At 67.1% G+C, this 57,671-nt stretch carries 45 protein-coding genes and 2 tRNA genes (1 of these 47 running past the window's edge); 26 read left to right on the plus strand and 21 right to left on the minus strand.

The genetic code is table 11. The annotated features are described in order from the left end of the window. The 6 genes from QZ749_RS00005 to QZ749_RS00030 form a co-directional block, all read left to right on the plus strand. Window positions 1-2,359, plus strand: a 2,359-nt coding sequence (locus QZ749_RS00005; RefSeq protein ID WP_296941970.1) for a type VI secretion system Vgr family protein, incomplete at its 5' end; no start/stop codon positions are given. A gap of 19 nt (window positions 2,360-2,378) precedes the next feature. Next, entirely contained in the window at window positions 2,379-3,305 is a 927-nt protein-coding gene (locus QZ749_RS00010) for a 3D domain-containing protein (RefSeq protein ID WP_296941972.1), read from the plus strand. Continuing rightward, window positions 3,302-3,787, plus strand: a complete 486-nt coding sequence (locus tag QZ749_RS00015) for a hypothetical protein (RefSeq protein WP_296941974.1) — start codon at window positions 3,302-3,304, stop codon at window positions 3,785-3,787. The genes QZ749_RS00010 and QZ749_RS00015 overlap by 4 nt, the downstream gene beginning before the upstream one ends. 69 nt (window positions 3,788-3,856) lie before the next feature. Continuing rightward, window positions 3,857-4,111 (plus strand): PAAR domain-containing protein, encoded by a 255-nt coding sequence (locus tag QZ749_RS00020; protein ID WP_296941976.1) that lies wholly within the window; start codon window positions 3,857-3,859, stop codon window positions 4,109-4,111. A gap of 540 nt (window positions 4,112-4,651) precedes the next feature. Then, a complete protein-coding gene (locus tag QZ749_RS00025; RefSeq protein WP_296941978.1) occupies window positions 4,652-6,286 on the plus strand; it encodes a DUF2875 family protein in 1,635 nt (544 codons plus the stop codon). Further along, on the plus strand, window positions 6,283-6,552 hold the full coding sequence (locus QZ749_RS00030; RefSeq protein ID WP_296941979.1) for a PAAR domain-containing protein: 270 nt from the start codon (window positions 6,283-6,285) through the stop codon (window positions 6,550-6,552). The genes QZ749_RS00025 and QZ749_RS00030 overlap by 4 nt, the downstream gene beginning before the upstream one ends. 15 nt (window positions 6,553-6,567) lie before the next feature. Here the strand turns inward: QZ749_RS00030 and QZ749_RS00035 are convergent, their stop codons facing one another. Then, entirely contained in the window at window positions 6,568-9,669 is a 3,102-nt protein-coding gene (locus tag QZ749_RS00035) for a PAS domain-containing protein (RefSeq protein WP_296941981.1), read from the minus strand. 319 nt (window positions 9,670-9,988) lie between these two features. Between QZ749_RS00035 and QZ749_RS00040 the strand changes: the two genes are divergently transcribed. Both QZ749_RS00040 and QZ749_RS00045 read left to right on the plus strand, forming a co-directional pair. Further along, window positions 9,989-10,363, plus strand: a complete 375-nt coding sequence (locus tag QZ749_RS00040) for a hypothetical protein (RefSeq protein ID WP_296941983.1) — start codon at window positions 9,989-9,991, stop codon at window positions 10,361-10,363. A gap of 75 nt (window positions 10,364-10,438) precedes the next feature. Further along, a tRNA-Lys gene (locus QZ749_RS00045) sits at window positions 10,439-10,514 on the plus strand. A 64-nt stretch (window positions 10,515-10,578) separates the two neighbouring features. Here the strand turns inward: QZ749_RS00045 and QZ749_RS00050 are convergent. Next, on the minus strand, window positions 10,579-11,541 hold the full coding sequence (locus QZ749_RS00050) for a GGDEF domain-containing protein (RefSeq protein ID WP_296941985.1): 963 nt from the start codon (window positions 11,539-11,541) through the stop codon (window positions 10,579-10,581). A 155-nt stretch (window positions 11,542-11,696) separates the two neighbouring features. Between QZ749_RS00050 and QZ749_RS00055 the strand changes: the two genes are divergently transcribed. Beyond that, window positions 11,697-11,772 (plus strand) — tRNA-Lys (locus tag QZ749_RS00055). A gap of 106 nt (window positions 11,773-11,878) precedes the next feature. On the opposite strand, the gene QZ749_RS00060 is transcribed toward QZ749_RS00055, so the two are convergent. Both QZ749_RS00060 and QZ749_RS00065 read right to left on the minus strand, forming a co-directional pair. Continuing rightward, a complete protein-coding gene (locus QZ749_RS00060; protein WP_296941987.1) occupies window positions 11,879-12,478 on the minus strand; it encodes a response regulator transcription factor in 600 nt (199 codons plus the stop codon). A gap of 2 nt (window positions 12,479-12,480) precedes the next feature. Continuing rightward, the gene (locus QZ749_RS00065) at window positions 12,481-13,200 is read right to left on the minus strand and encodes a hypothetical protein (RefSeq protein ID WP_296941989.1); all 720 of its coding nucleotides are present in this window, start codon (window positions 13,198-13,200) and stop codon (window positions 12,481-12,483) included. 188 nt (window positions 13,201-13,388) lie between these two features. On the opposite strand from QZ749_RS00065, the gene QZ749_RS00070 reads away from it, so the two are divergent. Both QZ749_RS00070 and QZ749_RS00075 read left to right on the plus strand, forming a co-directional pair. Continuing rightward, complete coding sequence (locus tag QZ749_RS00070) at window positions 13,389-13,997, plus strand: YigZ family protein (protein WP_296941991.1); 609 nt, start codon at window positions 13,389-13,391, stop codon at window positions 13,995-13,997. Between the two features lie 150 nt (window positions 13,998-14,147). Further along, complete coding sequence (locus QZ749_RS00075) at window positions 14,148-15,323, plus strand: MFS transporter (RefSeq protein WP_296941993.1); 1,176 nt, start codon at window positions 14,148-14,150, stop codon at window positions 15,321-15,323. Window positions 15,324-15,419: 96 nt separating this feature from the next. Here QZ749_RS00075 and QZ749_RS00080 read toward each other — a convergent pair whose 3' ends face one another. From QZ749_RS00080 to QZ749_RS00125, 10 genes are all read right to left on the minus strand, one after another. Next, window positions 15,420-16,361, minus strand: coding sequence for a choice-of-anchor A family protein (locus tag QZ749_RS00080; RefSeq protein WP_296941995.1), 942 nt, complete (start codon window positions 16,359-16,361; stop codon window positions 15,420-15,422). A 98-nt stretch (window positions 16,362-16,459) separates the two neighbouring features. Beyond that, on the minus strand, window positions 16,460-17,296 hold the full coding sequence (locus QZ749_RS00085) for an HDOD domain-containing protein (RefSeq protein ID WP_296941997.1): 837 nt from the start codon (window positions 17,294-17,296) through the stop codon (window positions 16,460-16,462). 153 nt (window positions 17,297-17,449) lie between these two features. Next, the gene (locus QZ749_RS00090; protein WP_296941998.1) at window positions 17,450-18,571 is read right to left on the minus strand and encodes a BON domain-containing protein; all 1,122 of its coding nucleotides are present in this window, start codon (window positions 18,569-18,571) and stop codon (window positions 17,450-17,452) included. Window positions 18,572-18,747: 176 nt separating this feature from the next. Further along, on the minus strand, window positions 18,748-19,458 hold the full coding sequence (locus tag QZ749_RS00095; protein ID WP_296942000.1) for a hypothetical protein: 711 nt from the start codon (window positions 19,456-19,458) through the stop codon (window positions 18,748-18,750). 123 nt (window positions 19,459-19,581) lie between these two features. Then, window positions 19,582-21,291 carry a methyl-accepting chemotaxis protein gene (locus QZ749_RS00100; protein ID WP_296942001.1) on the minus strand — a complete coding sequence of 570 codons (1,710 nt, stop codon included), beginning with the start codon at window positions 21,289-21,291 and terminating at the stop codon, window positions 19,582-19,584. Between the two features lie 204 nt (window positions 21,292-21,495). Next, window positions 21,496-23,229 (minus strand): hypothetical protein, encoded by a 1,734-nt coding sequence (locus QZ749_RS00105; protein WP_296942002.1) that lies wholly within the window; start codon window positions 23,227-23,229, stop codon window positions 21,496-21,498. Window positions 23,230-23,281: 52 nt separating this feature from the next. Further along, the gene (locus QZ749_RS00110; protein ID WP_296942004.1) at window positions 23,282-23,776 is read right to left on the minus strand and encodes an MgtC/SapB family protein; all 495 of its coding nucleotides are present in this window, start codon (window positions 23,774-23,776) and stop codon (window positions 23,282-23,284) included. 168 nt (window positions 23,777-23,944) lie between these two features. Beyond that, window positions 23,945-25,405, minus strand: a complete 1,461-nt coding sequence (locus tag QZ749_RS00115) for an efflux transporter outer membrane subunit (RefSeq protein ID WP_296942006.1) — start codon at window positions 25,403-25,405, stop codon at window positions 23,945-23,947. A gap of 134 nt (window positions 25,406-25,539) precedes the next feature. Then, the gene (locus QZ749_RS00120; protein ID WP_373896758.1) at window positions 25,540-27,147 is read right to left on the minus strand and encodes a DHA2 family efflux MFS transporter permease subunit; all 1,608 of its coding nucleotides are present in this window, start codon (window positions 27,145-27,147) and stop codon (window positions 25,540-25,542) included. Window positions 27,148-27,156: 9 nt separating this feature from the next. Next, window positions 27,157-28,329, minus strand: coding sequence for an HlyD family secretion protein (locus tag QZ749_RS00125; protein WP_296942008.1), 1,173 nt, complete (start codon window positions 28,327-28,329; stop codon window positions 27,157-27,159). A 115-nt stretch (window positions 28,330-28,444) separates the two neighbouring features. Between QZ749_RS00125 and QZ749_RS00130 the strand changes: the two genes are divergently transcribed. The 6 genes from QZ749_RS00130 to QZ749_RS00155 all read left to right on the plus strand — a co-directional run bounded on the left by QZ749_RS00130 (window position 28,445) and on the right by QZ749_RS00155 (window position 33,764). Beyond that, complete coding sequence (locus QZ749_RS00130) at window positions 28,445-29,122, plus strand: TetR/AcrR family transcriptional regulator (RefSeq protein WP_296942010.1); 678 nt, start codon at window positions 28,445-28,447, stop codon at window positions 29,120-29,122. A 134-nt stretch (window positions 29,123-29,256) separates the two neighbouring features. After that, window positions 29,257-29,442: a hypothetical protein gene (locus QZ749_RS00135; protein WP_296942012.1), complete on the plus strand. Its 186-nt coding sequence runs from the start codon at window positions 29,257-29,259 to the stop codon at window positions 29,440-29,442. Window positions 29,443-29,882: 440 nt separating this feature from the next. Beyond that, window positions 29,883-30,299 carry a DUF2141 domain-containing protein gene (locus tag QZ749_RS00140; RefSeq protein ID WP_296942014.1) on the plus strand — a complete coding sequence of 139 codons (417 nt, stop codon included), beginning with the start codon at window positions 29,883-29,885 and terminating at the stop codon, window positions 30,297-30,299. Window positions 30,300-30,310: 11 nt separating this feature from the next. After that, entirely contained in the window at window positions 30,311-31,825 is a 1,515-nt protein-coding gene (locus QZ749_RS00145) for a carotenoid oxygenase family protein (protein WP_296942017.1), read from the plus strand. Beyond that, window positions 31,822-32,961, plus strand: coding sequence for a sensor histidine kinase (locus QZ749_RS00150; RefSeq protein ID WP_296942019.1), 1,140 nt, complete (start codon window positions 31,822-31,824; stop codon window positions 32,959-32,961). Before QZ749_RS00145 ends, QZ749_RS00150 begins: the two co-directional genes overlap by 4 nt. Further along, a complete protein-coding gene (locus QZ749_RS00155; RefSeq protein WP_296942021.1) occupies window positions 32,958-33,764 on the plus strand; it encodes a LytTR family DNA-binding domain-containing protein in 807 nt (268 codons plus the stop codon). Before QZ749_RS00150 ends, QZ749_RS00155 begins: the two co-directional genes overlap by 4 nt. Window positions 33,765-33,900: 136 nt before the next feature. Here the strand turns inward: QZ749_RS00155 and QZ749_RS00160 are convergent, their stop codons facing one another. Continuing rightward, on the minus strand, window positions 33,901-34,794 hold the full coding sequence (locus tag QZ749_RS00160; RefSeq protein WP_296942022.1) for a LysR family transcriptional regulator: 894 nt from the start codon (window positions 34,792-34,794) through the stop codon (window positions 33,901-33,903). A 237-nt stretch (window positions 34,795-35,031) separates the two neighbouring features. On the opposite strand from QZ749_RS00160, the gene QZ749_RS00165 reads away from it, so the two are divergent. The 5 genes from QZ749_RS00165 to QZ749_RS00185 all read left to right on the plus strand — a co-directional run bounded on the left by QZ749_RS00165 (window position 35,032) and on the right by QZ749_RS00185 (window position 41,712). Further along, complete coding sequence (locus QZ749_RS00165; RefSeq protein WP_296942024.1) at window positions 35,032-35,727, plus strand: RraA family protein; 696 nt, start codon at window positions 35,032-35,034, stop codon at window positions 35,725-35,727. Then, entirely contained in the window at window positions 35,724-36,671 is a 948-nt protein-coding gene (locus QZ749_RS00170) for a hydroxyacid dehydrogenase (protein ID WP_296942026.1), read from the plus strand. Before QZ749_RS00165 ends, QZ749_RS00170 begins: the two co-directional genes overlap by 4 nt. Window positions 36,672-36,735: 64 nt before the next feature. Further along, entirely contained in the window at window positions 36,736-38,070 is a 1,335-nt protein-coding gene (locus QZ749_RS00175) for an MFS transporter (protein WP_296942027.1), read from the plus strand. Window positions 38,071-38,168: 98 nt separating this feature from the next. Further along, window positions 38,169-39,224: a porin gene (locus QZ749_RS00180; protein WP_296942029.1), complete on the plus strand. Its 1,056-nt coding sequence runs from the start codon at window positions 38,169-38,171 to the stop codon at window positions 39,222-39,224. Between the two features lie 253 nt (window positions 39,225-39,477). Continuing rightward, a complete protein-coding gene (locus QZ749_RS00185) occupies window positions 39,478-41,712 on the plus strand; it encodes an NADP-dependent isocitrate dehydrogenase (RefSeq protein WP_296942031.1) in 2,235 nt (744 codons plus the stop codon). An 834-nt stretch (window positions 41,713-42,546) separates the two neighbouring features. Here QZ749_RS00185 and QZ749_RS00190 read toward each other — a convergent pair. Next, window positions 42,547-44,250 carry a mechanosensitive ion channel family protein gene (locus QZ749_RS00190; RefSeq protein WP_296942033.1) on the minus strand — a complete coding sequence of 568 codons (1,704 nt, stop codon included), beginning with the start codon at window positions 44,248-44,250 and terminating at the stop codon, window positions 42,547-42,549. A gap of 90 nt (window positions 44,251-44,340) precedes the next feature. Then, a complete protein-coding gene (locus QZ749_RS00195) occupies window positions 44,341-45,213 on the minus strand; it encodes an NAD(P)-dependent oxidoreductase (protein WP_296942035.1) in 873 nt (290 codons plus the stop codon). A 311-nt stretch (window positions 45,214-45,524) separates the two neighbouring features. Here QZ749_RS00195 and QZ749_RS00200 point away from each other — a divergent pair, with 311 nt between their 5' ends. After that, window positions 45,525-45,971, plus strand: coding sequence for a potassium channel family protein (locus tag QZ749_RS00200; RefSeq protein ID WP_296942037.1), 447 nt, complete (start codon window positions 45,525-45,527; stop codon window positions 45,969-45,971). A gap of 4 nt (window positions 45,972-45,975) precedes the next feature. Here QZ749_RS00200 and QZ749_RS00205 read toward each other — a convergent pair whose 3' ends face one another. Continuing rightward, a complete protein-coding gene (locus tag QZ749_RS00205) occupies window positions 45,976-46,800 on the minus strand; it encodes an SGNH/GDSL hydrolase family protein (RefSeq protein ID WP_296942039.1) in 825 nt (274 codons plus the stop codon). 123 nt (window positions 46,801-46,923) lie between these two features. Between QZ749_RS00205 and QZ749_RS00210 the strand changes: the two genes are divergently transcribed. Then, complete coding sequence (locus QZ749_RS00210) at window positions 46,924-48,444, plus strand: hypothetical protein (protein ID WP_296942041.1); 1,521 nt, start codon at window positions 46,924-46,926, stop codon at window positions 48,442-48,444. Window positions 48,445-48,542: 98 nt separating this feature from the next. Here the strand turns inward: QZ749_RS00210 and lpdA are convergent, their stop codons facing one another. From lpdA to aceE, 3 genes are all read right to left on the minus strand, one after another. Beyond that, entirely contained in the window at window positions 48,543-50,387 is a 1,845-nt protein-coding gene (gene lpdA / locus QZ749_RS00215; RefSeq protein WP_296942042.1) for a dihydrolipoyl dehydrogenase, read from the minus strand. A gap of 12 nt (window positions 50,388-50,399) precedes the next feature. Continuing rightward, window positions 50,400-51,740, minus strand: a complete 1,341-nt coding sequence (aceF, locus tag QZ749_RS00220; protein ID WP_296942044.1) for a dihydrolipoyllysine-residue acetyltransferase — start codon at window positions 51,738-51,740, stop codon at window positions 50,400-50,402. Window positions 51,741-51,857: 117 nt separating this feature from the next. Continuing rightward, the gene (gene aceE / locus QZ749_RS00225; RefSeq protein WP_296942046.1) at window positions 51,858-54,554 is read right to left on the minus strand and encodes a pyruvate dehydrogenase (acetyl-transferring), homodimeric type; all 2,697 of its coding nucleotides are present in this window, start codon (window positions 54,552-54,554) and stop codon (window positions 51,858-51,860) included. A gap of 427 nt (window positions 54,555-54,981) precedes the next feature. Between aceE and folD the strand changes: the two genes are divergently transcribed. Beyond that, on the plus strand, window positions 54,982-55,839 hold the full coding sequence (folD, locus tag QZ749_RS00230; protein ID WP_296942048.1) for a bifunctional methylenetetrahydrofolate dehydrogenase/methenyltetrahydrofolate cyclohydrolase FolD: 858 nt from the start codon (window positions 54,982-54,984) through the stop codon (window positions 55,837-55,839). An 86-nt stretch (window positions 55,840-55,925) separates the two neighbouring features. Beyond that, window positions 55,926-57,671, plus strand: partial view of a M3 family metallopeptidase gene (locus tag QZ749_RS00235; RefSeq protein ID WP_296942050.1) — the 5' portion only. It continues 339 nt past the right edge of the window; the window shows 1,746 of its 2,085 coding nt (coding positions 1-1,746); it begins with the start codon at window positions 55,926-55,928; its stop codon lies off the right edge, out of view.

The raw sequence follows: 57,671 nt of genomic DNA on the forward strand, positions 1-57,671 counted from the left end.
ACCGCGCTCCGCCACCTGCTTGACCGCCGCGATCTTGAATTCCTCTGTGTACCGCTTTCCGCTCATACCTTCTCCTTGTGCCCAACATTATGGCTCAGGAGTGTCTACGGTAGTCGTGGCGATTCACTTACGCGAACAGACGGAAGTCATTTTTCGGGACTACGGTACTTATTCTCAATGGGACTGGCGCGTGACGGGCGACGATCCTTTCATGACCGATGCCTGTCAGTTTGACGAAACCGACTTCAATTACCTGAGCCGCCGCTGGGAGGCGGCAGGCTGGTATTACTGGTACGAACACGACGCCACTGGGCACAAGCTCATCGTCAGCAGTGATTCCACGCGGGCTCCGGCGCTCGATGGTGGCGCGGAAGTGCGTTTTCATGGCGAAGGTGGCGCTCTGGAAGAGGATGCAATTGATCGCTGGTCGCCAGTGCGACAGACGATGCCCTCCAGCTTTGCTTTGAACGGTTTCAACTTCAAGGATCCACGACCGTCCAGTATCACCATTCCCACCTTGAACCAGCAGGGCAAGGTCCCAGAGATCGAATCCTATGAATACGCCGGCGCTTACGGTTTCAAAAACTTCCAGGATGGCGATGCTCAGTGTCGAATCAGGATGGAAGAAATCGAAGCCATTGCCAAGCACATCGAGGCGGAAGGTAATAACCGTTTCCTGATGCCGGGCCGCTGGTTTCAACTGGTCGAGCACTTCAATCACGGTGTTTATGGCCGAAGCAGCGATGCTCGTAAGGACGACTTCGTAATCTTATCGGTCCGCCACATCGCCACCAACAACTATTTGCAGGAAGAAGATGAGAAAACGCTCTATCGCAATTGGTTGACGTGCACCCGCAAGAATATTCCTTGGAGACCAGGCCGAAACTTCAACAGCACGGATACCAAAATCCTCGCACCTCAAACTGCCGTTGTCGTCGGCCCCTCTGGTTCGGATAGCATCCATACCGATGAATACGGTCGGATACGGGTGCAATTCCATTGGGACCGGGAAGGCGACAACGACGACCGCAGCTCTGCCTGGATACGGGTATCTAGTTCCTGGGCTGGAGCCGAGCTTGGCGCCGCTGCGATTCCAAGAGTGGGAACTGAAGTCATCGTCCAATGGCTGGGCGGATGCCCCGACCGTCCGATTATCACAGGAGCGGTATTCAATGAGCACAACATGCCGCCGTGGACTGTGCCAACACAACAGGCGTTGACTGGCTTTCGAAGCCGCGAGTTAACGCCAAATGGCGGCAATGCTCCCGCTGGGCGGAGCAATCACTTGGTCCTCGACGACACTAATGGACAGATCCAGGCGCAGCTCAAGAGCGATCATTTGTACAGCCAGCTCTCGCTCGGGTATATCACACGAATCGAAGATAACCGTGGCCGAAAGGATGCACGAGGAGAAGGCTGGGAACTGCGAACCGACGGGCATGGGGTACTGCGCTCGGCAGACGGAATGCTCGTTACTACCGAGCGGCGCGATCGTGGCCAATCTCACATTACCGATATGGGGGAGACCCTCCAGCGCTTAGCAGATGCTCACCATCTGCATGAAAGACAAGCTAAGGAGGCTATCGGGCAGGAAGCCCAAGAATGGGGACATCAGGATGAAGTAGCCGATATTTTGCATAGCCAGAATAAAGCCGTAGCTGGGACCGTAGGACAATTTCCAGAACTGTCTACTCCTCATCTTGTTCTCGCAAGTGCGGCCGGACTTGTTACCTCAACGGTACAGTCCACTCACCTATCGAGCGAGGAGCAAATCGCTCTCATTGCCAAGAGAGATGTATCAATTGCCGCTGGCGACAGCCTCTTTGCAAGTGTGACGCAAACCTTGAGATTATTCGTGAGAAACGCAGGGATGAAGTTTCTTGCAGCAGCAGGAAAAATTTCTGTCGTAGCAAAGCAGGATGATATTGAGCTCATCGCAGCAAAAGTCCTTACACTCATCAGCCAAACGGAGTGGATTGATTTGAAAGGAAAAAAAGGCATCCGCCTGCATGGGGCAGGTTCTATGGTGGAAATCAGTGATAAAGTTCAGTTCTTCACTGCATCGCCAACATTATTCCATGGCAACCTTGAAACCTTGGGGGCATCCCCGCGTCCACATACCCGTGCTGCAACTCATACTACTTCCTCTCCATCACCTTTACCTCACGACAACCAGACATTTGACGAGCAATTTCAACTGATTGGATCTGATGGGCACACTCCAATCGTCAATCGTCGATACCGCATTACCGCTGACAACGGACAAACGTGGGAAGGAAGAAGTGACGACCGTGGCTTGACGCAGCGTGTTGTTACACGTTCTTCCGCAAAGCTTTCCCTTCTACTGCTTCCAGACTAACAATCCTTTAGAGGTTCACATGTCCGAAGTAATTGTCGGTCAAGCTAATACAAATCTTACCCCTGGCTCAGTCGCTGCGGTAAAAATTGATGACTACATTTGCACTCTCGGTTTAGAGGAAAATGAATTTGGGGACACTCTTCCAATAATCCCTACTACTGCCCGGACGGAGCGGAATAAGATTCTTTACCACCTCCGCATTAAGGCCACGCTAACCCGTCAAACTGACGGGAGCCCGGTACCAAGCTATAAGTTTTCCATTAGATCTAACCGGGCGAGCGATCGAATAGAGTCAAAAGGACAGACAAACGCGCAGGGAGAAGTGACATTCACCTTAGTTACGCGAGAACCTGGCGAATTAGAGCTAACAACCCCAACTGTCGGGATTTCACTACTCCCCTTCTCAATCAAACTCCAGCAAGCGTGGTATGAGTCACCCTTCCTCATCACTGGCTATAACGTTTGCGATGAAAGCGATTTTTCCGGACAGCTAGTTGAGGGAAAAGGTCTCGATGAGAAGCACAAAGATGATTTCCTGTATGGTGCCGCAGGGGTGGCCATGCAGGGAACAGGCAAGACCACTCAAGGAAGATACGTTCGACTAAATAACAAGCCCGGGGGTTGGCAAACGAACAAGAAAGGAAGTCCTGAACGCTTGGCAAATCCGTCTGCAGCAGAATTTGCTTACGCAAGTGGGGTTCATGGGAAGTACGATGATCTCAAAGAAAATTATTCGATTGCCGTTGACAAGGCCGTGATTCCCAAAAAAGCAAAGGTCGAGATAGACGGACTCGGAGAACGTGTGGCAGATGACTCCGGTGGCGCGATCGACCTATACCACATAGACAATTTTCTTGGCTCAGGTAAGGCAGTAGTGAAAACCTGGCTAAAAGGTGGAATAAACGGGACAAAACGACGGGTAAAATACCTTGGGAACAGCAAATGAAAACAACATCTCGATCTTTATGCACTCTAATATTAGTATTGCTGGCCAACTACGCTGAAGCAGAAGAGTTAAAAAAGATTTATTTGGACCAGAAGAATAATGTTCACATACTGACACAAAAAGGCGAGCATCGACAGCTCACTCATAAGGGCAATGCAAGTACGCCGAAGCTTGCGCCAGACAATGAAACCGTTGCTTGGCTCAAATTAAACATATGGAGAGCGGAAGGTGATGACAAACCTGGATCCGAAGAGCTCGTCATTTACCGCAATGGAAAATCAGCATCAATAAAGTGCACACCTTTTATCCGTGATTACTGGTTCTGGCAAAATGGCCGCCAAATCGCAATTGACTGTGGAGGAAGACACTTCGCGGGCCGCGAAATTCTTTACGACGCCAGAACCTTGAAAGAACTCGCGAACTTCGACCAAGCCGAAGTCCCATTAGAAAAGCGCCCGGATTGGTCGAACAGTGACGACTAATCAGCAACCAAGTGAAATAAATGTCGCTTACTACGATTGCCTCGCAACAAGTGTACAAAGAGGAACGATATGATCCATGAAGGGCGTCGTGTTATTCGCTTGAACGACAAAACCGATCACGGCGGGCAGGTTGTCTTTGTTTCATCGGGGACCGTTGTCCTAGGCATCGAAGCAGCGCTTGCGGACGATATGACCTATTGTCCAAAATGCAAAGGAAACTTTCCCATCAAACCAGACGGTGCCGGAGCCAAGCATATCGGACGCCCCTATGCATATGATAGTGATCAGACTGCATGTGGTGCGAAACTGATCTCTTCGCTTTGATTGTTGCTAGCCTACCTATCGGCGGCATTCCTTGATATAGATCACCGTCATTACGCTGGGCATATGAGACGTGGTCGAGCACAACCTATGTGATGCATTGGTGACGTGAAATCGGTCAACTACCGGCCGCTACCCTTGGGTAAGATTGAATGATCAGTTTGGCAAGCGCTGCAAGTCATTGATTAATAAATTTTCCCTAACCCGACCCAGCGACTTTTAATCCGTTGGTCGCTGGTTCGAGCCCAGCACGGCCTACCAAGATTCAGCGAAAACGCCAGCCTTCGGGCTGGCGTTTTTGTTTTGGGCGTCGGCCGACGCTCTCCATTCTCTCCCTCCCCGTGCTGCCATTGCCGTGATCGGCCGGCTGCGACGAGCTTGCCAGCAAGTTGCGTCAGCTCAAGTTTCACCTGTACACGTCCTTGAATAATTACAAGGTTCTCAACGACAGGGAGCGTTGCGCGCTCGTTCCACAGCGCGATCTACGGCGGGCGCAACAATCACAGCCACGTCATGGCCTACGATGTGGCGATGGAGAAAACGATGAGCAAACCATGGTGGATCCTCGCGATCACGCTGGGAATTGGGCTGGTGCTTGGCGGGCGCTGGGTGCTGGCGGCGCGCGAAGCCGATGCGCGCCAGGCGCAAGCCAGGGCCGCGGCATCGAAGGCGAGCGAGCAGCTGGCAGCGGCACGTACCGAACAGGGACGACGGGAGTATGTCCTGGAAGTGATCAACCTGGGCGTCACGCTGGACAAATACCGGCAGGGCAAGCTATGGGACGCCCTGCAATCCGGCAATCCTTACACGTCGCTGCGCGAGCAGGATCCGAAAAAATACCCTTGGACGAACACGGACAAGCTCGGCATGAGCGGCGGCCGCAGTGGCGCCACGCTGGAAAATGGCGCCGCCTATACCGTCCTGGAATGGGGAACGCCGGTCTTCAACGCGAGGCCTCCCGACATGAGCAAATACGCCAACCATCCGCTCAAACCGAATATGGGATTTGCTGCGGGGACAGAATCCTCCGGCATGATAGCGAGCCTTTTCGTGGCCGGCCCGGCACGCTTCGCCGAGCGCCCGGACCGCATCCTCGACGACGTCTTCGACTTCTTCGATGCCAATCCGGACATTCCCTATGTCGTCTTGAACTCGAATGACGGCATGAGCGTGCGAGAGTCCTCTCTCCCTTCCGGATCGCCACCGCTCGTCAAGGACGGCTACTACGTCCCCGACATGCCCGACGCCTCGGCACTGTTCGTCCTGGCCCGCCGCGAGCGGGTCGATCCGATCCGGCCATTCGCCTACGATGATATCGACGACTACCGCACGCCCATGGATGTGCTGAACCGCGACGGCATCGCACGACGCCTTTTCCTGGGCTACCTCGACCTGGAACGCTCCGTGCCCCAGCCGGATGAACCCGGTCTGCCGGACCGGCGCAAGGTCACCGTCGCCGAATGGCTGGACTTCGCCGCCAAGTTCAGCGTACGCCCGGACATCCGCGGCACCGGCGAAATCAGTTTTCTCGACCGTGAATTCAAGGCCAAGCACCGCCCTCCACGAGACTGGAAGCCCACGCCCTGGTTCCCCGTCCCATGGAGCAAGAAGCAACTCGGCGAATTCGACCGAATGACCACGCGCGGCTTCGTCCACCGGCCCGTCTTCGTGAAGACCACCGACGAACACGGCAAGCCATTGTCCCGCCGCGAGGCGCGCCAACAGGCGCTGATGGAAGGGTTGCAGGAAGCGCTGCGCACGCTGCCGGAAGCCGAGCGGGCCAAGGCGCCGGCACGCGTCATCGTCGCCACCAACAACCAGACCGCGCAGCTGGTTGCGCTCGAAGGCATGCTGCACCAGTATGCCGCGCAGGGTGGCCCCGAGATCGACAGCGGCAGGCTCGACCAGTTCATCAACATCGACCGGCGCCTCGGCAATACCGGGGCGGCCACGTTGTTCATGGAAATGGCGATCGGCGTGATCGGCAGCTATCGCGCCGGCGGACCCAGCCTGGCGATCAACCTGCGCGATCCGCACGAGGCGACCTTCATGTTCATCAGCCCGCCGTCCGACGAACGACGCGAGGCCCAGAAAAGCCGGGGTGACGTGTTCCGCAGCGTCCGGTCGCCGGCGAGCGACCTGGACAACTATGCCGTACCGACGGCGACACAACCATGAAAAACGTCATCCGGCTCGGCGATGCCACCTCCCACGGCGGCAAGGTGATCGGCGCCGACGCCACCCATTTCAAGGTCCACGGGATTCCGGTGGCGTGCGTGGGCGATGCGTGCAGTTGCCCTATGCCGGGTCATGCCGGCTGCACGATCGCGACGGGCTCCGCCCACCACCTGATCGGCGGGAAAAGCATCGCTTTCGACGGCGACAGTCTCAGTTGCGGAGCAAAGCTGATCTCCAGCTTTCCGCACTTCAGTGCGAACAGATGACACGGAAACGATGGCTCATGCGTCGTTTTCGTTCCCGATCTCCGCCAGGATCTTTTCGATATCCCCCATCTGCACCGGCTTGGTCAGATGATGATCGAACCCCGCCTCGCTCGACTGGCTGCGGTCCGCTTCCGCGCCCCATCCCGTCAGCGCCACCAGCACCGTGTCTTCCAGTCCCGCCATGGCGCGCAGCGCGCGCGCCGTTTCGTAGCCGTTCAGGCGCGGCATGCCGATGTCGAGGAAGGCCAGGCGCGGCCGGAAGGCGGCGGCGATGTCCAGCGCCGCGACGCCGTCGTGCGCCGTGCGTACCCGGTGGCCGTGCAGTTCCAGGATCATCGCCAGCGTGACGGCCGCGTCGACGTTGTCGTCCACCACCAGCACGTCGATGCCGGCGCCCGCCGCGTCCTGCGCCGCGCCGGGAGCCGGCTGCGGCGCCGCGCCCGCCTGCGCGGCGATGGACGCCAGCGGCAGGCGCACCGTGAACGTGCTGCCGGCGCCCGCCCCGCCGCTGGCGGCAGTCACGCTGCCGTCGTGCAGCTCGACCAGCCGGCGCACCAGCGACAGCCCGATGCCCAGGCCGCCCTGGGACCGATCGAGGCTGCGGCCGACCTGGTTGAACATCTCGAACACGCCGTCCAGCGCCTCGGCCGGGATGCCGATGCCGGTGTCGGCCACGACGATCGCCGCATGATCGCCGTCGCGGCGCATGGCGAGGTCGATGCGTCCGCCCGCCGGCGTGTACTTGGCGGCGTTGTTGAGCAGGTTCGCCACCACCTGCGCGATGCGCGTGACGTCGACGTCGGCCACCAGCGCCTCGTCCGGCATGTCGACGCGCAGCGCGTGCCGGCCCGCCTCGATCATCGGCAGGCTCGTCTCGATCGCGCTGGACAGCACCTGTTGCAGCGCGACCCGCGCGCGCTTGAGCTCCAGCTTGCCGCCGCTGATGCGGGCGACGTCGAGCAGGTCGTCGATCAGGTGCACCATGTGGCCGACCTGGCGCTCCATCATGTCGCGTACCCTGGCCACCGCGGCCGCGCTGTCGCCGCTCAGGCGCAGGACGCCCAGCGCGCTGCGGATCGGCGCCAGCGGATTGCGCAGCTCGTGCGCCAGCGTGGCCAGGAATTCGGTCTTGCGGCGGTCCGCCTCGGACAGATCGGCGGCCAGCCGGCGCAGCCTGTCGTCGGCGTGCTTGCGCGCGCTGATGTCGGAGAACAGCAGCGCGACGCGGTGCCGGCGCGGGTCGCCGATGCGCGTCGCGTAGACGTCGAACCAGCGCCCCATCGCCTCCGCGCCGCTCTCGAAGCGCACCGGCTCGCCGCTCAAGGCGACGCGGCCGTAGGTGTCGACCCAGAAGGCGTCCAGGTCGGGCACCAGCTCCAGCGCCGTCCGGCCGGCGGCGCCGGCCAGTCCCGTGTGGCGCTCGAACGTCGCGTTCATCTCGATGAAGCGGTAGTCGACCGGGCGGCCGCCGCCGTCGAGGATCATCTCGATGATGCAGAAACCCTGGTCCATCGACTCGAACAGCGTGCGGTAGCGCTCCTCGCTGGCGCGCAGCTCCTCCGCCGCGCGCTTGCTCGCGGCGGTGTCGAGCACAATCGCCACCAGGCCCTGGATCTCGCCGTCCGGCCCGCGCAGCACGTTCACGCTGCTGGTGGCCGGGACCGGCGTGCCGTCCTTGCGCAGGTAGTGCTTGTCGATCGCGGCCTCGGCGCCGTCGACCAGCAGCCGGTTCACCGTCTCCAGCGTCTTCTGCACCGAATCGGGCGCGGTGACGTCGACCACGCTGCGGCCGATCAGCTCGGCCGGCTCGTAGCCGAGCATGTCGGCGTACTTGCGGTTCACGAAGGTGATGGTGCCCGCCGCGTCCATCTCGACCACGCCGGTGGCGGCCTGGCTGACGATCTTCATGAACCGCTCGCGGCTGGCGTGCAGCTGCGCCTCGGCCAGCTTGCGGTGGGTCTGGTCGACGCCGTGCGCCAGCAGGCCCGTCACGCGGCCGTCGGCGTCGCGCAGCGCCATGTAGACCAGGTCGATGAAGCGCTCCTCCAGCGGCATGCCGGGCCGGCGCTGCAGCACGACCGGCAGGTCGGTGCCGAAGAACGGCTCGCCGGTGCGGTAGACGCGGTCCAGGATCTCCAGGTAGCCCTGGCCGGCGATCTCCGGCAGCGCGGCGCGCAACGGCTGGCCGACCAGGTTGCGGTTGCCGACCAGCTGCAGGTAATGGTCGTTGATCAGCTCGAACACGTGGTCGGGGCCGCGCAGCACGCACATGAACGCGGGCGCCTGGCGGAAGATCTCGTTCATGCGCTCGTGCGCGGCCTGCACTTCCCGCAGCAGCCGTTCGCGCTCGGCGCCGGCCTCCACTTCGCCGGTGATGTCGCGGTGCACGCCGATCCATTCGACGACGCGCCCGTCCGCCACGATGGGCACGGCCTTCACGCGCATGTGCCGGTACTGGCCGTCGGCGCGCCGCAGGCGCTGCGTGTTCTCGTAGACGGCGCCGGCGGCGTGCGCGCGCGTCCACGCCTCGACGGTCGCGACGCGGTCGTCCGGGTGGATCGCGTCCAGCCAGCCCTCGTCGCGGTAGGCGTCGAACGCCTGTCCGGTGAACGCCGCCCACGCCGGCTGCTCGGCATCGAAATTGCCCGACGACGCGCCGTGCCAGACCATGGCGCTGCTCGCCTCGAGCAGGGAACGGAAACGCGCCTCGCTCGCCTGCAGCGCGCGCTGCGCCTGGCGCACGGCGCCGATGTCGCGCGCCACCGCCACCAGGTTGACGGGCCGTCCCGGCGCGCCGCCGACCGCAGTGACCGCGACGTCCCACCAGCGGCGCGCATCGGGGCCGGCCTCGCACGCCGCCTCGAAACTGCCGCTGCCGCCCTGCGCCGCAGCGGCCAGCGCGGCCTCGACGGCGCCCCGGTATGGCGCCGGCCACAGCGACGCCCACGGCGCGCCGGCGCATTCCCGCGTGCCCAGGGCCCGCCGGCCCGTCCCGTTCAGGGCCAGCACGCGGCCATCCAGGTCGAGCACGGTGATGCAGTCGGGGCTGTTCTCGAACAGTTGCCAGCCCAGTGCGGGCAGGTCCAGGCCGGCGGGTATGTCTTGGTCACGCAACATGAAGGTATGGATGCAATGGGTGCGGCGTCGCATGGGTTGCACCGGAGCGCCATTTTTGACGAAAAGTCTACCTATACCACATCAGGAGGCCGCGCATCGTATTGGACATTGCAGATTTTCATCATTTGAATCCATTGCGCAGGAATGATACCGATCAGAACCAAAAGTTGCATGGAGTCAATATTAAAATCCGACCGTTGGCTAGACTGGCTTGCGGTGATACGGAACCGCCGGCGCCCGCGCCGAGTCCAAAAAGCCGGGTAGCCGCCATGTGCCGGCGCCCATCGACGAGCAGGTTTTTCCAACTCCTGGAGCAATCATGAACCGACCGATGCGTTATCTTGCCGCCTTCGTCCTGTCCGGCGCCGCCCATGCGGCGCCCGCCACCCCGCCGCTGCACGCCACGGCCCAGCAGATGGCCGACCTCGAGGGCAGCTACGTCCTCGACAACGGCCAGCGCGCCGACATCGTCGTGCTGGACGGACGGCTGTACATCGCGCTGCCGCGCCAGCGCAAGGAACTCGTGCTGGTCGCGCCCGGCCAGTTCGCCTCGCGCGACGGCAGGGTGACGGTGCGGCCCCATTCGGATGGCGGCGAAGACCGGATCCTGCTCGGCTACCAGCCGGCCCGCCAGGCCGGCACGCCGGTGCAGCTGGCGTCGGGCACGCGGCGCGGCCGGGGCGGCGTCGACTGACCGCGGAAAATTGCACGCGATCGCAATAAAGTACTTGGCAGGACGCGCCGACCCGCTATAATGCACGCCTTCTCAGGGTCGTTAGCTCAGTTGGTAGAGCAGCGGACTTTTAATCCGTTGGTCGCTGGTTCGAGCCCAGCACGGCCTACCAAGATTCAGCGACAACGCCAGCCTCCGGGCTGGCGTTGTCGTTTCCGTCTCCCCTGCCGCCGTCCTTAACCGGCATCCACCATCACGCAGTTGCGCCCGCCCTTCTTGGCCGCATACAGCGCCTTGTCCGCCGCCGCGACCAACAGCGCCGCCTCGTGCAGGCGCTGCGGCTCGAACGCCGCCACGCCGATGCTGAGCGTGACCATCGGCCAGTGCGCCGCCGGCGCGTGCGCCAGTTGCAACGCCGCCACGTGCTCGCGGATCGCGTTGGCGTGCACGCGCGCCTGCTCCAGCGTGGTGTCCGGCAGGATCGCCGCGAATTCCTCGCCGCCGTAGCGCGCCGCCACGTCGGCCGGGCGCTTCAGCTTCGCGGCCAGCGCCCTGGCCACCGTCGCCAGGCAGGCGTCGCCCTGCTGGTGGCCGAAATGGTCGTTGTAGGCCTTGAAGGAATCGATGTCGATCAGCAGCAGCGCCAGGTTGCCCTGCGCGCGCTGGGCGCGGCGCAGTTCGCGGTCGAGGGCGACGTCGAAGTAGCGGCGGTTGGCGATGCCGGTCAGGCCGTCCACGTAGGAACGCGCGCGCAGCGATTCGGCATGGTCGAGCAGGCGCTTTTCGCGCTCCACCGTGCCGCTGACGTCGCGGATCTCGATCAGGCAGTGGCGCTCGCCATCCTCGTCGAACGGGGTGACGGTGATGGCCTGGTCGATGCGCGGGCCGTCGAAGCTGCCGGCCTCGCGCAGCGGGAACGGCGTGCGGCTCTCGGCCGGCGGGATGGGGCCGCCCGCCCCGCCCGCGAACGCATCCAGCACGGCGGCCTCGACGCGCGAGCCGCGCAGTTCGGGAAACACGTCGAACAGCGAATGCCCGCGCACGCGGGCGGCGGCGCGGCCGCAGCGGGGCACCATCCAGCCGTTCCACAGGACGATGCGGTGGGCACTGTCGAGCACGACGATACCGCCCTGCACGAGCTGGAGGACGCGCTCGGACAGGCCGGCACGGGAGGTGGAGTCGGTGAGGGACACGGGCATGGTTTGATATCTTGCGATCAACTGATCATACCGGAAATCCACCATGCTGCGGCCAGCCCGGCCATGCAACAATTGCTGCATCCAACAAACAATTGTTGTTAATTTCACGCAGGCACTTGGCCGGGCGGCGGCGAGCGGCTATAATGCCGTCCGTCGGGTCGTTAGCTCAGTTGGTAGAGCAGCGGACTTTTAATCCGTTGGTCGCTGGTTCGAGCCCAGCACGGCCTACCATGAATTTGCAGTGCCGAAGAAGGCGTCATGAGCGATCATGACGCCTTTTTTCGTTGCCCGGCATATTCGTCAGCCACGGGCACGCGCCATTGCACCGCCTTCTCGTTCAGCCGGACAGCCCCGGGCCGGCCGTGTCGAAGCCCACCAGCCCGCGCTGGGCCGCCACCACCACCGCCTGCGTGCGCGCATTGGCGCCGAGCTTGCCCATCAGGCTGCGGACATGCCACTTCACGGTGCCGACCTCGATGCCCAGGTCGCGCGCGATGCGCTTGTTGCACAGGCCCCTGGCCAGCAGGTGCAGCACGTCGCTCTCGCGGCCGGTCAGGCGCTGGGCCGGCAGGCCGAGGCGCGCGGCCGCGACGGGACACAGGTGGCGCGCTCCCGCCAGCAGCTGGCGCACCGCTTCGCGCAGCTGCGCCGCGCCGGTGTCGGCCAGCAAATAGCCGGCCACGCCGCATTCCAGCGCGCGCCGCACGTCCCATTCCTTGTCGCGGCCGGTCACGACCAGCACCGGCCTGGCCGCGCCGGCGCGCGCCAGCGCAATGCCCGCCGCGTAGTCGGCGACGACGATGTCCGCCCGTGCCAGCACGTCCGGCCGCTCGTCATGCGTCGTGACCTGCCACCGGTCCGAGCGCAGCAGGGCCGCGAGGCCGGCGCGCACCACCGGCCGGGCGTGCACGACGTGGATGGCGGCGCCGTCTTCCATCGTCAGCCGAAGCGGATGTCGCTGGCGACGATCGACACCACCAGCGGTTCCGGGGCATGGCCGCCGTCGGCGTCGCGCAGGTAGATGTGGTGGCGGGTCGGCAGCGCGATGCCCTCGACCGTCGTGTAGTCGGAAAAATAGTGGACGGCCGGCGTGCCGCCGTTGACGTCGACGTCGTAGTCGTGGCGGCGCAGCCGGCCGTCGGCGGCAACGTAAAACGTCTGCACGCGGCTGTGGGTGGCGATGGCGTCGGGATACGTCACGCGCAGGCGGTGCCAGGTCTCGCTGTCTTCATCCCAGTCGGGCAGCTGCTCGACGCCGAAGCCCGGTTCGGCAAAGACGAACGGCACCGTCAGGTAGTTCCAGATCGCGTAGCCGACGAAGTAGGCCAGGTGCAGGTCGTCCCAGGGCGTCTCCAGGCCGAAGCCGGCGAAGGCGGCGCGCGGGTCGTCCAGCGCCGCCACGACCGTGCCGTCGGCATCCTCGATGGCGGCGCGCTGCGGCGTGACGGCGGTGCGGCGTCCGGGGGCGCCGAACGGCGCGTGCGAGGTCCACTGGCGCCGCAGGTCGACGGTGACGTCGACCTCGTCGAGCATCCCGCCCTTGCCCTTCATGGGCCACAGGACGCCGCCCTGGCTCAGGTGGGCCGACAGCGTGTCGTGCGACTTCCAGCGCGCCAGGCCGCCGTGGGCTTCCAGGATGTGTTCGAGCAGTGCGTTCATGGGACGTTCTCCGTGGTGGAATGAGGGTGTCGGCCGGCAACCCTGCCGGAACTGCGGTAAGCTGTGCGCCGCCCCGTCGTCGGGTTCGTCCAGCGCGTCCTGTACCCGTGCATGATAAATTCCCGGCAACGCGCCGCGCTGGACGAATATCCCTCGAATCCGGCCTTTCGCCCCTGTTTTCGCCCGCCATGCCCCAGACCATCCTCGCCCCCGTCCACCACGAACTGATCATCAAGAAGAGCCGTTTCCTCGCCTGCGTCCAGCCGATGCCGGACCGCGCCGGCGCGCAGAAGGTCGTCGCCGCGCTGCGCGCCGCGCATCCGGGCGCGGCCCACGTGTGCTGGTCGCTGCTGGCCGGCGGGCAGTCGGCCGCGGTCGACGACGGCGAGCCGAGCGGCACCGCCGGCCGGCCGATGCTGGACGTGCTGCGCCACCAGGACCTGGAAGGCGTGCTGGCCACCGTGGTGCGGTATTTCGGCGGCATCAAGCTGGGCGCGGGCGGCCTCGTGCGCGCCTACACGGACAGCGTCGCCCAGGCGCTGCTGGTGGCGCAGAAGGTGCCGATCGTGCGCCAGCGCCACCTGGCCTGCGGCGCGCCCTACCCGCTCGAGGGCCTGATCCGGCGCGAGCTGGACGGCGCCGGGGCGACGCTCGACGAGGTCGCGCATGCCGACAGCGTCACGTTCCTGTTCCACCTGCCGGACGACCGCGCCGGCGCCCTCGTCGCGCGGCTGAACGAGGCCGGCAACGGGCGCATCGCGTGGATCGAGGCCCAGGAAGCGTCCGGGAGCGCGTGAGCTGATAACGCTATCATCGCGCCGAATACCGGACATCACGACTCAAAAGCGGACTCGCGCGCGTGCAGCCGCCATAATCGCCGGTTCCCTGTCGCCCGCGCGCATTCGCTCCCCCGCCCGGGCCTCGTCAATACACTGAAGACACACACCATGATCAAGAAGAGCCTGGCCCCCCTGGCACTCGGCGGTTTCGGCATCGGCATGACCGAATTCGTCATGATGGGCATCCTGCCCGACATCGCCGGCGGCCTGTCGATCTCCATCCCCCAGGCGGGCTACCTGATCTCGGCCTATGCGGTCGGCGTCGTGGTCGGCGCGCCGACCCTGGTGAGCATGATGTCGCACCGGCCGCCGCGCAGCGTGCTGGTCTGGTTCATGCTGATGTTCACGGTATTCAATGCGCTGTCGGCGTTCGCGCCGAACTTCGGTTCGCTGCTGCTGCTGCGCTTCCTGGCCGGCCTGCCGCACGGCGCCTTCTTCGGCGTCGGCGCGGTGGTCGCCACGCGCCTGGCCGACAAGGGCAAGGCCGCGGCGGCCGTCGCCAGCATGTTCACCGGCCTGACGCTCGCCAATGTGATCGGCGTTCCCGCCGGCACCTGGCTCGGCCACAACATGAGCTGGCGCATCGTGTTCGCCATCGTCGCCGCCATCGGCCTGGCCACGATGGTCATGCTGCACCGGGTCGTGCCCTACATCGCCGCGACCAAGGGTCCGGGCCTGGCGCAGGACCTGCGCATCTTCCGCAATCCGAGCCTGTGGCTGGCGCTGGCCATCACGTCGATCGGTACCGGCGGCCTGTTCGCCTGGCTGAGCTATATCGCGCCGCTGCTGACCGAGGTCACCCGCTTCCACGCCAACACCATCCCGCTGATCATGACCATCGTCGGCGTCGGCATGACGGTGGGCGTGACGCTGGGCGGCAGGCTGGCCGACAGCGTGGCGCCGCTGCGCGCCATCATCATCCTCTTGATCACGCTGGTGGCGCTGCTGTGCCTGAACGGGCTGCTGGCCCATTCGCAGCCGGCGATGTTCGTGCTGTCGTTCGCGATCGGCGCCAATGCGATGGCGCTGGGCCCCTCGATCCAGATGCTGCTGATCGAGCACTCGCGCGAGGCGGAGATGCTGGGCTCGTCGCTGGGCCAGTCGGGCTTCAACATCGGCAACGCCACCGGCGCCTTCCTCGGCGGCATCCCGCTGACGCTGGGCTACTCCTATGCATCCCCGCAATGGGTGGCGGCCGCGCTGGCGCTGTGCGGCGTCGGCCTGGCGCTGGCGATGCTGCTGCACAACCGCCGCGCCGTGGGCATGCTGGCCCCGGGCGCCTGAACCAAAAACAATGACCCAAAACCGGGCTCTGACCCCGGCTCTGACCCCGGTTTGAGGGGGGTCAAACCGGGGTCAGAGCCTGAATTGTCGAGTGAATCAGGGCTTGCGGCGGCGGGCGAGGCCGAAGGCGGCCAGGCCGCCCAGTACCAGGGCGATGCTGGCGGGTTCGGGGACGGCGGTCGAGGGCGGCGTGGACGTGCCCAGGTTCAGGCCCGCGACTTCGACCGCCTTGAAGCCATTGGTATTGATCTGGACCGTCGAGTTCCAGGTATCGACGATGACGGTGCCGTTGACGTTGCCCGAGTTCTTCGACACCGTCGCATACGGCGCCAGGATGCTGCCGATCACGCTGCGCACGTCGACGCTCGTCGCTTCGTAGAAGTTGAACAGCACGTTGTAGCCGCTCAGCGACGCGAATTCGATATTGTTGTCGGCAAAGCTGCCGCTGCTGCCGCTGACGTTGAAGATCAGCGTCTGGCCCGGCACCAGGTTCGACAGCTTCCATTCTTTCGATGTCTGGAAGATATTGCCCGACACATCGAAGATATCGACGCCCCCCTTGCCGCTGCCACTCACGTAGGACGTACCCGCGCCGCCCGTCACGGTGCCGGTGTTGGCCAGCTTGTCCAGCGCCGACGACAGCGTCTTGTAGTAGCTCTCCGTCGCCTTGAAGTCGATCGGCTTGACCGTCGAGACGCCGTCCAGCGCCCAGTTCGGCGCCGTGATCGTGCCGCCCGCATACGTCAGTCCGTTGACGATGTTGCCATTGCTCATGTTGACATTGCCGCCGGCCACGACCGAATAGTTCGAGAACGCATCCTTGTTCTTGTCGTTGACACGGTAGCCCGACAGCGTGACGTTGCCGCCGGCGACGATGGCGCCTTCGGTATCGCTGCCGCTGGACGTGAAGTTCTTGATCGCATACACGTTCGCCCCGCCGATCGGCGCGGCCAGGTCCAGCAGCGCCGCATGGGCGGCGGGACCCGCGCACAGGGCGGTCACGGCGGCGGCGAAGGCGAGATGGCGGGAGGCAGGCATGGGATTTCCTTGCGCAAATTGATTAACCGCAAGATTATCACCAATCCGACGAATTTCCGAGCGACGCGAAGTCGGTTGCGCCGCCAACGCCACAGGCGTCAGACGAGCAGCGCCTGCTCCATCGAAGCCGCCACATCGAGGGCATCGTCGATCATGGCCTGGAAATCGTCCTCGTCCACCAGGTAGTCCAGCACGCTGTCGGCATGCGCCGGCAGCGGTGCCGGCGGCGGCCCCAAGGGCGACGGCACGGCCGCATGGGTATTGGCCAGCAGCAAGGTATCGAGCAGCGTGGCCGGGGGCATCGCCATCAGCCTGCCGCGCAGCCCGAAGATCGCCTCGGCGATCGGTTCCGGCAGCATCAGCTTGCGGGCCACCTCGCGCGTGACGACATCCTCGCACAGTTCGGCCCATTTTTCCGGATCGTCGTCGAGCAGGCCCGGGAAACCGTCGGCGCGCGACAGCAGGTAGAAGGCGCCGACCTCGTGCACGATGCCGGCGAACATGGCGGTGTCGGGATTGACGAAGGTGAGACAGCGCGCGAACACGTGGGCCAGCGCCGCCACCTGCACCGTGTGCTCCCACAGCTGGGCGGCCTTGGCGCGCAGGTCCGGGTCGGCGATGCGCGCGCCGAACTGGCGCACGGCCAGGCCGGTGGCCAGCATCTGCAGGTTGCGGTAGCCGATCCGCTCCACCGCCGTGCGCACGTTCGTGACCGGACGCCCGCCGCCGTTGAAGATCGCCGTGTTGGCCAGCGCCACCGTGCGCGCGGCCAGCTGCGGCTCGCCCAGCACCAGGCGGATCGCCTCCTCCAGGTGGCAATCCGGATCGTTCAGCGCCTGCTGCAGGCGCAGCACGGCGTTCACGCTGGTGGGAAAGGAAATCTCGCCACGTTCGGCCTGGGCGACGATCGTTCCGAAGGCTTCTAGTCTGTTCACGGCGGCGATTATACGCCCGCCCTAGATAGCCTTGGAGCAATTTTCGTACATACGTTCGCAACCTGTGGTAGATACGCGAAAAAAACGGCCGGCTACAGGCCGCCGGCCGTGGAAGGGCAAACCGGAAGACGCCGGCGGCGGCCGGCGCCGGACTTACTTGACCTTGATCGCGCTCTCGACCTTGGTGACGCCGTCGACGCCCCTGGCGACCTTGACGGCCTTGTCCGCCTCGGTCTTCGAGTTGACGAAGCCGCTCAGCATCACGACGCCCTGCTCGGTCTCGACGTGGATGCCCAGCGACTTCAGGTCCGGTTCCTTGACGAGGCCGGCCTTGACCTTGGTCGTGATGGCGGTATCGGCGGCGGCCACGCGGGTCCTGGCCGCCGCGTCGCGGGTACCCTCGCCGGCGCGGTCCATCGCCTTGTCGCTCTTCTGCGCGGCGCTGGCCGTGGCGTCGCGGGTGTTGTCGCCGGCGCGGTCCAGGGCGTTCTCGGTCTTCTGGGTGGCGCTGGACGCGACCTGCTTCGTCTTGTCGGCGACGGCCTGGGCGACTTCCCTGGTCTTCTCGACGGCGGTGGCGGCCACGGCCTTCGTCTTCTCGGCTGCGGTGGCGGCGGCTGCGCGGGTCTTGTCGGCGGCCGCTTCGGTGGCCGACTGGGCGGCGTCGCCGGTGCGGGCCGCGGCGGCGGCGGTGTTCTCGCGCAGCGGCGACGGCTTGGTCTCGACCAGGCAGCCGGTGCGGGCGTCGGCGCCCATCTGCGCGCACTTGTCGACGGCTGCCGCCTTGGCCGGCTCGCGGGTATCGGTGTTGCTCACCAGGCCGCCGGCGGTGGTCGTGCCGGCGCCGCTGGCGCCGGTGGCCGCGCTGCGGTCGGACTTGGCGTCGGCGATGGCGGCCGTGTGCACCGACTTGGCATTGTCCATGCAGCTGTCCTTGTCGGCGCCGTCCCTGGCGTCGCACTTCTGCTTGGCCAGCGCGTACTCGGCGTCGGCCAGGTTGGTGCGCGCCTTCTGGCGGCTGGCCGGCGAGGTGCTGTACTGGGCCAGTGCGGCGTTCTCGGCGCGCACGCGGACCACCTTGGCCTCGGCCATGCAGATGTCCTTGTCGTTGCCGCTCATTGCGTCGCACTTCGCGGTGGCCGCCTGGTAGTCCGCCGTGGCCTTCTGGGTGATGTTGCGGTAGGCGGCCGCGTCGTGGTTCAGCGCCGCCGTCGGGGCCTGGGCGAAGCTGGCGCCCGCGGCCGTCGCGAGCAGGGTCGCAATCAGCGTTTTCATGGTCGATGTCCCTTTGTCTATGGTTGTTGTGACAAGGCAGATTCAACACCCGCGCACGGTTGTTCTCTGTGCGGCACCGAACGCTTGGGACGAAACCGCCCAAGAGGCTGCCCCGCACTTGCCTCATACCTGCCGCGCACCCGCCGCGCGCCCGCATTACGTCGGTGCGCGAGCGCTCACTCGTCGCCGAGCAGGCCTTCGCGCCACAGCGGCAGGGCGTCCTCGAACGGCTTGCCGGCGGCGCCGAAGCGGCCGCCGTCGCGCGCCAGGCGCACCCAGGCACGGGTATCGTGACCGCCCCGGTGGCCGCCGCGCGTGGCCGGCTGGTCGCTGCGCACCTTGTCCAGCCAGGCATGGATGCGCGCATAGTCGTGCGGATGGGTACGCTGCGTCCAGGCCAGCGCGACGAGGTCGGCATAGCCCTCCTCGCGCCGCATCTCGCGCAATTCCTTCGACACGGCCAGCAGCGCCGGATCGGCCGCTGTTTCCTCGCCCACCTCGACGAAGCCGGCCGGCAGCGCATGCCACGAGCCCTGCGCATAGCGCCAGCAGTGGCCGATCTCGTGCGCGGCCATCGCCTCGATCAGTTCGTCCTGCCCGGCCTCGGGCATGCCGTCGAACACGCGTCCGGCATCCGGATTGCCGCGCAGCGACAGCACCAGCTTGCAACGCCCGTCCGCGAAGCCCATCGCCATCGCGACGTCGTTGGGGCCGGCCTTCGGCTGCACCACGACGTCGATCGGCAGGTCGATCGCGCGCGCGTACTCGAGCACCGGATAGGCGGCGCCCAGCCAGCGTTGTTCCATGGGGGTCAGTTCGGCGGCGCCGGCGCTCGCGGCGGCGATGAGGGATGCCACGCCCAGCGCGGCGAGAAGACACTTGGACATCGGAGGGTTCCCGTCGGAAAAATCAGAATGCTGTAAAGCAATTCTAGCTCCGCGTTAACCCTCCGTTACAACAATAATTTACTGCCTGTCAAAAAGCGTAATAGTGGCTGGAAGACAAGCCGCTCAATACGTCTCGAACTCGGCCTCGTCCTGCGGCGCGGCCGCCGGGCGCTGCGGCGGGGCGGTCCGTGCCGGCGTGGCGACGGGCACCAGCGCCGAGCCGGCGGCGCGCGCGGGCGCGGCCGGACGGGCCGTGCGCGCCTGCTGTTCGATCTTGAAGATACCGACCAGGCGCTCCAGGTGCTCGGCCTCGTCCTGCAGCGCGCCGGCGACGCTGCCGGCCTGCTCGACCAGCGCGGCGTTCTGCTGGGTCGCCTCGTCCATGTGGCCGATCGCGCGGTTGACCTGCTCGATGCCGGTGCTCTGTTCCTGGCTGGCCAGGCTGATCTCGGCCATGATGTCGGTCACGCGCTTGACGCTGGTGACGATCTCTTCCATGGTGCTGCCGGCCGCGTCGACCAGCTTGGCGCCGTCGTCGACCTTGGCGACGGAATCGCTGATCAGCGACGCGATTTCCTTGGCCGCCGCGGCCGAGCGCTGGGCCAGCGAACGCACCTCGCCGGCCACGACCGCGAAGCCGCGGCCCTGCTCGCCGGCGCGCGCCGCCTCGACGGCGGCGTTCAGCGCCAGGATATTGGTCTGGAAGGCGATGCCGTCGATCACGCCGATGATCTCGGCGATCTGCTTGGAGGACGCATTGATCGAGGCCATGGTCTGCACGACCTGGGCCACGACGGCGCCGCCGCGCTGGGCCACGTTCGAGGCCGATTCGGCCAGCGCATTGGCCTGGCGCGCATTGTCGGCGTTCTGGCGCACGGTGCTGGTCAGTTCTTCCATCGACGAGGCGGTTTCTTCCAGCGTGCTGGCCTGGCGCTCGCTGCGCTCGGCCAGGTCCTGGTTGCCGGCCGTGATCTCGGCCGACGAGCGGGCGATGATCAGGGTGCCCTGATGTACCTGGCTGACGATGTCGACGAGGCTGTCGCGCATGCCCTTCATCGCGTACAGCAGGCTGGAGCGGTCGTCCGGGCGCGTCTCGATCGCCACAGACAGGTTGCCGGCGGCGATCTCTTCGGCGATCTGCGACGCATAGTCGGGCTGGCCGCCGAGCTTGCGCAGCAGGCGGTTGCTGATGTAGGTTGCGGCGGCGACGCCGGCGGCGATGGCGAACGCCAGGATCACCAGCATCCAGGTAAAGAAGCTGCCGGACAGCTTGCGCGCCTGGTCGGCGGCGTCGTTGTTGAGTTTTTCCTCGAGGTCGATCAGGCGGTTGACGCTGGCGAGCCAGTCGACGAAGGCCTGTCCGGCCTGCTTTTCCAGCAGCGCCGCGGCGTCGGCCGTGTTGTCGGCCTGGCGCAGTGCGATCACCTTGGCGATCAGCGGCTGGGTGCGCGCCTCGATCTCCTTGATCGAGGCCAGGGCCTGCCGCTCTTCCGGCAGGATGTCCTTGCTCTCGGCAAACAGCCGGTCCAGCGGCGCGGCCGAGGCCTGGTAGGCGGCGTCGAGCTTGCGGATCAGGTCGATGTGCGGGCGGGCGGCGTCGGGCGTGCTCGCCAGCGTCACGTCGCGCACGGCGATGGCGCGGTCGTGCACGCTGCCACGGAAATTGATCGCGTAGCGCTGCTTGACGCTATTGACGTCGTTGATGTGGATCAGGATGGCATCGATCTGGCCGACGCGGTGGATCGCCAGCCCGGCCAGTACGGCCATGAGGACCAGCACGCTGCCGAAGCCGAGCGCCAGGCGCTTGCCGATGGTAAGTCCAGAAGTGTTCATTGTCTCCGCTCGCAGGGTGGATCCGGAATGGGCGATCCGGGCGCTATGTCAAATGCGAATAGTATTGATATTTCCAATCGGAAATCCAACAAAATATAGCATATAAATACTGGAAGCTGCTTGCGGGCAAATTTATTGCTTACTATCAATATCGGCCATCCCCCGCGGCGACGGGGATGGCCGATCGGGTCGCCGCGAACCGGCTCAGTGCGCCAGCAACTGCGCCGCCGTCGCGAAGTTCGGCCGGATGTCGTTCGGCACCGCCTTCATCTTGTCCAGCGCCTTGCGCACGTCCGGGCGGATGACGACGTAGCGCTTCATCATGTCCTGGGCGCGCGCATAGTCGCCGGTCGCTTCGATGGTGAGGAACTCGCGGTCGAGGTCGGCCACGGCCTGGCGGATCTTGCGGAAGTCGACCGAGAAGGTGCCGTCGCCGTGCGAGACGAAGCCGCCCTTGTCGAGCAGGTAGTTGACCTGGATGGCCATGCCGCGCGCGTGCGAGTCGGTCAGGCCGAAGTGCAGCGTGCGGAAGGCCGACGCCAGGAACGTGTTGTACAGTTTGCGCTCCGCCGCCGCGCCCTGCCCCAGCGAATCCTTCAGCTGGCCCTTGTCCATCATGTACGCCAGCGCCCACAGGCCGGTGACGTCGGCCTTGGCTTCCTCGATGGTCGAATAGGCGTCCTTCAGGTCCTGGCGCGGCGTCGATGCCTGGCCGTCCCTGGTGGTCGCGTGCGGGCCCAGGCCGTGCATGATCTCGTGCGCGAGGATGTGGGTGAAGAAGGCATCGAAGTCCAGGTCGTTGCGGTCGGCCGGACGCAGCACGATCTTCGAGATCGGCGTGAGCGTCGCCGCGAACTTCGCTTCCTGCACGTTCTTGAGCATCACGCGCTTGGAGCCGCGCTGGCGGATCACGCGCTCGTCGTTGGGCAGGTTGTAGGCAGCCGTCTGCACGCCCATGTTGCCGTCGCCGGCGCCGTAGACCTGGTTCACGACCACCATCGGCGCGATCGCCCCGACCTTCGGGTTGCGGTACCTGGGATCGAGCGGCAGGTTGTCTTCCAGTTCCTGCAGGTGCTTGCCGAAGAAGTCCAGCTTGGCCGTTTCCACCTGGTCGCGCACGTTGACGTAGGCCTCGAACGCGGCCTTGTAGCCGAACAGCTCGTCGTTATAGGTCTCGTAGGGGCCGATCGTCACGTCCACCGGCGCATCGAGGTCCATCCAGGCGAAATCCGATTCCAGGTAGTCGTTGGACAGGAAGGCGGCGGCGCGCAGTTCCAGGAATTTTTTGAGCGAGGCATTGTCGGTGGCGGCCGCCGCCTCCTTCAGCAGCGCGGACAGCTTCTGCAGGTCGGCGCGGTAGGCTTGCGCATACTCGACGATGCTGAAGCCGTTGTCGGACAGGTTGTCCTCGCCGCCGCGGATCACGGTGAAGAACCACTGCGCCTGCTCCTTGTCGGCGGCCGGCAGCGCGTTCATCCAGCTTTCCAGCTGTTCCTTGCTGGCGTTCTCGGGATAGAAATTGCCGCCCGGCGGCTTGTGCGCGGGGATGCGGATGCCCGCGTACTCGGCCGGCATGAACGAGCGGTGCTCGTCCAGGATCGACCAGGGTCCCTTGTTTAGCCAGAAGTAGTCGCGGCGCGCCTGGCCCAGCGGCGTCGTGTCCTTCTGCAGCGCGGCCCACAGGGCCTCGTTGCCGGACCAGCGCTGGCGCAGCTGCAGCACGTCGACGATCCTGGCCGCCTCGATCAGCTTGGCGATGGCGATGCGGTCGCCGGCGGACAGTGCCGAGGTATCGGCCTTCAGGTCGACCGGGGCGTAGCGTTTGGCCATCGCCTGCAACTGGGCGGCGCTGGCGGGGACTGGCGTGGCCGGCTTGTCGGCGGCGTTGGCCATGCCGGCGGCTGCCAGCAGGACCAGGGGGGCGAGGAAGTGCTTCATGGGACCTTCGAACGGGTTGCAATCGGACGATTGTAATCCTGTTCGGAAAGAATCAGGAAGCCGGCGGCCCGGGTTCGCGATGCCCGCGCCCCGGCAGGCGCAGCAGCCCCAGGATCGCCAGCGCGAACAGCGTGCTGAGCACGGCCGTGGTCTCGCGCCCCATGCCGGCCGCGACGCCGACGGCGGCCGTCAACCATACGCTGGCGGCCGTGGTCAGGCCCTTGATGTCGTTCTCGTCCTTGAGCTTGAGGATGGCGCCGGCGCCGAGGAAGCCGATGCCGGCCGTGACGCCCTGCAGCACGCGCGACAGGTCGGGGATGGTCATGCCGGCCTGCAGCGGGATCAGCACGAACAGCGCCGAGCCGAGCGAGACCAGCATATGGGTGCGCAGGCCGGCCGCGGCGCCCGCCGTCTCGCGCTCGTAGCCGAGCAGGCCGCCCAGCAGGATCGCCACCAGCATGCGCACCACCAGGCGCGTGATGCCCTCGGGGTCACCCAGGTCGGAAAATTCCTGCTGTATCGTCAGCCAGCTGCGTTGCCACCACACGGCGCGGGTCCTCCCGGTATGCCTCACATGGCGCCATGATGCCAGCCCGCCAAAAATCATGGCGCACCGCGGCCTTACCCAAAGCAACTACCCCAAAACAATAACCCAAAACCGGGCTCTGACCCCGGCTCTGACCCCGGTTTGCGGTTTGTCAGAGGCGCGGGGCGGTTACCGGGGGTCGGCGATCGTCGCCAGGGGCGCGTCCTGGCGCCAGCCGCCGCCGAGCGCGCGTGCCACCGATACGGCCGCCAGCAGGCGCTGGGTGCGGATCTGGGCCGCGGCGCGGTCGGCCTGCAGCGTGCTGCGCTGGGCGTCGGTGACGTCGAGGTAGGTCGAGACGCCGCGCTCGTAGCGCGCCTGCGCCACCAGCAGCGCGCGCGCCGCGGCCTGCTGCGCCTGCGCCTGCACGTCGCCCTGCTGCTGGCGCTGCTGCACGTCCGACAGCGCATCCTCCACTTCGCGCAGCGCCGTCAGCAGGCGCGCCTCGTGGTTGGCGACGGCTTCGTCGTAGCGCGCCTGCGCCAGCTTCAGGTTGGCGCGGTTGCGGCCGGCGTCGAAGATCGGCAGCGACAGGGCCAGCGGCCCCGCCGAGAACTGGCGCGCGCTGCCCTTGCCGATGTCGCTCAGGCTCTCCGACGCGAAGCCGAAGTTCCCGGTCAGCGATACCGACGGATAGAACGCGCCCTCGGCCACGCCCACCTGGGCATTGAAGGCCTTCAGCGTGGCGACGCTGGACGCGAGGTCCGGACGCTGGCCCAGCAGGCTGGCCGGCAGGCCGACCGGAATGCTCGGCGGCAGCGGCAGCGCGGCCGCCTGGCCCGCCGCCGCCAGCAGCGGCTGGCTCGGCGAGGCGCCGACCAGCACCGCCAGCGCGTGTTCGAGGTTGTTGCGCTGGCGCTGGACTTCCTGCAGGTCCGATTCGGCATTGGCGCGCTCGATGCGCGCGCGCGCCACGTCCAGTTCGTTCGACAGGCCGGCGTTGAAGCGCGCCTCGATCAGTTGCTGCGATTCGCGGCGCGTGGCCAGCGCATCGTTCAGGATGGCGATCTCGGCATCCAGGCCGCGCAGCTGCCAGTACGCCGTCGCGACCTGGCTGGACAGCATCAGCAGCACGCCGTCGCGGTCGTCCTGGGCGGCCAGCGCCTGGGCGTCGGACGCTTCGACGATGCGGCGCACGCGGCCCCACAGGTCCAGCTCCCACGAAAAGTTGGCGCCGACCGCGTAGTTGTTGCCCTCGATCGAGCGATGGCCCAGCGCCAGGCCCTGCGACGTCTCGGCGGACGTGCGCGCGTTCGAGATGCCGGCCGAGACGCCGACCGACGGCAGCTGGCCGGCGCGCGTCACGCCCAGCTGGGCCTGCGCCTGCACCAGGCGCTGCGCGGCGGCGCGCACGTTCGGGTTGTCGCGCAGCGCGCGCTCTTCCAGCTGCGCCAGCGTGGCGTCGCCGAAGACGGTCCACCAGGCGGCCGGCAGGCGCGCAGTGTCGGACTGCGACGCGGCGCCGGCATGGCGGTAAGCGGGGGCATCGACGCTTTGCGGAGCCTTGAAGTCGGGGCCGATGGTGCCGCAGGCGCCGAGGGCGGCGGCGATGGCGACGGCCAGGGTGGTGCGGATGACAGGCTTGAACATAGTGTTTCTCATCGAAAGATTGATCCGTCGCCCCGGCGAAGGCCGGGGCCCGATGTCGCATGCGGTCCGCTCGAGACATCGGGCCCCGGCCTGCGCCGGGACGACATGCGAACGGTACAGGTAATGAATCGGCTTCAGTGGCCGCCGCCTCCGGCCCCGCCGGGCGACTTGACCTTGTCCGCGAACCACAGCGGAATGCAGGCCGCGAGCAGGATCACGCCGACGATCAGGAAGGCGTCGTTGTAGGCCATCACGAACGACTCCCTGCGCACGATGCGGTCGATCGCGGCGAGCGCGCGGTTCGCCGCCGTGGCCGGGTCGATGCCGCTGGCGATGAAGCCCTGCGTCAGCTGGTCCAGGCGGGCCTGCGTGGCCGGCGCGCCCAGCGACACGGCCTCGCCCACGCGCGCGGAGTGGAAGTGCTCGCGGTTGGTCAGCGTCGTCGCCAGCAGCGCGATGCCGATCGAGCCGCCCAGGTTGCGGGTCATGTTGAACAGGCTCGAGGCCGACGGCATGTCCTTCGGCATCACGCCGTTCATCGCGAAGTTCGACAGCGTCAGCATCACGAAGGGCTGGCCGATCGCGCGGATGATCTGCGACAGCATCAGCTGGTCGTAGCCGGTCGACGCGTCCATGTAGGCGTTCATCACGCAGGAGATGCCGAACAGCGCCAGGCCGAACATGCACATCAGGCGGTTGTCGATACGCTGCGACATGCGCGCCACGAACGGCATCACGAACAGCTGCGGCAGGCCCATCCAGGCGATCACCTCGCCGATCTGCATCGGCGAATAGCCGGCGATCTGGCCCAGGAACAGCGGCAGCAGGTAGGACGAGCCGTACAGGCCCATGCCGATCACCGCCGACAGCACGGTCGCGACCAGGAAGTTGCGGGTGCCGTACAGGCGCAGGTTGACGAAGGGGTCGGGCCGCGTGAAGCCGATCACGATCCAGCCCAGGATGCCCGTCAGCGCCAGCGCCGCGAAGGTGATGATGAAGCTCGAGTCGAACCAGTCCTTGGTATTGCCTTCTTCCAGGAAGATGGTCAGGCTGGCCAGGCCGGTCGCCATGAAGGCGATGCCGAGCCAGTCGGCCTTGAGCAGCGCCTTCAGGTTCTGCGGCTCGCGGTCCAGGCCCCAGTACATGCCGGCGATCAGCAGCACGCCCGGCACCCAGTTGATGTAGAAGATCCAGGGCCAGCCGTACAACTCGGTGAGGTAGCCGCCCAGCGTCGGGCCCATCGCCGGCGCCAGCGTCGCGGTCAGGCCGAACATCGCCATGCCGGTCGCGCGCTTGTTCGGCGGCAGGCGCGTCATCACGAGGGTCATCGCCATCGGGATCAGGGCGCCGCCGGTGAAGCCCTGCAGCATGCGGAACACGATCATGCTGCCCAGGCTCCAGGCCGAGCCGCACAGGGTCGAGAACAGCAGGAACAGCGCCGTCGTGCCCATCAGGTAGCGGCGCTGGCCGAGGGCCCGGGTAAACAGCGCCGTCATCGGGATCACCACGATCTCGGCGCACAGGTAGGCGGTCGAGATCCACGAGCCCTCTTCCTGCGTCGCCGACAGCGTGCCGAGGATGTCGCGCAGCGAGGAGTTGGTGATCTGGATGTCGAGCACCGCCATGAAGGCGCCGAGCAGGCCGGCCGCCACCGCGATCCAGGTGCGCGCGCTGACGTGCGCGCCCACGGCGGGCATGGCCGGCATGCCCGGCGGCGCCATCGGCTTGGTGGAACTCGTCATGGCCTGTCCTCAGTTGGCGGCGGCGGCGGTACGCACCTGGGCCGGGGCTTGCGCGACCTTCTGGCGCAGGTCGATCTCGACCACGGTCGACATGCCCGGGGCCAGGCGGCCGGCGTATTTCTTGAGGTCTTCCGGCCTGAAGGTGATCTTGACCGGCACGCGCTGGACGATCTTGGTGAAGTTGCCGGTGGCGTTATCGGCCGGCAGCAGCGCGAACTGGTTGCCCGAGGCCGGCGAGAAGCTGTCGACGCGGCCGACCAGTTCGTGGTCCGGCAGCGCGTCCACCTCGACCTTCACTTCCTGGCCGACGACGATGCCCGGCAGCTGCGTTTCCTTGAAGTTGGCGGTCACCCACACGTCGTCCTGGACGATGGCGGCCAGCTGCTGGCCCGGCTGGACGCGCGCGCCGACCTCGATGCTCTTCTTGCCGATGCGGCCGGTGACCGGCGCCAGGATGCGGTTGTAGCCGAGCTGCTGCCGGGCGTCCTTCAACTGCGCCTGCAGTACCTTCACCTGCGCCTCGAGCACGCCGCGCGCCGAGGTGGCGGCGGCGATCTGGGCCTGGGCGGCGCTGGCGTTGTCGCGGCGCGCCGTGACGTCGGCGCTGGCGGCGGCGCGCGCGGCGGTGGCGGCATCCACTTCCGCCTTCGACACGGCCTTCATCTGGGTGTTGTACAGCTGGCCGAATCGCTCGGCGTCCTGGTTGGCGCGCACCAGGTTGGCCTGCGACTGCGCCACCTGGGCCTTGGCGGCCGAGGCCTGCGCCTTGGCCTGCTGGATGGCGGCGTCGGCCTGGACGATCTGTTGCTGGGCGCTGGCGATCTGGGCCTGGATCTGCTCGATGCGCACGCCCTGGTCGGCCGGGTCCAGCTCGGCCAGCACGCTGCCGGCCTGCACCAGCTGGTTGTCGTCGAACAGCACCTTGGTGACGACGCCCGGAATGCGCGACGAGATCGGGTGCACGTGGCCGGTCACGTAGGCATTTTCGGTGTCGACGAAGTTATGGCTGCGGTACCACATGCGGCCGCCGGCGAACAGCGCGGCGGCGGCGATGACGCCCACCACGATCAGCACGCGCTTGGGCGGCGCCTTGCCGGCGGGGGCGGAAGCCGACGGTGCGCCCGCACCGGGCGCAGCGGCGCCGGCAGGCTGTTGCGGGGCCGCGGTTTGCGTATCTGCCATGAGATGACTCCGAAAAAGAAAATGAAATTGGTTCAGCGCATTATTCGCCAAGTTCCTGGCGAAGTCAAGAAATGAAACGGTTGCATTTCATTTGGAACTGCACTACATTACGCCCATGGATAAACACCCCGCCCCCACGGAGACCACCCCGCAGGACGCCGCCGGCTGCCCCGGCAAGTCCGCCGGCCGGCCGAAAGCGGCAGACGTCGAGGCCCGCACCCAGGAATTGCTGCACACCGCGGCGTCGCTGTTCCTCAAGAACGGGTACACGAAGACGAGCCTGGAATCGATCGCCCGCGCGGCCCACGTGGCCGTGCGCACCATCTACGTCAAGTTCGGCGGCAAGGCCGGCCTGCTGCACGCCGTGCTGGCCGCCAAGCGCGACCGCTTCTTCCGCAGCCAGCCGATGTCCACCGACATGCGCCCGCTGCGCGAGGTGATCGGCGACTTCGCGCGCCAGATGCATGAACTGATCAATTCCCAGGAAGCGGTCGACATGCAGCGCATCGTGCTGGCCGAGGCGCCCACCAATCCGGAACTGGGCGACGCCTTCTGGAACGGCGGTCCGCGCCAGACCCGCGAGATGCTGTCGCGTTATTTCGCCCGCCCGGACGTGCGCGCCCAGATGCGCCCGGACGTGCCGGTCGACCTGCTGCCCGGCTACCTGATGTCCATCATCTGCGGCGAGCAGGTGCTGCGCTTCATGCGGCCGTCGGGCACCACGCGCGCCGAGGAAACCAGGGAGGCGCTGGAGCGGCGCCTGGAGTTGTTCTACCTTGGCATCTTGCCGTAGAGCTAACACAGCAGTGAATGTGCGGCATCGCACGGAAGGGTTGCGTATCCATGGGGCATCCTGCAGTCTTTGAAGGAGGATGTCATGAACAATTACAACATGGATAACGCGGCAGCGTGCCGCCGGGAGGATGCATGAGCAAGTCGTCCCGTTACGAATGGCGCGACCAGCAGGCCGCGCTGCAGGACCGCATGAAGGGTTTCCTGTCGAATCCGAGCGACGAGCAGTTGCAGGCCGTCGTCGCCGAGATGCGCGCCTACGCGGATGCCGCCCGCGCCGGGCACATCGACATCCCGCAGCGCTGGACCAGCTACAGCTGACTTCCCCCAGCCGCACGACAACCCGTCGCGGCGTCCGTAGGGTGGACGGCTCCGCCGTCCACGCGTTCCACCACACGACAATCCGTCGCGGCGCCCGTAGGGTGGACGGCTCCGCTGTCCACGCGTTCAACCACACGATATTCCGTCGCGGCGCCCGTAGGGTGGACGGCTCCGCCGTCCACGCGTTCAACCACACGACAATCCGTCGCGACGTCCGTAGGGTGGACGGCTCCGCCGTCCACGCGTTCAACCACACGATCATCCGTCGCGACAGGTTCAAGACCTGTTGAACGCGTGGGCAGCAGCGCTGCCCACCCTCCGCATTTCACGCCGCACCGCTGCATTTCGCGCCGCCTGGCGCCGTTTCGTCGCAGCGCCCCCAGCCCCGTTCGGCTCCTGGCTACAGTGTGTCCATCGACCACCACGCACTGGAGCCCATCATGCACAAGACCATCCTCGCCGTCCTGCTGGCCCTTGCCGGCGCCTGCCACGCCGCCCACGCCGGCGACCTCGTCATCCATGTCGACAACGTCAAGAGCGCCGGCGGCCAGGTCAAGGTCGCGCTGTTCGACGGCGCCGGCAACTTCCTGAAAAAGACCGCGCGCGTGGCCGAGGCCCCGGCGGCGGCCGGCGCCGTCACCGTGACCTTCAAGGACGTGGCGGCCGGCGACTACGGGTTCTCGGTCTACCACGACGCCAACGATAATGGCAAACTGGACCGTAATATGATGGGCATCCCGGTCGAGCCCTTCGCCTTCAGCAACGACGCCCAGGGCCACATGGGTCCGCCGGCCTTCGATGCCGCGAAGATCGCCGTGCCGGCCGCCGGCCTGGACACCACCGTGACCCTGCGCTGAAGGAGTCGACCATGCAACGCCGCCGCTTCCTGCAACTGGGCCTGCACGCCGGCCTGGGCCTCGGCCTGGCCGGCATCGTGGGCGCCGCCCGCGCCGATGCCCGCACCACCTGCGAACGCTTCCACGCCGCCCTGGCGCGCGACGCCGGCCTGTCCGTGTACGCCAACCTCGAGGGCAACCAGCAGGGCGAGGCCGTCGTCGAAGGCCGCCTGCCCGACGAGCTGCAGGGCACTTTCTACCGCAACGGGCCGGGCCGCTTCGAGCTGGGCGGCGAGCGCTACCACCACTGGTTCGACGGCGACGGCTATGCCCAGGCCTGGCGCATCGAAGGCGGCAAGGTCAGCCACCGGGGCCGCTTCGTCGAGACCCGCAAGTTCGTCGACGAATCCGCCGCCGGCCAGTTCCTGTATCCGGCCTTCGGCACCCACGTCGCCCGCCGGGGCTTTCGCGACAACGACACGATGAACACGGCCAACACCAACCTGCTGCCGTTCGCCGGCCGCCTGTACGCGCTGTGGGAAGGCGGCTCGGCCACCGAGGTCGATCCGGCCACGCTGGAGACGGTCGGCATCAAGACCTGGCGCGACGACCTGAAGGCGATGCCGTTCTCGGCCCACCCGAAGGTCGACCCGTCCGGTACCCTGTGGAACTTCGGCGCCCTGCCCGGCACCGACCGCATCGCGCTGTACCGCATTGGCCCCGCCGGCGACGTGCTGCAGGCCGGCGTGGTGGAGGTGCCGCAACTGGCGCTGCTGCACGACTTCGTGGTCAGCGAGCGCCACCTGGTATTCGTGATTCCGCCCTACGACATCCGGCAGGGTCCCGACCTGAGCCTGGCCGAGCGCCACGTCTGGGCCGGCAGCGGCGCCCGGGCGCGCGCGACCCGCGTGGTGGTGGTGGCCAAGGACACCCTCACGGTGCGGCGCGTGTTCGAACTGCCGCCGCGCATGGTGTTCCACTTCGGGAATGCCTGGGACGAGGCCGGCGGGCGCGTCACCCACTTCGACCTCGTGCTGCACGACGGCGACCAGCTCGCGGCGCTGTCGCACGTGATGGAAGGGGAACGCGAGCCGAACCGTCCCGCCGCCCACCAGGCCGTGCGCATCAGCCTCGACCTGGTGCACGGCCGCGTGACGACCACGCGCCTGCTCGACGGCGCCGAGTTCCCGCGCGTGATGCCGCAGGTCGTGGGCCTGCGCCACCGCCGCCTGGCGGCGCTGTCCAGCGACGCCCGCAATCCCTTCCTGGCGCTGGATACCGTGAACGTCGTCGACACCGACGGCGGCCGCGCCGACGCCTGGCGCTTCGGCCCCGGCTGGCGCACCGAGGAGCACGTGCTGGTGCCGCGCAAGAACGCCCGCAGCGAGACCGACGGCTGGCTGGTCGGCGTGGCCCAGGACACGCGGGCCGGCAACAGCGTCCTCACGGTGTTCGACGCGGCGCGCGTCCAGGCGGGACCGGTGGCGACGGCGCGCTTGCCCTATCGCACTCCGCATTGTTTCCATGGTAATTTCTTGCTTACATGAACAAGAACGATACCCTGCCGCTGCCGGCCACCTCGCACCCGCTGGAACTGTTCGCCCCGTTCCGGCGCTGGCCGGCCTCGCCGGCGCGCGACCTGCTCTACACGCTGCTGTGGAACAGCCTGATCGGCCTCGTGCTGGCGCTGTTCCTGTGGACCTTCCTCGGCGTGCCGCCGCTCCGGATCCTGGGCGGCTGCCTGCTGACCTCGAACATCATCGGCTTCCTGATCCACGGCGCGCTGGCCCTGCTGCGCAGCGTGGTGCCGTCCAGCCGCCCGGGCCGGCGCTCGCTGGCGATGCGCGCCTGCCGCCTGCTGCTGACGCTGTGCTGCGCCGCGTTCGGCCTGGCGCTGGCGGACGCCATCCTGGGCGGGCGCGACCCGTTCCAGGCGCTGCTGCACGGCAGCCGGCTGGCGCGGACGCTGCCCTGGGCGGTGGCGATCGCCCTCCTGATCGCGGCGATCCTGGCGGCCGGCGAGCGGCGCCTGGCGCGCGAGATGCAGGCGGCGCGCCAGCAGGAACAGATGGCCGAGGCGGCGCGCCTGCTGGCCGAGGCGCGCCTGCGCACGCTGCAGGCGCAGATCGAGCCGCACTTCCTGTACAACACACTGGCCAACGTGGTGAGCCTGATCGGCGCCGACCCGGCCCGCGCGCGCCACATGCTGGAACGCCTGATCGACTTCCTGCGCGCCAGCCTGGCCGCCAGCCGCGCCGAGCACGCGACGGTCGGCGCCGAACTGGACCTCGCGCACGCCTACCTCGACCTGCTGGGCGTGCGCATGGGCGCGCGCCTGCGCCACCGCATCGACGCCGATGCCGCCTGCCGCGCGCTGCCGATGGCGCCGATGCTGGTGCAGCCGCTGGTGGAAAACGCCATCATGCACGGCCTCGAACCGAAGGTCGCCGGCGGCACCGTCGCCGTGCGCGCGCGCGTCGCCGACGGCATGCTGTGCATCGAGGTGGAGGACAACGGCGTCGGCCTGGTGAACACGGCGCCGCGCCCCGGCGGCGGCGTCGGCATGGCCAACCTGCGCGAACGGCTGCGCAGCCTGCACGGCCCGTCCGCCCGCCTGCAACTGATCGAAAACCCGAACGGCGGCGTGACCTCGCGCCTGCTGCTGCCCCTGGAGCCCACGTGACCACCGCCCTGCTCGCCGACGACGAACCGCACCTCCTGTCCTACCTCGAAGAACAGCTCGCGCAAGCCTGGCCGGCGCTGCGCATCGTTGCGCGCGCCGGCAACGGCATCGAGGCGCTGCGCCTGGTCGACGAGCTGGCGCCCGACGTGGTCTTCCTCGACATCCAGATGCCCGGCTTGAGCGGCCTGCAGCTGGCGGAAACGCTGTGCGCGGGAGACCACCCGCCGCGCGTCGTGTTCACCACCGCGCACGAGCACTATGCGCTGCAGGCGTTCGAGCAGGCCGCCTTCGACTACCTGCTCAAGCCGATCCGCCTGGACCGCCTGCAGCGCACCGTGGCGCGCCTGCAGGAAGCGCTGGCCGCGCCGCCCGCCGCCGTCGATCCGGCCGCGGCGGGCATGCTGTCGCAGCTGCTGCGCCAGCTCGGCGTGGCGGCGCCGGCGGCCCCCGGCGCGCTGGCCGCCGCCGGCGAGGCGGGGCCGCTGCAGTGGATCCGCGCGGCGCAGGGACAGGAGACGCGCCTGATCGCCGTCGACGAGGTCATCTACTTCCAGAGCAACGACAAGTACACGAGCGTGTTCACGGCCGACGGCGAACACCTGATCCGCACGCCGCTGCGCCAGTTGCGCGAACAGCTCGACCCGCAGCAGTTCTGGCAGATCCACCGCGGCGCGATCGTCGCGGCGCGCCACGTGGCGGGCACGCGCACCGATTTCCGCGGGCGCCTGCTGGTGCGGCTGAAGGGGCGCGAGGAGCAACTGGTCGTCAGCCGTAACTACGTGGACCTGTTCCGGCAGATGTGAGGGCCGCGCAGCGATGCGCGATGGTGGGCACGGGGTGCCCACCCTGCGCAAGCCACATCCATACGGCCGACATCCAGCAGGGTCGGCATTGGCGGCCGCGGACCACGAATGAAACGTGCCCGCCATGCCAGCGGATTCACAGCGCCAGCAGATCCTTGCCACGCTCGCGCAGGATCGCGGCCACGCGCGCCGCCACCGGGGACAGGTAGCCGTTGCGCCGGTACGCCAGGCCCAGCCGCCGCTTCATCTGCGCCTCCGGCAATACCACCTCGCGCACGCGCGCGCGCCGCGCCACCAGGTTGACGCGCGTGACGAAACCCAGCAGTGGCGTGGTCTCGAGGATCGGCACGATCATGTTCAATACGTTCGATTCGAGTTGCACACGCGGCCGCGCCAGGCCGTGGCGCTCGAAGGTCTGGTCCAGCCACTGGCGCGACGCCACCGTGCGCGCGGGCAGCATCCACTGGTAGTCGAGCAGGCTGGCCAGCGTGCGCGGGCCGTCGAACACCGGATGGTTTTCGCTGGCCATCACGACCACCGTGTCTTCCGCGATCTGCTCGCAGGCGATGTCCGGATCGTCTTCGGGCATCGGTCCCGCCACCAGGTCGAGTTCGCCCTCGCGCAGGCCGGCCAGCAGGTTGTCGTTCATCGCCACCGTCAGGCCGATCCCGATGCCCGGCGCCTGCGCCAGCAACTGGCCGAACACGGCCGGCAGCAGGTGCTCGGCCAGCGTCGGCAGGCAGCCGATGCGCACGTTGCCGCGCAGGCCGCCGGCGTGGTCCTGCATCTCGCGCGCCGTCTCCTCGACCATGATCGCCATCTGGCGCGTGCGCCCCGCCAGCACGTGGCCGGCGGCCGTCAGGCGCATGCCGCGGCCGTCCTTCTCGAACAGTTTCGCGCCCAGCGATTCCTCCAGGCGGTCGATGCACTTGGTCAGCGCGGGCTGGGTGCGGTGCAGGCGCTCGGCGGCGCGCGCCAGGTTGCCCTCGGCCGCGATGACTTCGAAATACCGCAGGTCACGGAAGTCCATGATTCATTCCCGAAAGTTTGGAATTCATGAAATTAATTGAATATACATTATAGATGGGGCTTCCTATACTCGATTCATGACAAAGCTTCCCCGATCCAGCCGGACGGAGGCGGCAGAACCGACGCAGCGAGGAGACACCATGACCGCCGCACCACACGCCCATCCGGCGCCTCCTCGTCGCGCCATCGCGCCATGCCGGCCCCCCGCCGGCGGTAACATCGACACCGAGGACAATCCATGAGCCATTCCACTTCCCCCGACGTGATCCGCGCCATCGAGCGCGTCGATCCGGACCTGGTCGCGCAGGCGGCCGCGTATCCCTCCTCCATCCTGGCCGACGTCGCCGGCCGCCGCGGCGCCCTGTCCAGCCGCATCGCGCCGCTGGCGCCGACGATGCGCCTGGCCGGCCCCGCGCTGACGGTCGAGGTGCGCCCCGGCGACAACCTGATGATCCACGCCGCCATGGCGATCGCCAAGCCCGGCGACGTGCTGGTCATCGACGGCAAGGGCGACGAATCCTCGGCCCTGATGGGCGAGATCATGGTCTCGCAGTGCATGGCGGTCGGCATCGCCGGCGTGGTCATCTACGGCGCCGTGCGCGACACCGAGGCGATCCGCGAACTGGGCTTCCCGATGTACGCCATCGGCGCGAATCCGAACGGCCCGACCAAGCTGGTGCCGGGCCGCATCAACTGGCCGGTGTCGCTGGGCGGCACCGCCGTGCAGCCGGGCGACCTGGTGGTGGCCGACGCCGACGGCGTCGTCGTGGTCGAGAAGGACAAGGTGCCGGCCGTGCTGGCCGAGGCGGGCAAGAAGCTGGACTACGAGGCGAAGCGCCTGGCCGACATCCGCGGCGGCGGCGCGCTGCGTCCGGCCTGGCTGGACGGCGCCCTGCGCCAGGCCGGCGTGCTGGCCGAAGGAGAGACGCTGTGAGCGCCGTCCTCGAGCAGGTCGCGGCCCGCGACGCCGTGCTGGTGACCGGCGCCGACCTGGCCGAGCAGGCGCTGGCCCTGCTGGCCGGTTACGATGTGGTCTACGCCGGCAAGACGCCGGACGAGGAGGCGCTGGTCGCGCTGGCGCGCCAGCACCAGCCGGTGGCGATCATCGCGCGCTACGGCCGCATCACCGAACGCGTGCTGGCCGCCAGCGGCAAGCTGCGCGTGGTGTCCAAGCACGGCACCGGCATCGACACCATCGACGTCGACGCGGCCAAAGCGCGCGGCATCGCGGTCAGGGCGGCGGCCGGCGCCAACGCCCCGGCCGTGGCCGAACACACCTGGGCGCTGATCCTGGCCTGCGCCAAGGCCGTGCCCCAGCTCGACCGCCGCATGCACGACGGCCACTGGGACAAGGCCACCCACAAGAGCCTGGAACTGCGCGGGCGCACGCTGGGCCTGGTCGGCCTGGGCGCGATCGGGGCGCGCGTCGCCGCGGTCGGCCAGGCGCTGGGCATGCGCGTGATCGCCCACGACCCGTTCGCGCGCGCCACCCCGGAGGGCATCGACCTGCTGCCGCTGGCCGACGTGATCGCCGGCGCCGACGTGCTCTCGCTGCACTGCCCGCTGACGAAGGACAATGCCAACATGCTGAACGCGGACACGCTGGCCACCATGCGTCCCGGCGCCATCGTGGTGAACACGGCGCGCGGCGGCCTGATCGACGAGGCGGCACTGGCCGCCGCGCTGCGCAGCGGCGCGCTGCGCGCGGCGGGCCTGGACAGCTTCCAGGTCGAGCCGTTCGCCCCCGGCCACCCGTTCACCGGCATCGCCAACGCGATCCTGTCGCCGCACATCGGCGGCGTGACGGACGACGCCTACGTCGGCATGGGCACGGCCGCCGCGCAGAACGTGCTGGCGGTACTGGAGCAGCAAGCCTGACAACAACGACCCGGCAAAGCGCGCACCAAGACGCGCGCCAACGATTACAGTATCGGAGACGACCATGAACGACATCGACAAACAAGGCCCGGAGTACCAGCAGCGCCTGGAAGCGGACACCATCCGCAAGGTGACCTGGCGCCTGATTCCCTTCCTGATGGTGTGCTACCTGCTGGCACTCATCGACCGCGGCAACATCGGCATGGCCTCGCTGCAGATGAACCACGACCTCGGCCTCACGCCGAAGATGTTCGGTTTCGCCGGCAGCCTGTTCTTCATCGCCTATTTCATTTTCGAGGTGCCGAGCAACCTGGCGCTGCAGAAGTTCGGCGCGCGCAAGTGGATCGCCCGGATCATGATCACGTGGGGCCTGGCCTCGGCCGCCACCGCCATGGTGCAGGGCCAGAACTCGCTGTTCGTGATGCGCTTCATCCTGGGCGCGGCCGAAGCGGGCTTCTTCCCGGGCGTGCTGCTGTACCTCACCTTCTGGATCCCGTCCGCCTACCGCGCCCGCTTCGTGGCCATCTTCATGGTCGCGGTGCCGATGGCCAGCTTCGTCGGCTCGCCCCTGTCGGCCCTGCTGCTGCAGATCGACGGCTTCCTCGGCCTGCGCGGCTGGCACTGGCTGTTCATCCTGGAAGGCCTGCCCACCGCCGTCCTCGGCGTGGTCTGCCTGTTCTTCCTGACCGACCGCCCGGAACAGGCGCACTGGCTCAGCGCCGAACAGCGCGACTGGCTGGTCAAGCGCATGGCCAGCGAGCGCCAGGAACGCAAGGCCGCCCCCCACGTCTCGATCTGGAAGCTGTTCCGCAGTAAAGAGGTGCTGGGGATGGCCCTGGTCTGCGCCACCGCCTCGTCGGCCGGCACCGTGCTGGGCGTATGGCAGCCGCAGCTGATCAAGTCCTTCGGCCTCACCATCATGGAAACCGGCCTGGTCAATTCCGTGCCCTACGTGATCGCCGCGATCCTGATGGTGTGGTGGGGCCGCCATTCGGACCAGAAGCGCGAGCGCCGCTGGCATACCGTGATCCCGCTGGCGCTGATCTGCGGCGGCATGCTGGGCACCTTCGGCACCGCATCGCTGGCGCCGACCATCGTCATGCTGACCTGCGTGCTGGTGGGCGCCTATGCGTTCAAGGGACCGTTCTGGGCGCTGAGCTCGAGCTGGCTGTCGCCGGCTTCCGCGGCGGCCGGCCTGGCCGGCATCAACGCGGCGTCCAACCTGGTCGGCGGCGGCCTGATGGTCAATGCCTACGGCTGGATCAAGGCCGAGACGGGCAGCCATTCGCTGGCCCTGCTGCCGGTCGCCGTGCTGGCGCTGGCCAGCATCACCACCCTGCTGTCGCTGTCCAGCGACGCCCGCCAGGCGGCGCGCAACGCCGCCGCCAAGGCGGTCTAAGCGCCGGGGCGGCCCCGCCCGGGGCCGCCCTCTCCCGTTTTCACCGGCGCCACGCGGCGCAAGACCGCGCACGCCGATACCACACTATAAACGAGACAATGAAGACATCCTCCCTGCGGATGCTGGCGATCGCCGCCATGCTTCCCGCCAGCGCCTGCGCGCAATCCAACGTCACGATCTACGGCGCCATCGACGCCGGCCTGCGCTACCAGACCGACGTCGACGCGGCCGGCCGCAACCAGCTGACGGCCACCTCGGGCAACTCGTATTCGAACCGGCTGGGCTTTCGCGGCGAGGAAAGCCTCGGCAACGGCCTGACGGCGCGCTTCCGCCTCGAAAGCGGCTTCAACAGCAAGACCGGCGCGCTGGACAATACCAAGAACATGCTGTTCAACCGCACCGCGTCGGCCGGCATCGGCGGCAAGTGGGGCTACATCGACCTGGGCCGCCAGTACACGATCGGCTTTCGCACCGAACTGTTCCTCGACCCGTTCGACCACCACTTCACGCCCATCGTGCCCATCTCCTCGGGCGCCGGCACGTCCCTGCCCGCGGCGGCGACGGCGGCGGGCCTGGGCGCGTCCGCCTCGACCGGCACCCGCTTCAACAACGACGTCCAGTACACGGGCACCTTCGGCGCTCTGACGCTGCGCGCCGAACGCGCGCTGGGCGAGGATCCGGCGGATGCCGACCGGGGCTCGGCCAGCGCGGCCGGCTTCAGCTACGCCGGCACGCACCTGCTGGCGGCGGGCGCCTACACGCGCAAGGAAACCGCCGCCGGCTTCGCGAATCGCGCCTTCATCGTCGGCGGCGGCGTCAAGTGGAACGGCATCGTCGCCAAGGCGGGCCTGTCGCGCGAGCGCCAGGACACGGCCACGCAGGGCGTGCTGCAGCATGAGCTGCGCTTCGCCGGCGTGCGCCTGCCGGTGGCGCCGGCCCTCGCGCTCACCACCGGCATCTACCGCGCCGACTACGACAGCGCGGCGGGCGGCGGCCGGCGCAAGCTGTATATCGCCAGCCTCACCTATGCATTCTCGAAGCGCACCAACGTCTACGCCGAATTCGACGTCAACCGCTACGACGGGTTGCTGGTGCCGGCTTCGCAGCAGCACGGCCAGCGCGGCGTGTCGCTGGGCGTGATGCAGGCGTTCTGATCCTCCATGCGGGTGGCGTTTCGCATTATGGGAAATCGTTGCACTATCCGATTGCCAAAGGTCGTGCAATAATATAGCCCGTCCTATGTCTTATATAAGACTTAGTCGCAAGGCAACCTGGAACCGGGCGCCTTGGCGACCGCCACATCGGCGTCCGGGAGAGTATGATTTCGCGATCCGAGCGAACCGCGACCGGACAGTCGATGTTTTTGTTGAGTAACCGAACCCTTCCCGCACATCGAGGAACAAGCGTATGAGCAGTGATCAGACCATCATCTACACCCTGACCGACGAGGCGCCCCTGCTGGCCACCCATGCCTTCCTGCCCGTCATCGAAACCTTTGCCAAACCCGCTGGCATCACGATCGAAGAGAGCGATATCTCGGTCGCTGCGCGCATCCTCGCGGCCTTCCCGGAACGCCTGACCGAAGCACAGCGCGTGCCGGACGCGCTGTCCGAGCTGGGCAAGCTGACCCTGACGCCGGAAGCCAACATCATCAAGCTGCCGAACATCTCGGCATCGGTGGGCCAGCTGCAGGCCGCCATCAAGGAACTGCAGGGCAAGGGCTACGACCTGCCGGACTACCCGGCCGATCCGAAGACCGACGAAGAAAAGGACATCAAGGCCCGCTATGCCAAGTGCATCGGCTCGGCCGTGAACCCGGTCCTGCGCGAAGGTAACTCGGACCGCCGCGCGCCGAAGGCCGTCAAGGAATACGCCCGCAAGAACCCGCACTCGATGGGCGAATGGTCGGCCGCCTCGCGCACCCACGTGTCGCACATGACCCACGGCGACTTCTACCACGGCGAAAAGTCGATGACCCTGGACCGCGCGCGCGACGTGCGCATGGAACTGGTCACCAAGTCGGGCCAGACCGTCGTCCTGAAGCAGAAGGTCGCGCTCAAGGACGGCGAGATCATCGACTCGATGTTCATGAGCCGCAAGGCCCTGATCGCATTCTACGAACAGCAGATCGCCGACGCCAAGAAGACCGGCATGATGTTCTCGCTGCACGTCAAGGCGACCATGATGAAGGTCTCGCACCCGATCGTGTTCGGGCACGCCGTGCGCACCTTCTACAAGGAAGCCTTCGACAAGCACCAGGACACGCTGGACAGCCTGGGCGTGAACGTCAACAACGGCATGGCCGACCTGTACAACAAGATCGCCACCCTGCCGGAATCGCAGCGCGACGAGATCGTGCGCGACATCCACGCCTGCCAGGAACACCAGCCGGAACTGGCCATGGTCGACTCGGCCAAGGGCATCACCAACTTCCACTCGCCGAACGACGTGATCGTCGACGCGTCGATGCCGGCCATGATCCGCGCCGGCGGCAAGATGTACGGCGCCGACGGCCGCCTGAAGGAAGTCAAGGCCGTGCTGCCGGAATCGACCTTCGCCCGCATCTACCAGGAGATCATCAACTTCTGCAAGTGGCACGGCGCCTTCGACCCGCGCACCATGGGCACCGTCCCGAACGTCGGCCTGATGGCCCAGCAGGCCGAGGAGTACGGCTCGCACGACAAGACCTTCGAGATCGCCGAGGACGGCGTGGCCAACATCGTCGACATCGCCACCGGCGAAGTCCTGATGAGCCAGGACGTCGAGCAGGGCGACATCTGGCGCATGTGCCAGACCAAGGACGCGGCGATCCGCGACTGGGTCAAGCTGGCCGTGACCCGCGCGCGCAACTCGGGCATGACCGCCGTGTTCTGGCTGGACCCGTACCGTCCGCACGAGAACGAACTGATCAAGAAGGTCGAGACCTACCTGAAGGACCACGACACGTCGGGCCTGGACATCCAGATCATGTCGCAGGTGCGCGCGATGCGCTTCACGCTGGAACGCGTGGCGCGCGGCATCGACACCATCTCGGTCACCGGCAACATCCTGCGCGACTACCTGACCGACCTGTTCCCGATCCTGGAACTGGGCACCAGCGCCAAGATGCTGTCGATCGTCCCGCTGATGGCCGGCGGCGGCATGTACGAAACCGGCGCCGGCGGCTCGGCACCGAAGCACGTGCAGCAGCTGACCGAGGAAAACCACCTGCGCTGGGATTCGCTGGGCGAGTTCCTGGCACTGGCGGTGTCGCTGGAAGATCTGGGCATCAAGACCGGCAACGCGAAGGCGAAACTGCTGGCCAAGACCCTGGACGCCGCCACCGGCAAGCTGCTGGACAACCGCAAGTCGCCGTCGCCGAAGACCGGTGAGCTCGACAACCGCGGCAGCCAGTTCTACCTGTCGATGTACTGGGCCCAGGAACTGGCGCAGCAAGCCGAGGACGCCGAACTGGCCGCCTACTTCGCGCCGCTGGCCAAGTCCCTGCTCGATAACGAGCAGAAGATCGTCGCCGAACTGCTGGAAGTGCAAGGCAAGGCGGCCGACATCGGCGGCTACTACAAGCCGGACGCCGCCAAGGTGAAAGCCGTGATGCGTCCGAGCGCGACCTTCAACGCGGCGCTGGAATCCGTCGGCGCGTAATCACGCTCGACTGGCCCGATGGTCGTGAACCCCGGTACCACGCAGGTGTGGTACCGGGTTTTTCTTTTTGGAGTAGAAGAAAACGCGATGGACAGTGGTACTGCCAAAAATCTGGTGGATATCTAAGCCTCCTATTGAAAGAGGCTGATCGCTGATCCGCATGCTCCCGAAAGAAGAACGGTCACGCCACCTGCGCAAACCAGGCGGCATGATGGGCGACCTCGATGATTAGTCTGTCGTTAGCCGACCATTTACCAGATCAGCATGTCGTATTGCTGACTTGGCAATAGGCGATGGAGCGAGTAGTAGCGATAAGAAACTGCTAATCACCGTTTAAAATTGAAAACTCATATGCGCAATCGCGACGGACACCCCTGCAGCCAAGGTAATAACAACAACCACACTAATTGCCAATACTGTACCGATCCGATACTTATGGCAGGTCTTGATCAGTTGGTTAAACTCTTTGAGGAACGCTGGAGAAAGCGACGACTTCTCGAATGAATTCATATGCAACTCTCGAATAGGAATGTATGAGTAACAGCTCCGATATTCGGTCGTCACGATGAAGCAGTGTGTTCTTGATAGACGGAGCTGTCGCGTTACTACAAGCTCGCGTGTAACCCCGGCGGAAGGGCGTCGAAAGAAACACTCGCTTAACCCAGCGGAAGGGCATCGACGTTGCGGGAATAATTTTACATCAATTAATTCTATTGAAAACAAAAAATCTATAGAAGAATTTAAAATTTATAGAAACATTGAATCCCGTGTCAGGCACACATCTATATTAAGATCTGCGCCACTACGCTGTGAACATGCTGAATCCGGATAGCGTCAGCCCGGCGTGCGTCCATCGGCGCCGGCGGCATCGCCGACGATGATCCCGGCATCGGCGTCGTCCGGCGCGGCGGCGGGCGCCGCGTCGGCAGCCGCCATCACGATCCGCTGGCTCGGGAACGCCAGCGCGATCCCGGCGGCCTCCAGCCGCTCGTAGATTCCCAGCAGCAGCGCCTCGCGGATCACGACCTGGGTGTCGAAGTCGCGCACGTCGATGTACGCGAACACCTCGATGTTGAAGGAACGCTCGCCGATGCGTCCGAGCCGCGCGCGATGGCCCTGCGCCAGCTGCGGTTCCTGCGCCAGCACCTGCTGGACGATGGCGATGGCCTCCTTCAGCCGGGCGGACGGCGTGGCGTAATCCACCGCGATCACGGGATTGAACAGGAAGCGGTCGCGGTCGGCGAAATTCTCGATCTGGCGCGCCGACAGGTCGCCGTTGGGAATCGTGACCACGGTGCGCTCGCCGGTACGGATGCGGGTCGAACGGATGCCGACGTCCTCCACCGTGCCGACCACGTCGCCGACCTTGATGAAGTCGCCCACCTGCAGCGGCCGGTCGGCGATCACGGTGACGCTGCCGACCAGGTTCTCCACGGTCTTTTGCGCGCCGAGCGCCAGCGCGATACCGCCGATGCCCAGCGCCGCGATGCCGGTCGTGACGTCGATGCCGAAGGTGTCGAGGATGCCGATGCCGGAAAACACCAGCAGCAGCGCCTTGGCGGTGCGCCGCAGCAGCGTGATGACCGACACGATCTGGCGCCGCTGGCGCCGCTGCATGCGCGCGACGGCCAGGTCGGCGATGGCGTCGACCAGGCGCAGGCCGAACCAGACGAGCGCGACGACCGTGACGATGCCGGTGTAGCGCAGCAGGGTCTGGCGCGCGACGATCGCCACCGGCAGCCGGTCCGCCCAGGCATAGAACACGCCGACGGCGATCAGGAGGCTGACCGGCGGCAGCGCGGCTTCGAAGAAACGGTACAAACCGTTTTCAGCCGGGTTCGCGGCCAGCTTGCGCATGACGGCCACCAGCAGCGTCGACACGATCCACAGGCCGCCGAAGACCACGATCCCGACGCCCAGCAGGATGCCCCAGTCCCTGAGGGGCGCCCCGGCGACGATGTACTGTTCCTGTTCCGGCTCCTGCATCGCCGGCGTGCGCCTGGCGGCCGCCGCGACCTGGGCCAGCGTGTCGCTCGAGACGCGCCATACCTGCAGGTCGCCGTCCTTGCCGCGCTCGAGCAGGATCGGCACCTTCTTGCCCTGCATGACGATGTCGCCGACGTCTTCCTGGTCGAGCGGAAGATCGTCGTCCAGCCGGCCGCCCGGCTCGTTCGACAGCGCCGCGAACGGCTTGAACGAGCCGCCCTCGTCCAGCAGCGCATGGAAGGCACGCGCCTGGCCGATCGCGTTCAGGCGCTGGCGGCTGCTGGCCGCGGCGGGCAGGTCGAGGAACTGGACCACGCGGTCGTAGTCGAGCTCCCCCAGCGCCGCGATCAGGCCGGACACCATCGCGCGCGGCGTCTCGCGCTTGAGCGGATCGGACTGGACGGGCGCGGCGGGCGGGGCGGCGCCCCCCAGCAGGGCGGGAGCGGCGACGCCCGCGGGCGCCGGCGCGGCCAGCAACAGCAGTAGCAACAGCGGCAGCAACAGCGGCAGCAGGACCGGCAACGGGATCAGGAAGCGGTAGGAAAAACGCACGCGCACATCGACTCTTTCGGCTCTGGATACGAAAAGTCTAGCATCCGGGCGCGCCGGCGCCCGCACCGTTGACGCCGGCGGCACCCGGCGTCAGGAGGCGCGGCGCACTGCGTGCCGGCCCAGCGCGGCGAGGTCCAGCTCGCCGCTGCCCTGCGCCACCGCGTCCTGCAGCGTGGCCTGCAGCGTCGTGCCGAAGGCCAGCGGCAGGCCCTGGTCGCGGCCCGCCTCCACCGCCAGGCGCACGTCCTTCAGGCCCAGCGCCAGCTTGAAGCCCGCCGGGCTGTAGCGCTCCTCGGCGATCATGCCGCCATAGCCCTTGTAGACCGGCGAGCCGGCGAACAGCGTGCTGGTGACCAGGTCGATGAAGTCGGGCGCGGCGATGCCATGCGCGCCCGCCAGCGCGGCGCCTTCCCCGGTCGCCTCGACCGCGCACGCGAGCATCAGGTTGCACGCCAGCTTGACGGCATTGGCCTGTTCCGGCGCGCTGCCGAAGCGCCAGGTCTTCTGTCCGACCAGGTCGAGCAGCGGCTGCACGCGCGCCACCAGCTCGTCGCTGCCGCCGGCCAGGACGTTCAGCTTGCCGGCCGCGGCGACGTCGACGCGGCCCAGCACCGGCGCGGCCACGTAGCCGATGCCGCGTTCGACGTGCAGCGCCGCCATCTCGCGCGCGAACGCGACCGACACGGTGGCCATGTTGACGTGGATGCTGCCGGGCGCCATGGCGTCCAGCACGCCGCCGTCGAGCAATACGGCGCGCGTGGCGGCGTCGTCGGCGAGCATGGTGAACACGACGTCGGCGATGCCGCACTCGGCGGGCGTGGCGGCCGCCCTGGCGCCCTGGGCGACGAGCGCCCGCACGGGTTCCTGGCCGCGGTTCCAGACGTGGACGGGCTGGCCCGAACGCAGCAGGTGGGCGGCCATGTGCCGGCCCATGGCGCCCAGGCCGAGGAATGCGATGGTCATGGTGGTTCCTTTCGGGGTTGCGCAAGAAACGTCCATTAGACCAGCGATTCCGGATGCTTGCTTGCTGACGGCGAGCCGAGAAAATCCCCGCGCGCGATGCCGGGTGCCGGGGTGGACGCATCGCCCATACGCTGCGCCCATGACCGGTCGGCCACGGCAAGCCGCCCACGCGCACGCGTATTCCGGCGGGCGGACGCCGGCGCCGCGGCACGTGCCGCGCACGCCCCTGCTCCGGCGGGCCGGCTTGCTGTATGCTTGCGGGCCGGGCGGCGCCTTCCAGCCGCCCGGCTTTTCGTCCGGAGTCCCTGGCCATGCTGCTGGTCGCCCTTGCCTGCCTGATCCTGCTGGTCCTCACGACCGTCATCCACTACGAAGTGCTGCGCCTGGTCTCGGCCGGCCTGCCGCGCCTGCGCGTCGACCGGCGCGCGCGCCTCGTCTTCGTCATCTTCGGCGCCTTCGCGGCGCACGCGCTCGAGATCCTGCTGTACGGCGCCGCCTACTACATCCTGGCCAACCGCTTCGACGTCGGCGCCATGAACACCTGGTCCAAGCTGCCCTTTTCCGGCTGCGTCTACTTCTCGGCCGAGACCTACACCTCGCTCGGCTACGGCGACGTGGTGCCGCACGGCGACCTGCGCCTGCTGGCCGGCATGGAAGCGCTCAACGGCCTGCTGCTGATCGGGTGGACGACCTCGTACACCTTCCTGGCCATGCAGCGCCTGTGGGACGACGGGCGCGAGCCGCCGGCCCGGCCCTGAATCGTCACCGTTCCAGGATCGCGTCGAACGCCGCCGCCACCCGGTCCATGCCGGCCTGGGTGGGGTGGTAGGCGACCGGCTCCGGCCAGCCCGGCACCTGCGCCGGCTGGCGGCCCGTCACGTAGGCATCCGCCGAACAGGCATCGTGCCCGGCCGCGAGCGCGGCGGCGCGCACCAGGTCGATACCGTTGCGCCGCGCGGTGTCCTCGAACACCCGCGCCAGGCGCGCCGACGTGTCGCGCATGCGGCGCGCGTCGGCGTCCGTCATGGCCAGCGCCGCGCAGGTGGCGCCGCCGGCCGGCTCCGCCGGCAGGTAGCCGACCAGCACGATGCGCGCCGCAGGCGCGCGCCGGCGCACCTCGGCCACGACGCGGTCGAGCTTCTCCGGCAGGGCCGCCAGGCGCCGCTCGACGTCGGCCTCGCCGGTGATCTTGCAGGCGGCCTTCCCCGCCGCGCGGCACGACAGGCCGAACAGGTTGCCGACGTATTCGATGTCGTTGCCGCCGATGAGGACCGACACCAGCCGCGTGTCGCGCGTCACCGCCTCGACCTGCGCGGGAAAGCCGTGCTGGCCCTGCTCCAGGATGTTGTCGGTGGTGGCGCCGGAACAGGCGACGTCCACCAGGTCGAAGCCGTGGCGTTGCGCGACCGTGCGCGCATAATTGCTCATCGAGCGGCCGCAGCCGCCACTGGCCTTGTCGGGGACGCCGACGCCGGGGCCGGCGGCGTAGGAACTGCCCATCGATACGTAGCGCCCACCCTGGGCCTGGGCACCGTGCGCCACGCACGCCAGCGCCAGCGCCAGCAAGGCGGCGGCGATCCCATTCATGCTGCGGTTTCTCGTCATTGGTCGACTCGTTCGTTGTTCGGCGCCCCATCATAGCGCAAGGCCGGTCGCGCATCGCGGCGATGGCACCCCTCATCTTTGCGCGATCGTTGCCGATAAGGCAGCATGACTTCCCTTTCCTCCCTGTCGAACTGGTCGATCCCGCTGCGCCAGGCCGCGCCGCCGCCCGCCGTGTATCGCGCGGCCGCCGCCGCTGGCGGTGTCGCCGGCAATGTCGCCGGCAATGCCGCGCCGTCGGCCATCGTCAGCCTGAGCGCCGCCGGCCTGGCGGCCGCCCGCCAGGCCGGCGACGATGCCGTGGCGCCCGCGCCCCTGCCGATGACCACGGCGCAGCGCTTCCATGGCCTGGGCGCGGCCATGCTCGACAAGTTCGCGACCGGCGCGGCCATCGCGGTCGACCAGCAGGCCCTGCCAGGCGCGGTCGACGACAAGTTCACGCTGAGCGTCGTCACCGCGGCCGGCACGAAGGTCGACCTGGTGCTGGCCGACGTGGACGACGAGATGATCGTCCAGGCCAGCGCCGACGGCGCGCTCGGCGACGAGGAGCGCGCCGCCCTGGCCGGCCTGGCCAGGGGCTTCCAGGCCGCGATCGACGGCATGGCGTCGGGCGGATCGCAGGTGCGCCTGGACGGCCTGGCGGGCATCGACACGCGCCTGCTGCAATCGGTCGACTTCCACGCCGACGTGACGCTGCCGCTGGTCGCGGGCGGCGGCACGCAGTCGCTCGACTTCCATGCCGACGGCGAAAAGCGCAAGCTGGGCATCGCGGGGCCGTCCGGCACCGTCGACTTGTCCATCGACGCCGGCCAGCTGGAAAGCCTGGGAACCAAACGCCAGCAGCAAAAGGCGATCGACGGCTACCTGAAGCAGTTCGACGACGCCGCGGCGCGCGGCCATGCCGACGCCGGCCTGATGACGATGTTCCGCGACGCCTTCTCGAGCCTGAGCCACACGGCCACAGGCGACCGCCTGGACACGGCCGTGGCGCCGCCGGGCCGGCCCTGGTCGCTGTCGAAGGAAGACCATGCCGTGCTGACCGGGCTGGCCGATTTCAGCGCCACCGTGCGCCAGCCGCCGCGGTCGAGCAACCCCTTGCGCCCCGGCGAGGTGGACGGCTTTCGCTACGAGGTGGCGCAGCAGACGCGCAGCGACGGCGCGCGGCGCACCGACCGCACCGTCGCCCAGGTGCAGACAGCGCGCCTCGTCGCGCAATACCATGAACCGCTCGGGAAGGACGGGGCGCTCAGGCTCACGCCCGAGCCGGACGAGCAGAACTACGAATACCACGAGATCGACGACAGCGCGCGCAGCAGCGTGGAACTGGGCTACCGCGACGGCCGGCTGCGCACGGCCACGCTGGAACAGTCGGTGTCGCAGTCGGAGCGCACGCGCAAGTACGTGATGGGGCGGATGCTCTCCGATCACACCGTCCCGGCGGCGCACCGGCTGGAGCGCGACCTGGTGCGCGCGCTGGCGCCGTACCAGGCCAGCGACGGGCGCAGCATGGAGGAAGACAGCCGGGAAGACCGCGAAACGCGGCGCCAGGTGTCGCTCGATGCGCTCGGGGAGAATATGTTCCTGCTGGGGACGCGGCTGGCGCTGGCGGAGCGGGACAGGCAGTTGTAACGCGACGGCATGCCGGGCACCCCGTGCCCGCCGCAGCGCACGCCGGCAAAAAAAACCGGGACACAAGGTCCCGGTTCGTCATCCAGCGCGGCAGCCGATCAACGCTTGCGCGGCGGCGGCAGGTCGGTGCAGACGCCTTCGTAGGCTTCCGCGGCCATGCCGATCGACTCGCCCAGGGTCGGGTGCGGGTGGATGGTCTTGCCGATGTCCACGCCGTCCGCGCCCATCTCGATCGCCAGCGCGATCTCGCCGATCATGTCGCCGGCGCTGGTGCCGACGATGGTGCCGCCGACGATGCGGTGGGTCTCGGCGTCGAACAGCAGCTTGGTGAAGCCTTCCGAGCGGCCGTTGGCCACGGCGCGGCCCGAGGCGGCCCACGGGAAGTGGCCCTTCTCGACCTTGATGCCCTTGGCCTTGGCTTCGTCCTCGGTCAGGCCGACCCATGCCACTTCCGGATCGGTGTAGGCCACCGACGGGATCACCTTGGCATCGAAGAAGGCCTTCTCGCCGTGCGCGGCTTCGGCGGCGACGTGGGCTTCATGCACGGCCTTGTGCGCCAGCATCGGCTGGCCCACCAGGTCGCCGATGGCGAAGATGTGCGGCACGTTGGTGCGCATCTGGCCGTCGACCGGGATGAAGCCGCGGTCGGTGACCGCCACGCCGGCCGCTTCCGCGCCGATCTTCTTGCCGTTCGGGCTGCGGCCCACGGCCACCAGCACCAGGTCGTAGACCTGGGCTTGCGGCGCCGGCTGGCCCGCTTCCGCGGCCTCGAACGTGACCTTGATCCCTTCCGGCAGCGCTTCCACGCCGACGGTCTTGGTCTTCAACATGATGTTGTCGAAGCGCTGGGCGTTGTACTTCTGCCAGACCTTGACGGCCTCGCGGTCGGCGCCCTGCATCAGGCCGTCCATCATCTCGACCACGTCGATGCGCGCGCCGAGCGTGGAGTACACGGTCGCCATTTCCAGGCCGATGATGCCGCCGCCGATGACCAGCATGCGCTTCGGCACCTGGCGCAGTTCCAGCGCGCCGGTCGAATCGACGATGCGCGGGTCTTCCGGCACGAACGGCAGCTTCACCACCGACGAGCCGGCGGCGATGATCGCCTTCTGGAACGCGACGACCTTCTTGCTGCCGTCCGGACCGGTCACCTCGATGTGGTTCGGGCTCAGGAACTTGCCCACACCCTGCACCACGTTGACCTTGCGCGACTTGGCCATGCCGGCCAGGCCGCCGGTCATCGTCTTGATGACCTTGTCCTTGTAGGCGCGCAGCTTGTCGATGTCGACGTCCGGCTTGGCGAACGACACGCCGATGTCGGCCATGTGCGCCGTCTCGTCCATGATGTGCGCCACGTGCAGCAGCGCCTTGGACGGGATGCAGCCCACGTTCAGGCAGACGCCGCCCAGCGTGGCGTACTTCTCGACCAGCACGGTGTTCATGCCGAGGTCCGCCGAGCGGAACGCGGCCGAGTAGCCGCCGGGACCGGCGCCCAGCACCATCATCTCGCATTCGACGTCGACCTGGCCGGCGTAGCTCGAGGCGTTCGGGGCCGGCACGGCGTTCGGCGCGGCCGCGTCGGCCTTGTGCGCCGGCGCGTACGAGTCGGTCGGGGCGGCGGCGGCGGTCGGGGCGACGGCCTGCGCGCCGATCTGGGCGGCCGGCTTGTCCGACGCGGCGGGAGCCGGTGCCGAGGCGCCCGCGCCGGCCTCGTCGAGGGTCAGCAGCAGCGAGCCTTCGCTCACCTTGTCGCCGACCTTGACCTTCAGTTCCTGCACGACGCCGGCATGGGTCGACGGGATCTCCATCGAGGCCTTGTCGGATTCGACGGTGACCAGCGACTGGTCGACCTTGATCGTGTCGCCGGGCTTGACCATCAGCTCGATGATCTCGACTTCCTTGAAATCGCCGATATTCGGGACTTTGACTTCCACGGTGCTCATCTGGTCGGCTCCTTACAGCAGCGTCTTGCGCAGGTCGGCCAGGACGTCGGCCAGGTAGGCGGCGAAGCGGGCGGCGCCGGCGCCGTCGATCACGCGGTGATCGTACGACAGGGCCAGCGGCTGCATCAGGCGCGGCTGGAAGGTCGAACCGTCCCACACCGGCTTCATCGCCGACTTGGACAGGCCCAGGATCGCGACTTCCGGCGCGTTGATGATCGGCGTGAAGTTGGTGCCGCCGATGCCGCCCAGCGACGAGATCGTGAAGGTCGCGCCCTGCATGTTGGCCGGCGACAGCTTGCCTTCGCGCGCCTGCGCGGACAGCTCGCCCATCTCGGTGGCGATCTGCGACACCGACTTCTTGTCGGCGTCCTTGATGACCGGGACCACCAGGCCGTTCGGGGTGTCGGCCGCGAAGCCGATGTTGTAGTACTGCTTCAGGATCAGCGTGCCGTTCGGCTCGTCCAGCGACGCGTTAAACGCCGGGAATTTCTTCAGCGCGGCGACCGAGGCCTTGATGACGAAGGCCAGCATGGTCAGCTTGGTCGGCGACTTGGCCTTGGCGTAGGCGGCGTTCGAATCGACGCGGAACTGTTCCAGGTCGGTGACGTCGGCTTCCTCGAAGTGCGTCACGTGCGGGATCATGACCCAGTTGCGGTGCAGGTTCGGGCCGCTGATCTTCTTGATGCGCGACAGCGGCTGCGTCTCGGTCGGACCGAACTTGCTGAAGTCGAGCGACGGCCACGGCAGCAGGTTCATGCCTGCGCCGCCGCCGGCGCCTGCCGGCGCCGCGGTCGGACCGGCCGCCAGCGCGCTCTTGACGAAGCCCTGCACGTCCTGCTGGGTGATGCGGCCCTTCTGGCCCGAACCCTTGACCTTGTTCAGGTCGACGCCCAGCTCGCGCGCGAACTTGCGCACGGACGGCGAGGCGTGGGCGGTGGCGAAGCTCGCGGCCGGCGCGGACGCGGCGGCGGCCGGTGCCGGTGCTGCCGCGGGTGCCGGAGCCGGTGCCGCAGCCGGGGCGGGAGCGGCGGCCGGAGCCGGGGCTGCCGCGGGTGCCGGCGCTGCGGCAGCCGGTGCCGGTGCGGACTCGGCGGCTGCAGGCGCGGCGGCGCCGGCGGCTTCCTCGACGGTCAGCACGAGCGAACCTTCGGCGACCTTGTCGCCGACCTTGACCTTGATTTCCTTGACGACGCCGGCGTGGCTGGAGGGGATCTCCATGCTGGCCTTGTCCGATTCCACCGTGATCAAGGACTGGTCGACCTTGATGGTGTCGCCCGGCTTGACCATCAGCTCGATGACTTCCACTTCCTTGAAGTCGCCGATATCGGGGACTTTGACTTCCACAATGCTCATAGTGTGTTGGCTCCGTATTCTTGTAGGGTGGGCACCCCGTGCCCACCGTTGCCGCCGATGACGCATGCATGGTGGGCACGGCGTGCCCACCCTACGTCGACGCGGTGGTCTATCGCATTACTGGGTCACCGGATTCGGCTTGTTCGGATCGATGCCGTACTTGGCGATGGCTTCCGCCACGGTCGATGCCGGGATCTTGCCTTCTTCCGCCAGCGACTTCAGCGCGGCGACCGTGATGTAGTAACGGTTCACCTCGAAGAACTCGCGCAGCTTGGCGCGGGAATCCGAACGGCCGAAGCCGTCGGTGCCCAGCACCTTGTAGGTGCGGCCGCTCGGGATGTAGGCGCGGATCTGCTCGGCGAACAGGCGCATGTAGTCGGTGGTGGCGACGATCGGGCCGGTCGTGTCCTTCAGCAGCTGGGTCACGTACGGCAGGCGCGCGTCTTCCGTCGGGTGCACCAGGTTCCAGCGGTCGACGTCCTGGCCGTCGCGGGCCAGCAGCGTCAGCGACGGGCACGACCACACGTCGGCGGCGACGCCCCAGTCGTTCTTCAGCAGCTCGGCGGCGAACACGGATTCGCGCAGGATGGTGCCGGAGCCCATCAGCTGGACGCGGTTGGCGGCTTCCTTGTCGCCTTCCTGGAGCAGGTACATGCCCTTCAGGATGCCTTCCTGCTGGCCTTCCTTCAGGCCCGGCTGCTCGTAGTTCTCGTTCATGATGGTGATGTAGTAGAACACATCTTCCTGCTTCTCCACCATGCGGTGCAGGCCATCCTGGATGATCACGGCGACTTCGTGCGCGTAGGTCGGGTCGTACGGGATGCAGTTCGGGACCGTCGCGGCGATGATGTGGCTGTGGCCGTCCTCGTGCTGCAGGCCTTCGCCGTTCAGCGTCGTGCGGCCGGCGGTGCCGCCCATCAGGAAGCCGCGGGCGCGGATGTCGCCGGCCAGCCAGACCAGGTCGCCCACGCGCTGCATGCCGAACATCGAGTAGAAGGTGTAGAACGGGATCATCACACGGTTGTTCGTCGAGTACGACGTCGCCGCGGCGATCCACGAGCTCATGCCGCCCGCCTCGTTGATGCCTTCCTGGAGGATCTGGCCGGCCTTGTCCTCGCGGTAGTACATGACCTGGTCCTTGTCGACCGGCTCGTACAACTGGCCCTGCTGGTTGAAGATGCCGATCTGGCGGAACAGGCCTTCCATGCCGAAGGTACGCGATTCGTCGACCAGGATCGGGACGATGCGCTGGCCCAGGCTCTGGTCCTTCAGCAGCGCCGTGATGACGCGCACGTACGATTGCGTGGTCGAGATCTCGCGGCCGGCGGCGGTCGGCTCGAGCACGGCCTTGAAGGTCTCCAGCGGCGGCACGACCAGCTTCTCGTCGGCCTGCTCGCGGCGCTGCGGCAGGTAGCCGCCGAGGGCCTTGCGGCGCTCGTGCAGGTACTTCATTTCAGGCGCGTCGTCGGACGGCTTGAAGAACGGGATCTCGGCCAGCTTGTCGTCCGGGATGGGGATGTTGAAGCGGTCGCGCATCTCGCGGATCGCCTCGTCGTCCAGCTTCTTGGTCTGGTGCGCGGTGTTGCGCGCCTCACCCGACTTGCCCATGCCGAAGCCCTTGACGGTCTTCACCAGCAGCACGGTCGGGGTGCCCTTGTTTTCCTGCGCGTTCTTGAACGCGGCGTAGATCTTGTGCGGGTCGTGGCCGCCGCGGGTCAGGCGCCAGATGTCGTCGTCGCTCATGTTGGCGACCATCTTCAGCAGCTCCGGATGCTTGCCGAAGAAGTGCTTGCGCACGTAGGCGCCGTCCTTGGCCTTGTAGTTCTGGTATTCGCCGTCGACGGTTTCCATCATCACGCGCTGCAGGATGCCGTCCTTGTCCTTGGCCAGCAGGGCGTCCCAGCCCGGGCCCCAGATGACCTTGACGACGTTCCAGCCGGCGCCGCGGAAGTCCGCTTCCAGTTCCTGGATGATCTTGCCGTTGCCGCGCACCGGACCGTCCAGGCGCTGCAGGTTGCAGTTGACGACCATGACCAGGTTGTCGAGCTTCTCGCGCGCGGCCATGCCGATCGCGCCCATCGATTCCGGCTCGTCCATCTCGCCGTCGCCGCAGAAGACCCAGACCTTGCGCTCCGCCGTGTCGGCGATGCCGCGCGCGTGCAGGTACTTCAGGAAGCGCGCCTGGTAGATCGCCATCAGCGGGCCCAGGCCCATCGAGACGGTCGGGAACTGCCAGAAGTCCGGCATCAGTTTCGGGTGCGGGTACGAGGACAGGCCCTTGCCGTCGACTTCGCGGCGGAAGTTCAGCAGCTGCTCTTCGGAGAGGCGGCCTTCGAGGAAGGCGCGCGCGTAGATGCCCGGCGAGGAGTGGCCCTGGATGTACAGCAGGTCGCCGCCATGGTTCTCGCTCGGCGCTTTCCAGAAGTGGTTGAAGCCGATGCCCAGCATGTTCGCCAGCGAGGCGAACGAGGAGATGTGGCCGCCCAGGTCGCCGTCGGCGCGGTTGGCCTTGACCACCATCGCCATCGCGTTCCAGCGCATCCACGAGCGCAGGCGCTCTTCGTATTCGAGGTTGCCGGGGCAGTGTTCTTCCAGGTGCGCCGGGATCGTGTTCACGTACGCGGTATTGCTGGAGAACGGGACGTGGGCGCCGCGGCGGCGCGCCAGGTCGACCAGGCGCTCCAGCAGGTAATGCGCGCGATCGGTGCCTTCGAATTCGATCACCGCTTCGAGCGCGTCGAGCCATTCCTTGGTCTCGAGCGTATCCGGATCGTTGGCGGCCTGGGCCGTCAACTGGTCGAGTTGAGCTGACATTGCTACGTCTCCTTGAGTTTGGTGCCCCACCCGATTCCAGAAATCGTCCGGACGTATGGTGGCGAAAAGACTATCCCTAAATAAAGCCTGTCGATTCTACCAGTGGAGCGGCCGTTTTTCAAAATACGATATTCGATTTCATAATATGAAAAATGCGCATCCGAGGCGCATGGTTGTGCGGTTCTTGCCCCTTCGACGGCATCGTCCCCGCGCGGGCGGGGACCCGCTGTCGCACGCGCTATCGCGGCGCATGCGACCCGGATCCCCGTCTTCGCGGGGACGACGGCGTAGCGACTCATCCATAAGCATACCTGCACCTTGCCCTGAACAAGCACGTCCATCAATATGCCGTCGCCCGCCCGGAAACGGCGCGCGATATCCCGGGGCGCTTATAATTTCGTTTTTGTCCAGCCCACGAGTTCCCGCCATGACCGCCCAACTGATCGACGGAGTCAAACTTTCCCAGCAACTGCGCACCGACATCGCCGCGCGCGCCGCCGCCCTCACCGCACGCGGCATCCAGCCCGGCCTGGCCGTGATCATCGTCGGCGACGACCCGGCCAGCCACGTCTACGTGCGCAACAAGGTCAAGGCCTGCGGCGACGTCGGCTTTCATTCGGTGCTGGAAAAGTACGAGGCCGCGCTCCCGGAAGCCGCCCTGCTCGAGCGCATCGCCGCGCTGAACGCCGACCCGGCGATCCACGGCATCCTGGTGCAGATGCCGCTGCCGAAGCACATCGATTCGTCGAAGGTGATCGAGGCGATCGCCACCACCAAGGACGTGGACGGCTATTCGGTGCTGTCGGCCGGCGAACTGATGAGCGGCCTGGAAGGCTTCCGTCCCTGCACCCCGTACGGCTGCATGAAGCTGATCGAGACCACCGGCGTCGACCTGCGCGGCAAGCATGCCGTCGTCATCGGCCGCAGCAATACCGTCGGCAAGCCGATGGCGCTGCTGCTCTTGCAACAGAACGCCACCGTGACCATATGCCATAGCGGTACCGCCGACCTGGGCTACCACACCCGCCAGGCCGACATCGTCGTGGCCGCCGTCGGCCGCCGCAACACGCTGACCGGCGACATGGTCAAGCCGGGCGCCATCGTGATCGACGTGGGCATCAACCGCAACGACGAGGGCAAGCTGTGCGGCGACGTCGACTTCGACAGCGTCAAGGACGTCGCGTCCCACATCACCCCGGTGCCGGGCGGCGTGGGGCCGATGACCATCACGATGCTCCTGATGAACACGCTGGAAGCCGCCGAGCGCGTCGCCAGGCGCGCCTGAGCGGGCCGCGGGGCCCGCAGCGTGACCCGAAACGGGCCGGCCCGGGTAAGATGGCGGTGAGATCGCATTTACAAGGAACGAGACCCATGACTACTATCGACGCCGGCAATCCCCTCCTCGACTTTTCGGGCCTGCCCCGTTTCGACCTGATCCGCCCCGAACACGTGACGCCCGCGATCGAGCAATTGATCGCCGAGGCGCGCAGCGTGGTGCAGGCGCTGGAAGCGCCCGCCGACGGCGTCACCTGGGACAATTTCGTGGTCCCCCTCGAGGAAGCGACCGAACGCCTCGGCCGCGCCTGGGGCGTGGTGAACCACCTGAACCACGTGATGGACACGCCCGCGCTGCGCGCCACCTACAACGAGAACCAGCCGAAGGTGACCGAGTTCTGGACCGAGCTCGGCCAGAACGAGGCACTGTTCGACAAGTACAAGCAGCTGCGCGCCAATCCCGACTTCGTGCACCTGTCGCCGGCGCGCAAGCGCATCGTCGAGAACGCCCTGCGCGACTTCCGCCTGGGCGGCGCCGAGCTGCCGGAAAAGCAGAAGGAACGCTTCGCCGAGATCCAGGAACAGCAGGCCGCCCTGTCGACCCGCTTTTCGGAGAACGTGCTGGACGCCACTAACGACTACAAGCTGCTGGTCGAGGACGAGGCCGAACTGGCCGGCCTGCCGGACGACGCCAGGGCCGCCGCCCGCGCCGCGGCCGAGCGCGACGGCAAGACCGGCTGGCAGTTCTCGCTGCACTTCCCGTCCTACTTCCCGGTGCTGCAGTTCGCCGACAGCCGCGCCCTGCGCGAGACGATCTACCGCGCCAACGCCACCAAGGCCTCCGAGATGGGCGCCGTGTTCTCGCAGGTCGAGAAGTGGGACAACACCTCGAACATCGCGCAACTGCTGCGACTGCGCGACGAGGAAGCCAAGCTGCTCGATTTCAAGAGCTTCGCCAACGTCTCGCTCGAGCCGAAGATGGCCGAGAGCCCCGAGCACGTGATCGAATTCCTGGAAGACCTGGCGCGCCGCGCCCGCCCGTACGCCGAGAAGGACCTGGCCGAGCTGCGCGCCTTCGCGAAGGACGAGCTGGGCCTGGACGAGATGCAGGCCTGGGACGTCGCCTACGCCTCGGAAAAGCTGCGCGAGAAGCGCTACGCCTTCTCGGCCCAGGAAGTGAAGGAATACTTCCCCGAGCACAAGGTCGTGGCCGGCCTGTTCGGCGTCATTGCGAAACTGTTCGACGTGACCATCGCCCCGGACGAGGCGCCGGTCTGGCATCCGGACGTGCGCTTCTTCCGCATCGAGAAACAGGGCCAGCTCATCGGCCAGTTCTACCTCGACCTGTATGCCCGCGCCGGCAAGGGCCAGGGCGCCTGGATGGACGACGCGCGCGGCCGCAGGCTGACCACGGGCGGCATCGTGCAGACGCCGATCGCCTACCTGACCTGCAACTTCACGCCGCCGGCCGAGGTCGACGGCAAGCTCCAGCCGTCGCTGTTCACGCACGACGAAGTGACCACGCTGTTCCACGAATTCGGCCACGGCCTGCACCACATGCTGACCGAGGTCGACGAGCTGTCGGTGTCCGGCATTTCCGGCGTCGAGTGGGACGCCGTGGAACTGCCGTCGCAGTTCATGGAAAACTTCTGCTGGGAGTGGGACGTCCTGCAGGGCATGACGGCGCACGTGAAGACGGGCGCGCCGCTGCCGCGCGCGCTGTACGACAAGATGCTGGCCGCGAAGAACTTCCAGTCCGGCATGCAGACGCTGCGCCAGGTCGAGTTCTCGCTGATCGACATGCACCTGCACTACGACTTCGACCCGAACAGCCAGCAGACC

The sequence above is a fragment of the uncultured Massilia sp. genome, assembly GCF_913773735.1.
Taxonomy (GTDB): Bacteria; Pseudomonadota; Gammaproteobacteria; order Burkholderiales; family Burkholderiaceae_D; genus Telluria.

Excerpts from the sequence above, each read along its gene's own strand:
- QZ749_RS00010 (WP_296941972.1), top strand. The coding sequence starts at position 2,379 with ATGTCCGAAGTAATTGTCGGTCAAGCTAATACAAATCTTACCCCTGGC.
- QZ749_RS00015 (WP_296941974.1), top strand. The coding sequence starts at position 3,302 with ATGAAAACAACATCTCGATCTTTATGCACTCTAATATTAGTATTGCTG.
- QZ749_RS00020 (WP_296941976.1), top strand. The coding sequence starts at position 3,857 with ATGATCCATGAAGGGCGTCGTGTTATTCGCTTGAACGACAAAACCGAT.
- QZ749_RS00025 (WP_296941978.1), top strand. The coding sequence starts at position 4,652 with ATGAGCAAACCATGGTGGATCCTCGCGATCACGCTGGGAATTGGGCTG.
- QZ749_RS00030 (WP_296941979.1), top strand. The coding sequence starts at position 6,283 with ATGAAAAACGTCATCCGGCTCGGCGATGCCACCTCCCACGGCGGCAAG.
- QZ749_RS00035 (WP_296941981.1), bottom strand. The coding sequence starts at position 9,669 with ATGTTGCGTGACCAAGACATACCCGCCGGCCTGGACCTGCCCGCACTG.
- QZ749_RS00040 (WP_296941983.1), top strand. The coding sequence starts at position 9,989 with ATGAACCGACCGATGCGTTATCTTGCCGCCTTCGTCCTGTCCGGCGCC.
- QZ749_RS00050 (WP_296941985.1), bottom strand. The coding sequence starts at position 11,541 with ATGCCCGTGTCCCTCACCGACTCCACCTCCCGTGCCGGCCTGTCCGAG.
- QZ749_RS00060 (WP_296941987.1), bottom strand. The coding sequence starts at position 12,478 with ATGGAAGACGGCGCCGCCATCCACGTCGTGCACGCCCGGCCGGTGGTG.
- QZ749_RS00065 (WP_296941989.1), bottom strand. The coding sequence starts at position 13,200 with ATGAACGCACTGCTCGAACACATCCTGGAAGCCCACGGCGGCCTGGCG.
- QZ749_RS00070 (WP_296941991.1), top strand. The coding sequence starts at position 13,389 with ATGCCCCAGACCATCCTCGCCCCCGTCCACCACGAACTGATCATCAAG.
- QZ749_RS00075 (WP_296941993.1), top strand. The coding sequence starts at position 14,148 with ATGATCAAGAAGAGCCTGGCCCCCCTGGCACTCGGCGGTTTCGGCATC.
- QZ749_RS00080 (WP_296941995.1), bottom strand. The coding sequence starts at position 16,361 with ATGCCTGCCTCCCGCCATCTCGCCTTCGCCGCCGCCGTGACCGCCCTG.
- QZ749_RS00090 (WP_296941998.1), bottom strand. The coding sequence starts at position 18,571 with ATGAAAACGCTGATTGCGACCCTGCTCGCGACGGCCGCGGGCGCCAGC.
- QZ749_RS00095 (WP_296942000.1), bottom strand. The coding sequence starts at position 19,458 with ATGTCCAAGTGTCTTCTCGCCGCGCTGGGCGTGGCATCCCTCATCGCC.
- QZ749_RS00100 (WP_296942001.1), bottom strand. The coding sequence starts at position 21,291 with ATGAACACTTCTGGACTTACCATCGGCAAGCGCCTGGCGCTCGGCTTC.
- QZ749_RS00105 (WP_296942002.1), bottom strand. The coding sequence starts at position 23,229 with ATGAAGCACTTCCTCGCCCCCCTGGTCCTGCTGGCAGCCGCCGGCATG.
- QZ749_RS00115 (WP_296942006.1), bottom strand. The coding sequence starts at position 25,405 with ATGTTCAAGCCTGTCATCCGCACCACCCTGGCCGTCGCCATCGCCGCC.
- QZ749_RS00120 (WP_373896758.1), bottom strand. The coding sequence starts at position 27,147 with ATGACGAGTTCCACCAAGCCGATGGCGCCGCCGGGCATGCCGGCCATG.
- QZ749_RS00125 (WP_296942008.1), bottom strand. The coding sequence starts at position 28,329 with ATGGCAGATACGCAAACCGCGGCCCCGCAACAGCCTGCCGGCGCCGCT.
- QZ749_RS00130 (WP_296942010.1), top strand. The coding sequence starts at position 28,445 with ATGGATAAACACCCCGCCCCCACGGAGACCACCCCGCAGGACGCCGCC.
- QZ749_RS00135 (WP_296942012.1), top strand. The coding sequence starts at position 29,257 with ATGAGCAAGTCGTCCCGTTACGAATGGCGCGACCAGCAGGCCGCGCTG.
- QZ749_RS00140 (WP_296942014.1), top strand. The coding sequence starts at position 29,883 with ATGCACAAGACCATCCTCGCCGTCCTGCTGGCCCTTGCCGGCGCCTGC.
- QZ749_RS00145 (WP_296942017.1), top strand. The coding sequence starts at position 30,311 with ATGCAACGCCGCCGCTTCCTGCAACTGGGCCTGCACGCCGGCCTGGGC.
- QZ749_RS00150 (WP_296942019.1), top strand. The coding sequence starts at position 31,822 with ATGAACAAGAACGATACCCTGCCGCTGCCGGCCACCTCGCACCCGCTG.
- QZ749_RS00160 (WP_296942022.1), bottom strand. The coding sequence starts at position 34,794 with ATGGACTTCCGTGACCTGCGGTATTTCGAAGTCATCGCGGCCGAGGGC.
- QZ749_RS00165 (WP_296942024.1), top strand. The coding sequence starts at position 35,032 with ATGAGCCATTCCACTTCCCCCGACGTGATCCGCGCCATCGAGCGCGTC.
- QZ749_RS00175 (WP_296942027.1), top strand. The coding sequence starts at position 36,736 with ATGAACGACATCGACAAACAAGGCCCGGAGTACCAGCAGCGCCTGGAA.
- QZ749_RS00180 (WP_296942029.1), top strand. The coding sequence starts at position 38,169 with ATGAAGACATCCTCCCTGCGGATGCTGGCGATCGCCGCCATGCTTCCC.
- QZ749_RS00185 (WP_296942031.1), top strand. The coding sequence starts at position 39,478 with ATGAGCAGTGATCAGACCATCATCTACACCCTGACCGACGAGGCGCCC.
- QZ749_RS00195 (WP_296942035.1), bottom strand. The coding sequence starts at position 45,213 with ATGACCATCGCATTCCTCGGCCTGGGCGCCATGGGCCGGCACATGGCC.
- QZ749_RS00200 (WP_296942037.1), top strand. The coding sequence starts at position 45,525 with ATGCTGCTGGTCGCCCTTGCCTGCCTGATCCTGCTGGTCCTCACGACC.
- QZ749_RS00205 (WP_296942039.1), bottom strand. The coding sequence starts at position 46,800 with ATGAATGGGATCGCCGCCGCCTTGCTGGCGCTGGCGCTGGCGTGCGTG.
- QZ749_RS00210 (WP_296942041.1), top strand. The coding sequence starts at position 46,924 with ATGACTTCCCTTTCCTCCCTGTCGAACTGGTCGATCCCGCTGCGCCAG.
- lpdA (WP_296942042.1), bottom strand. The coding sequence starts at position 50,387 with ATGAGCACCGTGGAAGTCAAAGTCCCGAATATCGGCGATTTCAAGGAA.
- aceF (WP_296942044.1), bottom strand. The coding sequence starts at position 51,740 with ATGAGCATTGTGGAAGTCAAAGTCCCCGATATCGGCGACTTCAAGGAA.
- aceE (WP_296942046.1), bottom strand. The coding sequence starts at position 54,554 with ATGTCAGCTCAACTCGACCAGTTGACGGCCCAGGCCGCCAACGATCCG.
- folD (WP_296942048.1), top strand. The coding sequence starts at position 54,982 with ATGACCGCCCAACTGATCGACGGAGTCAAACTTTCCCAGCAACTGCGC.